General features: G+C 44.3%; 69 protein-coding genes, 1 tRNA gene and 13 pseudogenes (2 of these 83 cut by a window edge). 43 read left to right on the forward strand and 40 right to left on the reverse strand.

The window, feature by feature from the left end; genetic code table 11:
* Positions 1–410, reverse strand: partial view of a peroxiredoxin gene (locus JCM11216_RS03465; RefSeq protein ID WP_243675059.1) — the 5' portion only. It extends 217 nt beyond the left edge of the window; the window shows 410 of its 627 coding nt (coding positions 1–410); the start codon lies at positions 408–410; its stop codon lies off the left edge, out of view.
* Positions 411–600: 190 nt separating this feature from the next.
* Between JCM11216_RS03465 and JCM11216_RS03470 the strand changes: the two genes are divergently transcribed.
* A complete protein-coding gene (locus JCM11216_RS03470; RefSeq protein ID WP_243675060.1) occupies positions 601–1,287 on the forward strand; it encodes a hypothetical protein in 687 nt (228 codons plus the stop codon).
* Between the two features lie 555 nt (positions 1,288–1,842).
* Here the strand turns inward: JCM11216_RS03470 and JCM11216_RS03475 are convergent.
* Positions 1,843–2,088: a LysR family transcriptional regulator gene (locus JCM11216_RS03475; RefSeq protein WP_243675061.1), complete on the reverse strand. Its 246-nt coding sequence runs from the start codon at positions 2,086–2,088 to the stop codon at positions 1,843–1,845.
* Between the two features lie 370 nt (positions 2,089–2,458).
* Here JCM11216_RS03475 and JCM11216_RS03480 point away from each other — a divergent pair, with 370 nt between their 5' ends.
* The 4 genes and pseudogenes from JCM11216_RS03480 to JCM11216_RS03495 all read left to right on the forward strand — a co-directional run bounded on the left by JCM11216_RS03480 (position 2,459) and on the right by JCM11216_RS03495 (position 4,461).
* Positions 2,459–3,064, forward strand: a complete 606-nt coding sequence (locus tag JCM11216_RS03480; protein ID WP_243675062.1) for a twin-arginine translocase subunit TatC — start codon at positions 2,459–2,461, stop codon at positions 3,062–3,064.
* A 141-nt stretch (positions 3,065–3,205) separates the two neighbouring features.
* Positions 3,206–3,592 carry a HEPN domain-containing protein gene (locus JCM11216_RS03485; RefSeq protein ID WP_054853312.1) on the forward strand — a complete coding sequence of 129 codons (387 nt, stop codon included), beginning with the start codon at positions 3,206–3,208 and terminating at the stop codon, positions 3,590–3,592.
* The gene (locus JCM11216_RS03490) at positions 3,568–3,933 is read left to right on the forward strand and encodes a nucleotidyltransferase domain-containing protein (protein WP_243675063.1); all 366 of its coding nucleotides are present in this window, start codon (positions 3,568–3,570) and stop codon (positions 3,931–3,933) included. The genes JCM11216_RS03485 and JCM11216_RS03490 overlap by 25 nt, the downstream gene beginning before the upstream one ends.
* Before the next feature lie 47 nt (positions 3,934–3,980).
* A pseudogene (locus JCM11216_RS03495) lies at positions 3,981–4,461 on the forward strand (PaREP1 family protein).
* Positions 4,462–4,522: 61 nt separating this feature from the next.
* On the opposite strand, the pseudogene JCM11216_RS03500 reads toward JCM11216_RS03495, so the two are convergent.
* A pseudogene (locus tag JCM11216_RS03500) lies at positions 4,523–4,857 on the reverse strand (hypothetical protein).
* Positions 4,858–4,960: 103 nt separating this feature from the next.
* Between JCM11216_RS03500 and JCM11216_RS15950 the strand changes: the two are divergent.
* Positions 4,961–5,026: pseudogene (locus JCM11216_RS15950) on the forward strand (4Fe-4S binding protein); the annotation flags it as partial.
* Positions 5,027–5,032: 6 nt separating this feature from the next.
* Positions 5,033–5,254 carry a hypothetical protein gene (locus JCM11216_RS03505; protein WP_054853314.1) on the forward strand — a complete coding sequence of 74 codons (222 nt, stop codon included), beginning with the start codon at positions 5,033–5,035 and terminating at the stop codon, positions 5,252–5,254.
* A gap of 350 nt (positions 5,255–5,604) precedes the next feature.
* On the opposite strand, the pseudogene JCM11216_RS03510 reads toward JCM11216_RS03505, so the two are convergent.
* Together JCM11216_RS03510 and JCM11216_RS03515 are read right to left on the reverse strand one after the other, a co-directional pair.
* A pseudogene (locus tag JCM11216_RS03510) lies at positions 5,605–6,379 on the reverse strand (BtpA/SgcQ family protein).
* 69 nt (positions 6,380–6,448) lie between these two features.
* Positions 6,449–6,964 (reverse strand): cob(I)yrinic acid a,c-diamide adenosyltransferase, encoded by a 516-nt coding sequence (locus JCM11216_RS03515; protein ID WP_243675064.1) that lies wholly within the window; start codon positions 6,962–6,964, stop codon positions 6,449–6,451.
* A gap of 104 nt (positions 6,965–7,068) precedes the next feature.
* On the opposite strand from JCM11216_RS03515, the gene JCM11216_RS03520 reads away from it, so the two are divergent.
* The 5 genes and pseudogenes from JCM11216_RS03520 (at position 7,069) to JCM11216_RS03535 (ending at position 9,657) form a co-directional block, all read left to right on the forward strand.
* On the forward strand, positions 7,069–7,560 hold the full coding sequence (locus JCM11216_RS03520; RefSeq protein WP_054853315.1) for a hypothetical protein: 492 nt from the start codon (positions 7,069–7,071) through the stop codon (positions 7,558–7,560).
* An 85-nt stretch (positions 7,561–7,645) separates the two neighbouring features.
* A complete protein-coding gene (locus tag JCM11216_RS03525) occupies positions 7,646–7,879 on the forward strand; it encodes a F420H(2):quinone oxidoreductase (RefSeq protein WP_243675065.1) in 234 nt (77 codons plus the stop codon).
* Positions 7,880–8,228: 349 nt separating this feature from the next.
* Positions 8,229–9,028 (forward strand): annotated as a pseudogene (locus JCM11216_RS15955) (hypothetical protein).
* Positions 9,025–9,195 (forward strand): hypothetical protein, encoded by a 171-nt coding sequence (locus JCM11216_RS15960; RefSeq protein ID WP_243675066.1) that lies wholly within the window; start codon positions 9,025–9,027, stop codon positions 9,193–9,195. Before JCM11216_RS15955 ends, JCM11216_RS15960 begins: the two are co-directional and overlap by 4 nt.
* A 36-nt stretch (positions 9,196–9,231) precedes the next feature.
* A complete protein-coding gene (locus JCM11216_RS03535; RefSeq protein WP_243675067.1) occupies positions 9,232–9,657 on the forward strand; it encodes a hypothetical protein in 426 nt (141 codons plus the stop codon).
* Positions 9,658–9,904: 247 nt separating this feature from the next.
* Here JCM11216_RS03535 and JCM11216_RS03540 read toward each other — a convergent pair whose 3' ends face one another.
* Positions 9,905–10,360, reverse strand: coding sequence for a thioredoxin domain-containing protein (locus JCM11216_RS03540; RefSeq protein WP_243675068.1), 456 nt, complete (start codon positions 10,358–10,360; stop codon positions 9,905–9,907).
* Between the two features lie 201 nt (positions 10,361–10,561).
* Here JCM11216_RS03540 and JCM11216_RS03545 point away from each other — a divergent pair, with 201 nt between their 5' ends.
* From JCM11216_RS03545 to JCM11216_RS03560, 4 genes are all read left to right on the forward strand, one after another.
* A complete protein-coding gene (locus tag JCM11216_RS03545; RefSeq protein WP_054853316.1) occupies positions 10,562–10,951 on the forward strand; it encodes a hypothetical protein in 390 nt (129 codons plus the stop codon).
* A 172-nt stretch (positions 10,952–11,123) separates the two neighbouring features.
* Positions 11,124–11,657, forward strand: a complete 534-nt coding sequence (locus JCM11216_RS03550) for a hypothetical protein (protein WP_243675069.1) — start codon at positions 11,124–11,126, stop codon at positions 11,655–11,657.
* Between the two features lie 250 nt (positions 11,658–11,907).
* Complete coding sequence (locus tag JCM11216_RS03555) at positions 11,908–12,384, forward strand: hypothetical protein (protein ID WP_243675070.1); 477 nt, start codon at positions 11,908–11,910, stop codon at positions 12,382–12,384.
* Positions 12,385–12,577: 193 nt separating this feature from the next.
* Entirely contained in the window at positions 12,578–12,955 is a 378-nt protein-coding gene (locus tag JCM11216_RS03560; protein ID WP_243675071.1) for a hypothetical protein, read from the forward strand.
* A gap of 5 nt (positions 12,956–12,960) precedes the next feature.
* Here the strand turns inward: JCM11216_RS03560 and JCM11216_RS15965 are convergent.
* The 9 genes from JCM11216_RS15965 to JCM11216_RS15990 all read right to left on the reverse strand — a co-directional run bounded on the left by JCM11216_RS15965 (position 12,961) and on the right by JCM11216_RS15990 (position 16,682).
* Positions 12,961–13,107: transfer RNA gene (locus JCM11216_RS15965), tRNA-Thr, on the reverse strand.
* A 137-nt stretch (positions 13,108–13,244) separates the two neighbouring features.
* Positions 13,245–13,751: a hypothetical protein gene (locus JCM11216_RS03565; RefSeq protein WP_243675072.1), complete on the reverse strand. Its 507-nt coding sequence runs from the start codon at positions 13,749–13,751 to the stop codon at positions 13,245–13,247.
* The gene (locus tag JCM11216_RS15970; RefSeq protein ID WP_243675073.1) at positions 13,751–13,912 is read right to left on the reverse strand and encodes a hypothetical protein; all 162 of its coding nucleotides are present in this window, start codon (positions 13,910–13,912) and stop codon (positions 13,751–13,753) included. The genes JCM11216_RS03565 and JCM11216_RS15970 overlap by 1 nt, the downstream gene beginning before the upstream one ends.
* Before the next feature lie 58 nt (positions 13,913–13,970).
* Entirely contained in the window at positions 13,971–15,131 is a 1,161-nt protein-coding gene (gene truD, locus JCM11216_RS03570) for a tRNA pseudouridine(13) synthase TruD (RefSeq protein ID WP_243675074.1), read from the reverse strand.
* Entirely contained in the window at positions 15,112–15,345 is a 234-nt protein-coding gene (locus JCM11216_RS15975; protein ID WP_243675075.1) for a tRNA pseudouridine(13) synthase TruD, read from the reverse strand. The genes truD and JCM11216_RS15975 overlap by 20 nt, the downstream gene beginning before the upstream one ends.
* A gap of 44 nt (positions 15,346–15,389) precedes the next feature.
* A complete protein-coding gene (locus JCM11216_RS03575; protein WP_054853319.1) occupies positions 15,390–15,686 on the reverse strand; it encodes a hypothetical protein in 297 nt (98 codons plus the stop codon).
* 189 nt (positions 15,687–15,875) lie between these two features.
* Complete coding sequence (locus JCM11216_RS15980) at positions 15,876–16,088, reverse strand: hypothetical protein (protein WP_243675076.1); 213 nt, start codon at positions 16,086–16,088, stop codon at positions 15,876–15,878.
* Between the two features lie 20 nt (positions 16,089–16,108).
* On the reverse strand, positions 16,109–16,450 hold the full coding sequence (locus JCM11216_RS15985) for a hypothetical protein (protein WP_243675077.1): 342 nt from the start codon (positions 16,448–16,450) through the stop codon (positions 16,109–16,111).
* A gap of 22 nt (positions 16,451–16,472) precedes the next feature.
* Positions 16,473–16,682 carry a hypothetical protein gene (locus JCM11216_RS15990; RefSeq protein WP_243675078.1) on the reverse strand — a complete coding sequence of 70 codons (210 nt, stop codon included), beginning with the start codon at positions 16,680–16,682 and terminating at the stop codon, positions 16,473–16,475.
* Between the two features lie 40 nt (positions 16,683–16,722).
* On the opposite strand from JCM11216_RS15990, the gene JCM11216_RS03585 reads away from it, so the two are divergent.
* The 7 genes and pseudogenes from JCM11216_RS03585 (at position 16,723) to JCM11216_RS03610 (ending at position 20,743) form a co-directional block, all read left to right on the forward strand.
* On the forward strand, positions 16,723–16,920 hold the full coding sequence (locus JCM11216_RS03585) for a hypothetical protein (RefSeq protein WP_054853320.1): 198 nt from the start codon (positions 16,723–16,725) through the stop codon (positions 16,918–16,920).
* The gene (locus tag JCM11216_RS03590; RefSeq protein ID WP_054853321.1) at positions 16,911–17,246 is read left to right on the forward strand and encodes a DUF359 domain-containing protein; all 336 of its coding nucleotides are present in this window, start codon (positions 16,911–16,913) and stop codon (positions 17,244–17,246) included. Before JCM11216_RS03585 ends, JCM11216_RS03590 begins: the two co-directional genes overlap by 10 nt.
* Before the next feature lie 159 nt (positions 17,247–17,405).
* A complete protein-coding gene (locus tag JCM11216_RS15995) occupies positions 17,406–18,080 on the forward strand; it encodes a DNA methyltransferase (protein WP_243675079.1) in 675 nt (224 codons plus the stop codon).
* The gene (locus tag JCM11216_RS16000) at positions 18,005–18,637 is read left to right on the forward strand and encodes a hypothetical protein (protein WP_243675080.1); all 633 of its coding nucleotides are present in this window, start codon (positions 18,005–18,007) and stop codon (positions 18,635–18,637) included. Before JCM11216_RS15995 ends, JCM11216_RS16000 begins: the two co-directional genes overlap by 76 nt.
* Before the next feature lie 546 nt (positions 18,638–19,183).
* Positions 19,184–19,865 (forward strand): annotated as a pseudogene (locus tag JCM11216_RS03600) (2,5-diamino-6-(ribosylamino)-4(3H)-pyrimidinone 5'-phosphate reductase).
* 214 nt (positions 19,866–20,079) lie between these two features.
* Positions 20,080–20,355, forward strand: coding sequence for a hypothetical protein (locus tag JCM11216_RS03605; RefSeq protein WP_054853322.1), 276 nt, complete (start codon positions 20,080–20,082; stop codon positions 20,353–20,355).
* Positions 20,342–20,743 (forward strand): PIN domain-containing protein, encoded by a 402-nt coding sequence (locus tag JCM11216_RS03610; RefSeq protein ID WP_054853323.1) that lies wholly within the window; start codon positions 20,342–20,344, stop codon positions 20,741–20,743. The genes JCM11216_RS03605 and JCM11216_RS03610 overlap by 14 nt, the downstream gene beginning before the upstream one ends.
* Before the next feature lie 185 nt (positions 20,744–20,928).
* On the opposite strand, the gene JCM11216_RS03615 is transcribed toward JCM11216_RS03610, so the two are convergent.
* Entirely contained in the window at positions 20,929–21,213 is a 285-nt protein-coding gene (locus JCM11216_RS03615) for a retropepsin-like aspartic protease (RefSeq protein WP_054853324.1), read from the reverse strand.
* 155 nt (positions 21,214–21,368) lie between these two features.
* On the opposite strand from JCM11216_RS03615, the gene JCM11216_RS03620 reads away from it, so the two are divergent.
* The 4 genes from JCM11216_RS03620 (at position 21,369) to JCM11216_RS03635 (ending at position 25,063) form a co-directional block, all read left to right on the forward strand.
* Positions 21,369–22,115, forward strand: coding sequence for a DUF72 domain-containing protein (locus tag JCM11216_RS03620; RefSeq protein ID WP_054853325.1), 747 nt, complete (start codon positions 21,369–21,371; stop codon positions 22,113–22,115).
* 1 nt (position 22,116) lies between these two features.
* Positions 22,117–22,899 carry a DUF364 domain-containing protein gene (locus JCM11216_RS03625; RefSeq protein WP_054853326.1) on the forward strand — a complete coding sequence of 261 codons (783 nt, stop codon included), beginning with the start codon at positions 22,117–22,119 and terminating at the stop codon, positions 22,897–22,899.
* Entirely contained in the window at positions 22,899–23,492 is a 594-nt protein-coding gene (locus JCM11216_RS03630; protein ID WP_054853327.1) for a hypothetical protein, read from the forward strand. Before JCM11216_RS03625 ends, JCM11216_RS03630 begins: the two co-directional genes overlap by 1 nt.
* A 161-nt stretch (positions 23,493–23,653) precedes the next feature.
* Positions 23,654–25,063 (forward strand): APC family permease, encoded by a 1,410-nt coding sequence (locus JCM11216_RS03635; RefSeq protein ID WP_243675081.1) that lies wholly within the window; start codon positions 23,654–23,656, stop codon positions 25,061–25,063.
* Here the strand turns inward: JCM11216_RS03635 and JCM11216_RS16005 are convergent.
* Both JCM11216_RS16005 and JCM11216_RS03640 read right to left on the reverse strand, forming a co-directional pair.
* Complete coding sequence (locus JCM11216_RS16005) at positions 25,056–25,286, reverse strand: hypothetical protein (protein ID WP_243675082.1); 231 nt, start codon at positions 25,284–25,286, stop codon at positions 25,056–25,058. The two genes, JCM11216_RS03635 and JCM11216_RS16005, sit on opposite strands and share 8 nt — an antisense overlap.
* Positions 25,286–26,156 (reverse strand): annotated as a pseudogene (locus JCM11216_RS03640) (MFS transporter). Before JCM11216_RS03640 ends, JCM11216_RS16005 begins: the two are co-directional and overlap by 1 nt.
* Before the next feature lie 158 nt (positions 26,157–26,314).
* Between JCM11216_RS03640 and JCM11216_RS03645 the strand changes: the two are divergent.
* Entirely contained in the window at positions 26,315–26,890 is a 576-nt protein-coding gene (locus tag JCM11216_RS03645) for a hypothetical protein (RefSeq protein WP_054853329.1), read from the forward strand.
* Positions 26,891–26,934: 44 nt separating this feature from the next.
* Here the strand turns inward: JCM11216_RS03645 and JCM11216_RS03650 are convergent, their stop codons facing one another.
* Genes JCM11216_RS03650 through JCM11216_RS16010 form a run of 3 tightly spaced genes read right to left on the reverse strand, consistent with a single transcriptional unit; the run spans position 26,935 to position 29,659 of the window.
* Positions 26,935–27,852, reverse strand: a complete 918-nt coding sequence (locus JCM11216_RS03650) for an amidohydrolase family protein (protein ID WP_054853330.1) — start codon at positions 27,850–27,852, stop codon at positions 26,935–26,937.
* 59 nt (positions 27,853–27,911) lie between these two features.
* Positions 27,912–29,369 carry a long-chain-fatty-acid--CoA ligase gene (locus JCM11216_RS03655; protein ID WP_243675083.1) on the reverse strand — a complete coding sequence of 486 codons (1,458 nt, stop codon included), beginning with the start codon at positions 29,367–29,369 and terminating at the stop codon, positions 27,912–27,914.
* A complete protein-coding gene (locus JCM11216_RS16010) occupies positions 29,291–29,659 on the reverse strand; it encodes a hypothetical protein (protein ID WP_243675084.1) in 369 nt (122 codons plus the stop codon). Before JCM11216_RS16010 ends, JCM11216_RS03655 begins: the two co-directional genes overlap by 79 nt.
* Positions 29,660–29,892: 233 nt before the next feature.
* On the opposite strand from JCM11216_RS16010, the gene JCM11216_RS16015 reads away from it, so the two are divergent.
* From JCM11216_RS16015 to JCM11216_RS03670, 5 genes and pseudogenes are all read left to right on the forward strand, one after another.
* Positions 29,893–30,300, forward strand: a complete 408-nt coding sequence (locus JCM11216_RS16015; protein WP_243675085.1) for an acyl-CoA dehydrogenase family protein — start codon at positions 29,893–29,895, stop codon at positions 30,298–30,300.
* 31 nt (positions 30,301–30,331) lie between these two features.
* The gene (locus JCM11216_RS16020) at positions 30,332–31,108 is read left to right on the forward strand and encodes an acyl-CoA dehydrogenase (protein WP_243675086.1); all 777 of its coding nucleotides are present in this window, start codon (positions 30,332–30,334) and stop codon (positions 31,106–31,108) included.
* Positions 31,109–31,213: 105 nt separating this feature from the next.
* Positions 31,214–32,182 (forward strand): 4-hydroxyphenylacetate 3-hydroxylase N-terminal domain-containing protein, encoded by a 969-nt coding sequence (locus JCM11216_RS03665; RefSeq protein ID WP_243675087.1) that lies wholly within the window; start codon positions 31,214–31,216, stop codon positions 32,180–32,182.
* Between the two features lie 2 nt (positions 32,183–32,184).
* A pseudogene (locus JCM11216_RS16025) lies at positions 32,185–32,631 on the forward strand (hypothetical protein).
* Positions 32,632–32,759: 128 nt separating this feature from the next.
* Positions 32,760–34,034, forward strand: coding sequence for an ATP-binding protein (locus JCM11216_RS03670; RefSeq protein ID WP_054853387.1), 1,275 nt, complete (start codon positions 32,760–32,762; stop codon positions 34,032–34,034).
* A 5-nt stretch (positions 34,035–34,039) separates the two neighbouring features.
* On the opposite strand, the pseudogene JCM11216_RS03675 reads toward JCM11216_RS03670, so the two are convergent.
* Together JCM11216_RS03675 and infB are read right to left on the reverse strand one after the other, a co-directional pair.
* Positions 34,040–35,350, reverse strand: a pseudogene (locus JCM11216_RS03675) (TrpB-like pyridoxal phosphate-dependent enzyme).
* A 141-nt stretch (positions 35,351–35,491) separates the two neighbouring features.
* Positions 35,492–37,292 (reverse strand): annotated as a pseudogene (gene infB, locus JCM11216_RS03680) (translation initiation factor IF-2).
* Between the two features lie 269 nt (positions 37,293–37,561).
* Between infB and JCM11216_RS03685 the strand changes: the two are divergent.
* From JCM11216_RS03685 to JCM11216_RS03695, 3 genes are read left to right on the forward strand one after another with little or no spacing between them, the layout of a single operon-like run.
* Entirely contained in the window at positions 37,562–37,783 is a 222-nt protein-coding gene (locus JCM11216_RS03685) for a 50S ribosomal protein L24e (protein ID WP_054853331.1), read from the forward strand.
* Between the two features lie 18 nt (positions 37,784–37,801).
* Positions 37,802–38,317 carry an NUDIX hydrolase gene (locus tag JCM11216_RS03690; RefSeq protein ID WP_054853332.1) on the forward strand — a complete coding sequence of 172 codons (516 nt, stop codon included), beginning with the start codon at positions 37,802–37,804 and terminating at the stop codon, positions 38,315–38,317.
* Between the two features lie 6 nt (positions 38,318–38,323).
* Positions 38,324–39,019: an endonuclease III gene (locus JCM11216_RS03695; protein WP_054853333.1), complete on the forward strand. Its 696-nt coding sequence runs from the start codon at positions 38,324–38,326 to the stop codon at positions 39,017–39,019.
* Positions 39,020–39,021: 2 nt separating this feature from the next.
* Here the strand turns inward: JCM11216_RS03695 and JCM11216_RS03700 are convergent.
* Both JCM11216_RS03700 and JCM11216_RS03705 read right to left on the reverse strand, forming a co-directional pair.
* A pseudogene (locus JCM11216_RS03700) lies at positions 39,022–39,671 on the reverse strand (proteasome subunit beta).
* Between the two features lie 51 nt (positions 39,672–39,722).
* Positions 39,723–40,508 (reverse strand): peptidylprolyl isomerase, encoded by a 786-nt coding sequence (locus JCM11216_RS03705; RefSeq protein ID WP_054853334.1) that lies wholly within the window; start codon positions 40,506–40,508, stop codon positions 39,723–39,725.
* 86 nt (positions 40,509–40,594) lie between these two features.
* Between JCM11216_RS03705 and JCM11216_RS03710 the strand changes: the two genes are divergently transcribed.
* The 6 genes from JCM11216_RS03710 to JCM11216_RS16045 are packed head-to-tail and all read left to right on the forward strand — an operon-like array spanning position 40,595 to position 42,367.
* Positions 40,595–40,873 carry a DUF131 domain-containing protein gene (locus JCM11216_RS03710; RefSeq protein ID WP_054853335.1) on the forward strand — a complete coding sequence of 93 codons (279 nt, stop codon included), beginning with the start codon at positions 40,595–40,597 and terminating at the stop codon, positions 40,871–40,873.
* A 10-nt stretch (positions 40,874–40,883) separates the two neighbouring features.
* The gene (locus tag JCM11216_RS03715) at positions 40,884–41,198 is read left to right on the forward strand and encodes a hypothetical protein (protein ID WP_054853336.1); all 315 of its coding nucleotides are present in this window, start codon (positions 40,884–40,886) and stop codon (positions 41,196–41,198) included.
* Between the two features lie 22 nt (positions 41,199–41,220).
* Positions 41,221–41,748, forward strand: a complete 528-nt coding sequence (locus tag JCM11216_RS16030) for an aminotransferase class I/II-fold pyridoxal phosphate-dependent enzyme (RefSeq protein WP_243675088.1) — start codon at positions 41,221–41,223, stop codon at positions 41,746–41,748.
* A gap of 16 nt (positions 41,749–41,764) precedes the next feature.
* Positions 41,765–41,944, forward strand: a complete 180-nt coding sequence (locus tag JCM11216_RS16035) for a hypothetical protein (RefSeq protein WP_243675089.1) — start codon at positions 41,765–41,767, stop codon at positions 41,942–41,944.
* Positions 41,913–42,167 carry a hypothetical protein gene (locus tag JCM11216_RS16040; RefSeq protein WP_243675090.1) on the forward strand — a complete coding sequence of 85 codons (255 nt, stop codon included), beginning with the start codon at positions 41,913–41,915 and terminating at the stop codon, positions 42,165–42,167. The genes JCM11216_RS16035 and JCM11216_RS16040 overlap by 32 nt, the downstream gene beginning before the upstream one ends.
* Before the next feature lie 53 nt (positions 42,168–42,220).
* Entirely contained in the window at positions 42,221–42,367 is a 147-nt protein-coding gene (locus JCM11216_RS16045) for a hypothetical protein (RefSeq protein WP_243675091.1), read from the forward strand.
* Here the strand turns inward: JCM11216_RS16045 and JCM11216_RS03725 are convergent.
* The 15 genes and pseudogenes from JCM11216_RS03725 to JCM11216_RS03795 form a co-directional block, all read right to left on the reverse strand.
* Positions 42,349–42,909, reverse strand: a complete 561-nt coding sequence (locus JCM11216_RS03725; protein WP_054853337.1) for a hypothetical protein — start codon at positions 42,907–42,909, stop codon at positions 42,349–42,351. The two genes, JCM11216_RS16045 and JCM11216_RS03725, sit on opposite strands and share 19 nt — an antisense overlap.
* A gap of 58 nt (positions 42,910–42,967) precedes the next feature.
* A complete protein-coding gene (locus JCM11216_RS03730) occupies positions 42,968–43,921 on the reverse strand; it encodes a hypothetical protein (RefSeq protein WP_054853338.1) in 954 nt (317 codons plus the stop codon).
* 77 nt (positions 43,922–43,998) lie between these two features.
* On the reverse strand, positions 43,999–44,244 hold the full coding sequence (locus JCM11216_RS03735) for a hypothetical protein (protein ID WP_054853339.1): 246 nt from the start codon (positions 44,242–44,244) through the stop codon (positions 43,999–44,001).
* 105 nt (positions 44,245–44,349) lie between these two features.
* A pseudogene (locus JCM11216_RS03740) lies at positions 44,350–46,009 on the reverse strand (CTP synthase).
* A gap of 54 nt (positions 46,010–46,063) precedes the next feature.
* The gene (locus tag JCM11216_RS03745) at positions 46,064–46,357 is read right to left on the reverse strand and encodes a hypothetical protein (RefSeq protein WP_054853340.1); all 294 of its coding nucleotides are present in this window, start codon (positions 46,355–46,357) and stop codon (positions 46,064–46,066) included.
* Entirely contained in the window at positions 46,335–46,571 is a 237-nt protein-coding gene (locus JCM11216_RS03750) for a hypothetical protein (RefSeq protein ID WP_054853341.1), read from the reverse strand. The genes JCM11216_RS03745 and JCM11216_RS03750 overlap by 23 nt, the downstream gene beginning before the upstream one ends.
* A 40-nt stretch (positions 46,572–46,611) precedes the next feature.
* Positions 46,612–47,616 carry a deoxyhypusine synthase gene (locus tag JCM11216_RS03755; RefSeq protein WP_243675092.1) on the reverse strand — a complete coding sequence of 335 codons (1,005 nt, stop codon included), beginning with the start codon at positions 47,614–47,616 and terminating at the stop codon, positions 46,612–46,614.
* Positions 47,617–47,661: 45 nt separating this feature from the next.
* Positions 47,662–48,425, reverse strand: a pseudogene (locus JCM11216_RS03760) (class I SAM-dependent methyltransferase).
* Complete coding sequence (locus tag JCM11216_RS03765; protein ID WP_243675093.1) at positions 48,422–48,883, reverse strand: hypothetical protein; 462 nt, start codon at positions 48,881–48,883, stop codon at positions 48,422–48,424. The pseudogene JCM11216_RS03760 and the gene JCM11216_RS03765 overlap by 4 nt, the downstream one beginning before the upstream one ends.
* 32 nt (positions 48,884–48,915) lie before the next feature.
* Complete coding sequence (locus JCM11216_RS03770) at positions 48,916–50,163, reverse strand: M48 family metalloprotease (RefSeq protein WP_054853343.1); 1,248 nt, start codon at positions 50,161–50,163, stop codon at positions 48,916–48,918.
* Entirely contained in the window at positions 50,129–50,587 is a 459-nt protein-coding gene (locus JCM11216_RS03775; protein ID WP_054853344.1) for a hypothetical protein, read from the reverse strand. The genes JCM11216_RS03770 and JCM11216_RS03775 overlap by 35 nt, the downstream gene beginning before the upstream one ends.
* Before the next feature lie 108 nt (positions 50,588–50,695).
* Positions 50,696–51,964 (reverse strand): DUF87 domain-containing protein, encoded by a 1,269-nt coding sequence (locus tag JCM11216_RS03780; RefSeq protein WP_243675094.1) that lies wholly within the window; start codon positions 51,962–51,964, stop codon positions 50,696–50,698.
* A 187-nt stretch (positions 51,965–52,151) separates the two neighbouring features.
* A complete protein-coding gene (locus JCM11216_RS03785; protein ID WP_054853345.1) occupies positions 52,152–53,288 on the reverse strand; it encodes a helicase C-terminal domain-containing protein in 1,137 nt (378 codons plus the stop codon).
* A gap of 115 nt (positions 53,289–53,403) precedes the next feature.
* Entirely contained in the window at positions 53,404–53,757 is a 354-nt protein-coding gene (locus JCM11216_RS03790) for a hypothetical protein (protein WP_054853346.1), read from the reverse strand.
* Between the two features lie 35 nt (positions 53,758–53,792).
* Positions 53,793–54,203 carry a hypothetical protein gene (locus JCM11216_RS03795; RefSeq protein ID WP_054853347.1) on the reverse strand — a complete coding sequence of 137 codons (411 nt, stop codon included), beginning with the start codon at positions 54,201–54,203 and terminating at the stop codon, positions 53,793–53,795.
* A gap of 148 nt (positions 54,204–54,351) precedes the next feature.
* Here JCM11216_RS03795 and JCM11216_RS03800 point away from each other — a divergent pair, with 148 nt between their 5' ends.
* Positions 54,352–54,662, forward strand: the 5' portion of a protein-coding gene (locus JCM11216_RS03800; protein WP_243675095.1) for a TatD family hydrolase. The gene runs 412 nt beyond the window's last position; 311 of the gene's 723 nt are visible here — the first part of the coding sequence; the start codon lies at positions 54,352–54,354; its stop codon lies off the right edge, out of view.

Raw genomic sequence — 54,662 nt, forward strand, 5'->3', positions numbered from 1 at the left:
CTTATTGTTGCCTTGTCATCAACTATGAAGACTATTCTAACAGTAGTTGTACCCGACTCTGCATGTAGTCCTCCCAAGACCTTTGATACATTGCCCAGCGGATCGGCGATTATTGGAAATGGTATCTTAACGCCAAGGGCCTTCTCAATCCACTGAACCCACTCAATGTGGCTAATGTCAGTATCAACGCTTAAGCCTATTAATTCCGTATTTAGCTTCTTAAAGTCGTCATAGTGCTTAGCAAAGCTCACGAACTCCGTGGTACATACTGGCGTGAAGTCGCCTGGGTGGCTAAAGAGTACGAACCACTTACCCTTGAAGGCATCCGGTAGCTTCATTGGTCCGTGGGTCGTCATTACATTTAGCTCAGGGAATTTCTCCCCCCCTATTGATGGGATTGTTATTGGCATACTACGGGTCAATAAATGACCATGTATTTAAATGAGGTTTCTTTGTTATTTTGAATTTACTAGACAAATAGTTAAATGATACATCGATTTACATATAATGAAGTTATGAATTACAGGTTCATTCGCATCATTTAAAATATACGTGTTGAATTACTTTAAATTAAAAAACCATTCGTTCAAATGGCGAATTATGAGTAATGAAGGCATCGCATTACTCATTATGTATGTTTTTATTGTATTCACGGTGATCCTACCATTAATGGCAATCCCAGTTGGTGCTCGATTAGGTTACTTCGGCATTTTCAACATACGTGCTATAATCAATGAGTACATCGACACCATGGTTTACCTGGTACCCCCCCTGTTAATATTAGGTGCCCTACTAATTTATAGATATGCGACGCCACTCGCCAGGGTCATCCTGAGTGATGTGGTTAGGGTTTATGAATCTCACGGCATTTTAGATATCTTTATCCGTAAAAGGCTACTTCAATTATACCTATTATTGTTAATACCAGCCTTAATTTCATACCTAATCAATGCGGGGGGGGTTATCAGGATCGTTGGTCCTAATTACATAATGCTTTACACAACGCCATTCACAAACTCATTTAATTTAATGCTCATGATAGTAGGCATTATCAACTTAGTATTGAGCACGTGGTTAATAACTAGTGTTTCTTATCTGCAATTGAGAATCGTCGCAAAACGCATAGTTAATAGATTAGGTAGTGCAATAGGCAGTACAGTGGGTATTGCGGCGTCTACGGGTACGGCAGCGTTTGTGGGTTCAGCGTGTGGGTTGGGTGTTTGTACGATGCCCATCTCCAGCGTTTCCCCCCATGGCTATGATCGTGATGAGCCTCTTCGATGTTAACGTCTTTGAATTAATTCATTATTCATTAATCATTCTATTATCACTAACATTAATTACCATAGCCTTACTATTGATTGTCCATAGAGGCATAGTTAAGGGTTCATAATGTTCATGGAGTTCTGCTGCTGAGAAGCCCAGTGTTGATCCTAAGGTTCTCGAGATTGCGGAGAGGCTTGGCATTGGCACGAGAGGTAAGAACGAGGAGAATTTGATTAAGGAGATTAATTGAAAACTGAGCAATAAGTTAATCGGTAACTCTTAAAATAAGCGTTTACTTAATCCTCGATAAGCAGACAGGACTATTCATCTTCTTATTCCTTCTAGTCTTACTCGCCTGGAAGCCCGAGACACTGCCCAAGATAGCCAGGGCACTGGACGTAGAAACCCAAGGAAAGACAAAGCAACAAATAAGGAAATTATCTAGTAATGGAAATTAATCATCATAAGCCAAATCCTTAAACCTCCGAGTTAGTTCCTGTGACCATTTGTTTGCTATTTGGTTCATTTCCTCGATTATCTCCTCGTAGTACTTTAGTAGTGCTTGGGCTTCCGGTGTTAGTTTTGCCCTCCCCCCCTACCCCCCCTGCCTCCCTTCCTTGCATCGACTAGTTTAATGCCCAGGGTCTTCTCCATCCTATCAATGTAATTCCAGACAAAGCGGTATGACATGCCAAGTTTACGGGCAGCACCACTAATCGAACCAACCTCATCGATAGCCTTGAGAATATCATAACCACCAGGGCCAATTACATGCCTACCACCAACCTCAACCCAAACCCTAAACCTAACACTCACAGACATACTAAACAAACACGTACATTAAATACAAAACTTTATCCTTTTTGAAAAAGGAATTACTGAGAGTCAATGATTTGGTTACATCATTTATCACTTATGTGAAATTACCCACAACACAACATTTCATTAATTAATAATGAGCAGCGAGGATAGGCCTCCTTATGATAGGGAATTGCCTCTTTGGGAGCATATTCGTGAGCTTGGGGGGGTTAACTTAGGAAGCCCTGATAGTCTTCGCCATCGTCTTCGCGGTGCTTTAGCTACTAACGCCTGACGTTAGCGGTCATAACATTGCAAAGGTCTTCATTGGATTCTTCACCATGGAGTACAACCTAATAATAGAGCATATATTTATCAACATTACATACGTAATGTGGTCCTGGCACTGGCGAGGTCTGTTTCCTGCACCAGTGGATATGTGGTTATTGGTAATTCCACCCAGCCCATAGGCATAATTTCGACGACGGTTCTAGGACCATTCGTATTCAGTGTTGAGCTTAGCATAGTTATCGCCCTCCTTGTCACAATACCCGTGTTTATATATGAGATTTACCAATACGTTAAGCCAGCCCTATACCCTCATGAGCTTAGGGCCGTTAGGAAATACGTGTGGATTGCCTCAATACTATTTTATTTGGGTATGTTCATTGGTTATTACTTCGTATTTCCAGCCTTCCTAAGGATAAGCCTATTCTGGAGTTGCCTGTTCGGCTTCGTGCATTTACTAACCACGAGTGGTTTCCTAGACACGTTCATAGCGACACTATTCTTTGCGGGTTTCCTCTTCGAAACACCCGTGATAATCGCCCTATTAACCCAGGCCGGCTTAATAACGCCGGACATGCTGTCGAGGAATAGGCCGTACATTTACTTCGGGGTTCTCGTGGCCATAGCCATAATAAACCCAGACCCAACATTAATAAGCACGCTGCTCTGGTTCATAATGTTCATAGCACTATTCGAGGCAGGATACATATAGAGCAAAACCATCTATAGGAACATGCCCAAGATGTGAAGCCGGTGCTTGCCATTATTGTAGCTAGTTATGGAATATCCGCGAGCCATTATAAATACTGCATGGAATGGTATTTTAAGCCCTGCATCCACTATTTAATGATTAATGGAACACCAAAAATGGCTTGCCCAGGCACTTAGGGACTTACGCACGGCGGAGAACTCCCTCAACTCCGGAGACTATTACGCCTGCGCATTCTGGTCTCAACAGGCTGTTGAGAAGGCGCTCAAGGCTTTGCTTATTTCGAGGGGCAAGGTGGTTAAGGGTCATGACCTAGTGGAGCTTGGCTATATAATCAGGGATGAGCTTCGCATTGATGTATCGCGAATAATGGACCACCTTAGGGAGTTAACCACGCATTACACGACCTCCAGATACCCCCCCGACGCAGCCAATGGGTTACCATACGAGGTATATACGAAGGGTAAGGCCAGGAGTGTTCTTGAGATGGCTAGGGAGGTGGTTGAATGGGTAAGGCAAAATCTGCAATAGAGAGTCAAGTCATACTGCTCAGGAGGGCCTGGGAGTTCGTGATTAGGGCGAGGTCTAGGATTAGTATTTCCGAGGTTTACGTGGTTGGTTCCAGGGCTAGGGGGGGTGATTACACGGACATGAGCGACATTGACCTAGTGATTATTAGTGACGATGTGAGGAGCATGGATCAGCTGGAGAGGAGGTTATTGCTTAAGGACTTCATCGAACCTAGGATTGAGTTCTTCATATACACCACTGAGGAGTGGAATGGTGAGGTTACGGCTTGGATAAGGCAGCTTAAGCGTGAGGCTGTTAAGCTCATTGACCTAATGAGGGCCTACGGCTTAAGCCCTGGGTAGGTATTGAGAAGATTTATAATAATATTTTATGAATTACGCCATGTAGTATGAGCATACCTCAATCATTAATTGAGGCACTTAGGAGGAGGGGGGGCCTTGACATAGACTACGTAATCGATATCCTAGCGTCAAAACTCGAGTTAGACCCATTAGACACTGCTAGGCTCATGCTGAGTTGGCTTTGGTGGCGTTTAATGAGGGCCTTAACTTTATTGATAGGGGGGGTGATGTTGTTCAAAGTAGCGAGAAGCTGTATAAGGCGGTTGAGGAGGCGATAAAGGCATTGGCAATTGCCAAAAACCTTGACGAAGCCAGGGAGGCATTAAGCAAGGCAGATGGAGTGTAAGTTTACTTGATGATGCTGCCTCAAAATTAGGCGATATAGCAGAGAGGGCCTGGGCCGAGGCTTACTTTTTACACGTAAATGGATTTCACGAAGTAAGGATTAGAATTGATGAGGTTAAGAGGAGGGTTAAGTACATAAGGCCGTTAATTGATGAACTTAAGAATGTAATGGGAGTTGGGTAGGAGAGTCAGAATAGAAGGTAAAAGCAATAGATTTTAATGAGATTGGTAAAAGTAAATAGATTTATCCATTGACTATTACGTATACTTGGAACTTAATGCCGTAAGTCTCATATTGCCCATCGACATCGTAGACCCTGACTATGTAGGTGCCTGGGCTAAAGGTTATTGGTGCGTATAACTTAACAATGGCTGACTGGCCCAGTGGTACCACGAGGGCGAAGCGTCGGAGTGCACTAAATGCCCTGGCAGGTCATACTTATTCACTATGTCGTACTGGGGGGGTATGCGGCCTAGGTACGTTGAGTTCCATTCATAGGCTATAGTGCCGTTTGGGTAAAGTACCTGTACAAGCACTATGAATCCACCGTAGGTGTCTGGACCCGCCACCCTAGTGATGTGCAGTACTAATGTACCGTTCTCAAGTAATTGAGTACCTGCCAGCGAGTAAGCGAGGTAGGGATGGTAATAAGATAGTGCTTAGGTTTGATAACCTAAGTGCATTGGCTGTGGTTACTGCGTAAGGTCATGTCCTGAGAAAGCCATAACAATTAGTAAAGCTAGGGAGTTTCCAGTGAGTGATAGTGTTGATCTTGTTTACGATGAGGTCATTACATGTAAGATGTGCGGCAAGCCCTTTGATACCAGGAGGCATATAATGACTACGAAGGTTAGGCTGGGCATTAAGGGCGACCCAGAGTGGCTGTACCTATGCCCAGACTGTAAGAGGTATTATACGGCTAAGAAGATGCTTGAAAATGCAGTGGGTGCGAAGGGAGCTAAGAGCTATGTTTAGTTCAGATCTTATTTAAAATAGAGAGTACCACGTCTGAGGACCCGTTCATTAATGTAGAACGCCGCAGCTTCATCCAAATATCAAGGCTTTAAGGACAAATCAGATGAAAATTAATACGCCACCTACCTGATTAAGTTAGCAGGAAGTGCCATAGATACCCATAATTAGCATTAGCAGGTTAAGATTAAGTGCGTGGTCATGAATCGTCTGTAAGATCGGTCTAGGGCCTGGATGATTATTGGGAAATTGATGGTTGGGCAGGCAGAGTGGAGGTAAGATTATTCTCACCTCCACTCTGCATATCCAAGCCTCGACAGGTAATACCTACTCCCTGGGCTGTGGCATTTTATTCATGGTTTTGCCAACGCCTTTACTGCGTTTACCATGTTTCTGGCCTTCGTGGGGGGGTCTATTTGTCCCTCCTCGTCCTTTAGGTATGTGCCTACTATGAAACCGTGGGCCTCCCTGTAATCGCCTATGTTGTTTGGGTTTATGCCGCTCCCCCCCACGAGTACCTTCGTGTTTACGGCCTTGATGACCCGCCTAAGTAGTAGTGGGTCTGGTGGTTCCCCCCCTGTCCTTGGGCCTGTGACCACCAGTGCGTCTGCCAGGGCTCTCTCAACGCAGTCCTTGGCCACGTCCTCGATAGTCATCCTGTGCAGTGGGCTTGCGTGCTTGACGAATATGTCTGCGAGCACGGTGATCTTAGTGTTGAGTCTCGTCATTACCTCGAGGACCTCCCTGGCCACGGGCTCTATCAACCCCTCGGCACTCACTATGGCTTCGCAGTAAGCGTTTGACCTGATGAAGGATGCGCCGGTAACAGCCGCTATTGCCGCGGCTCGGGGGGGCCTGAATTCCTTAGTAGGTTGATGCCGACGGGTATGTTCACCGACCTAATGACCTCCCTGCTATTATCGCCATGGATGCTATGGTCTCCGCCTCCCTAACCCTGGCTCTGAATGGGTAGTCATTGTAATTTTCTAGAATTACTGCGTCAAACCCCCCCGCCTCATCGAGTGTCCTGGAATTCCTAACGGCAAAGTCGATTATTGTACTTAGGTCGAGCCCACCATACCTAATTGAGCCAGGTAATGGCGGTAAATGCACAACACCTACGAGCATTGGCCTATCGTCTCTAAACCTCAATGTTGCATCGCCTAATAACTAAACAAGGGGGGGCATTAAATAGTATTACCATTCAAGGCCTTTTATACCGACTATGCCCCTATCGAAGTAATGCTTCCTGGACTCCATGGTTGTTATTAAGTCAGCGATTTCAAGAAACTCACTGGGTGCGTTTCTACCCGTCAGCACGACATTAACCTCAGGCGGTAATGACTTAATACCATCAATCACCTCCTTAGTCGTTAAGTACCCACTCGATACGGCGTTATTGATCTCGTCAAGGATAAGAAGGAACGGCCTAATCTCCATAGCCCTACTCAATGCCATCCTAAACACATCCCTAGGCGTTAGGTGTTGGTCAGGGTCTAGAGAGTAAACATCAACGTAATCACTCAGAAATCTTTTAATGGCTAAGTACTCACCCACGTACTCACCCCCCCTATAAATCAAGGTTTTCATTAAGTGGGCAATCACTACCTTATAGCCGTGACCAACGGCCCTAAGCACGAGACCTAGGGCTGCCGTGGTCTTTCCCTTCCCATTACCTGTGTAGAGTAGGATCAAACCCACGATGGCATTCACCGAAAATCACTTAATTTGCATTACCGTATTGGTGTCGCTCAATAAACACTTGTAGAATATCGATTGGTTATGCTTAAAAATAGCGAGGTAGTGGGTTCCTTGATATGATTAGTACGTATTTAGAGGGTGCATTAATAACGCTTGGCGTTTTCGCCGTATTATCGGCAATAGGAATTATCATAACTAAGGACAACCTGTACGCGGCAATATACCTAGCCATAACGACTGGGTTGGTTGGTGCGGTGTATGGCCTTTTCGGTATAGCCTATGGCTTCGTATTAATATACCTAATATTCGTTGGCGCCACAATAACAATTACAATAGTCCTGGCTGCTACGTACAGGAAAATCGAGATTAAGGGTGGCGTGGGTAAGTCATGGATAGTGCCAATGATACTGTTCATAATCGCTATAGTGGTTGCCTCGGTATCCACGAAATACAATGTGGCGCCAGTCACGGGCCAGTCATTAACGGGTTTCACGTCAGCATCGGACGGCCTATTACTAATTGCATTATTGGCGTCACTCCTAATGACGATAATGATTGGATTAATAATGTATTACCTGGAGGTGAGTGGGGGGGTATGGAGGTCGTGAATGCGGCCATACTGTACGGGTTCGCATCCATAATACTGATGATAGGCTACTACAGCGCATTGAGGCTAATGACCTGATTAGGGTTTTGATATCCCTTGAGCTCATGTTCAATGCAATATTCCTAACCTTAATACCATTATTCGCTGTAAGCCCTGTCATTGCCTTTGGAATACTTATTGTCGTTATTCTCTCATCATCCACGGAATTCATGACGTTAATAATAGCGATAATGGCAATGGATAGAATCAGGAGGTCGGTAAGGGTTGAGGAGATTAAGGCTGGTGGTGAGCAGTATGTCGAGACAAAGAGTAATACCTAAATTTAGTACCTGGGGTGGTGCATGATGACTATTCCCTACATATACATCCTCCTCGCCTCAACAGTAATAAACACGGTTGGCACAGCGCCTCTGCTCCTAAGTGAGGGTGCCAGGAGGTATTCCTGGATAGTGCCATTAATATCAATGCTAATTCTCCTCATGACCCCCAGATATTCATCTCCTGGTCTACGTGGCTTTCCTCGTGGTTATTGGCATACTTGGATTAATCACGTTAATGAGAGTAAAATCATCCATAAGAGGCGTTGACTACATGCTCATTTCAATAATGATAATAGCCACGGTATTGGCCCTATACACAAGCAACCTAGCCCTAACACTACTGTCGTTGATGCTAGTCTCAGCGCCAACATACCTACTGATCCTAATGGGTGACCCAAGCATTAGCATTGAGGTTGGTGTTAAGTACGTGGTCAACATGATAATAGCCACGGTACTCTTCTTCGTGGGCGCAATAATAATTAGTTCAGGCCCGTCATTAATAACGTACATAATAGGCTTCTCCCTATTACTCCTCGGCCTATCCCTAGAGGTTGGCGCGGCTCCAATGCATGAGTGGGTGCCCGACGTGTTCACGGCAGGCAACCCAATACCCGTCGCAATAATAGCCTCAATAGCCAAGATAGCCCCCCCATTCATTGTTGCCGTGAAGATAACGCTGACCACGATGAGCCTCTATGGGGTATCACCGTACTACCTAGCCTACATAGCCGGCGCCTTCGCAACAATATCGATGTTCCTAGGCAACATAGGCGCATTAACAAGTAGGGAGAGTCCGAGAGTCCTCGCCTACTCCTCAATAGCAACATGGGCTATGTAATGGCTGCCTTCGCGGCAGCAATAATGGGCGCCCAGGAGATGGGGGGGGCAACCCTTGATTTTGCATTTATTGGCTTGTTACTGCAATTGTTCATGAATGCTGTTGGTAAAATGGGCTTCTTTAACACCGTATTCTCAAAGGGCAACAATGCAGTGAGTACCTGGTTGATATCCCTGGCCTTCATAGGAACGCCACCACTCCTGGGCTTCTGGTCGAAGCTATACATAATATTGGCGCTGGTTTATGGTAACCTTACCTGGCTAGCGGTTCTCCTTGTCATTAACTCCGTAATCTCAGTGCCTATTACGTGAGGCTCGCCAGGGAGTTGGGGGGGACTGGTTGGAAGGGTGGGTTGGCCGAGGGCTTGATCATCGTGTTTACAATACTTACGTTATCAACAATAATACCACCCTACTGGTTAGTGGTTCCGCTAATTAAAATGAAACTGATCAATTACCTAATACTTAGCCTGAAATGATATTGCTTAAAATTATCGATTATTTTTAAAACGTTGATGAGCATCATAAGGGGTGTTTATGAGGGTTTAACGGCCGTCATATACGGCTTAGTACTTGACGTAATACTAAAGGCATTACTTCTTATGGGGGGGTTCACGGACTTGGTTAATGATGCGCTTCAGTTGATTGTGGCAACCCTTTGGATTGGTATTGAGATGTTTGGTTGGAATGGAGTCTGCATAGTTAATAGAGGCGTATGTAGGTTATCAACGATTTACAGGTACCTAATGTTCATCGCAGTGCCATTACTGGCATTTTCCTACCTACTCTATATGTATGGTAGCGATACCGCGGCTGCCGTGTTATTCCTAGTAACCGTGAGTACAGTGTTGGGTCTATCGGTGGCCAGCTACATTGGTGCTACATGGTTGTTAATCAATTTAGGAGTAACGTCGGTAAGGCTGGTGTACTGGTATCAATAATTGCAGTTATAATGTGGTTAACGCTGATACCTGGCGCCATGGAGACCGGCACGGCAATAAACGCCCTGGGCAACACATTAATACTAATAGCCCTACTGCAGGTTAGGAGGAAGTACACGCCAATGGCTAAATTCCGCCGTAAGTGAGTTTTAATAGATATAGAAGTCCTCAATTATCTTCGCCAATTTCATAATACCTGGGTAACCAAATATCCCCTGCCCAATATTCCTACTCAAATTGCCAACTATCATCGTTGGTGTACCCGGGGGGGCACCCAACTCCTTCGCCACGGACTTAGCTCCATAACCCTCTGAAGCTCCTCATTTACGCAATCGCCACCAGCCTCCGCAACGGCCTCCTCACCCTTCAACTTACCGCTCAGGTAAGCCTCGTAATGCCTCTTTAGGACCTCCAGGAAGACCATTGGGTCCCTCCTATAGATACACCTGAAGGTCGCGTGGAGCTTCTCAACACCCCTGTGCACCGGGTAATCAACGAAGTAGAGCGATGCCTTACCACTCCTGTACAACTCAACTAGGTAATCACCGGCCTCATCCTCGAGCAGGGCACAGCCTGGGCAGTACAGGTCATAAAAAATAACAACGAGCAACCTGGGATTTTGAGCCCTAAACCCAAGCCCAACCCTGTCAACCCTCTCCAAAACACCCCCCCTAACATCCCTAATCAACCACTCATCAGTCATCAACACGATTTAACACGGCAACCCTTAAAAACATTAATTGCTAATTCAGTGATCAATGGCCGTGGCATTACTATTTGAGGGACTGAACATGTTGGGCAGGCAGAGTGGAGGTAAGAATAATCTCACCTCCACTCTGCATATCCAAGTCTCGGCCTCTGCATGATGGTCAGGGATTTAAGGCGGCTTTCCTGGCTATACTGTATGACTGTGCTTGATATTGGTTTTGGTAATGCTGTTTGGGTTAGGGCTAGGGTTAGGATTTATGAGAGTAGTAGGAGGGTTGGTGATAGGGAGTATAAGGTGATTAATGCGTACATACCGTTGCCGACCACCGTTAAGTACTTTGGCTTCAGGAATGGGGCGCCAGTGAGGATTTGGTTGTTTAAGGACAATAGGTACATGGCCTATGAGGGAAACATAAGGAGGATACACAAGTCGCAGTACGGTGCGAGCCTACCAACCACCGTAATAGAGAACCTAGGCTTGAATAATAAGGACGAGGTTGAGGCATTGATATACCTGGAGCTGAGTGAGAGGGAGGGTGGTGAGGAGATTAAGGAATTGAGTGAGGGCGAGCAGGATGTTGAGTAATTGAACATTTTTGGACCTGAAGAGTGGAGGTGAGATTATTCTTACCTCCACTCTGCCTGCCCAAACTTTAACACACCAATAATAAATAGATGCTTCACCAATACTTTCACTGATGTTTCTATTCTTTATTAGAGTAAAATTTATAAACCCCCCCTGGGTTATTTTAACCCTGATGTACATAGTCACTGGCTATACACGCGGTAAGTCCTCGAGGAGCTTTGAGGGTAGATATAAGGGTGTTGATGATGTTAAGGATGTCCATGAGACCCTAGTCATTAAGTTGAGGAGGGATTTGCAGTACTTCGTGGTTACGAATGATGATAGTGACCTTGTTCTTTGGACCTTTGATATACCTGGTTATGAGACCCACATATACTCAATGATTAAGGAAACAGCAACACTAATGCTATGCCCAAGGATTGACAACTCCACATACCTACTACCCGACGCGTCAATGCTGGGCGACCTAGCAAGTGCCCTATCACGCCATGAGTATAGGGACATGGTGTACTTCGTGAAGCCACTAAATAGGGAATTCGTGATCAAGGCTTTGAGGGCTACCTACGACTCGGCAATGGCCATAATCATGAAAATACTGATGAGCACGAGCAGGGCAAGGGGGGGCATCACACTGAGGGTTCTCATGGATAAGGTCGACTACGTCGAAAAATCAATAAGTAGGGCATTGGGGCATGTGGAGGGATAAGGGTTATGACATAGACTCCTCGGGTATTGAAAGTGCAATAGGCAGTGTTAGGGAGGTGCTTAGGAGGAGGGTTGGTAAAAACTAACCGATAAGGTCATTAGTTAATTACTCAGAATAAGGCAGTGGGTATGGAATAGATAGGCAGGTTATCAGGGCAGTAATCGAGGAGTTAAGGATTAGGTACCCGGGCAAGTCAAGGTCCTGGGTAAGGAGGTCACTCAGAAGATTCCTGAGCAATAGCGTTAGGGCCTTGGGTGGTGATACGTGGGTTGTCAGGGGGGGTGAGCCATCAATGGGTGACAAGCTGCCTCAGTACATGGTTAGGTTCGTGAACGGCAGATACACCTGCGATTGTCAGGTAAGTGCCTGGGGCGAGAGCAGGGGGTTGTGCACCCACATTGGTGCGGTTATCATAAGTCAATTGTATAGTGAGTTCATGAAAACCGTGTACGCGGCGATAGTGAGTGCTGAGTGTCTCGATAATGAGTTATTAATACCTGGTAATAGTGAGGCCGTGGTGAATAAGGTCGTCCAGGGCGGCACAACCATATACGTAATAAGGACTAGGCGGGAAACCACCGTAAAGGCCCTACTCGCCTGTAATGATGAGGTTAGGGAATTATTAATAGAGACAAAGCCCACGAAAAACTGGGAGGTCATGAGAATACTGAGGGGGGTAAAACCACGTGATTCACAACGGAACTCTTATTGGGTAAGACCACAATGAGTTAATGATGCAATCACGGGCATCATAAATAAACTTCATGATTACATAAGAGACCTAGGGTTGGTTACGTAGTGACCTCAGGTAATCATCAGGAGCGATTGATTCAATGATGATTTCACGGCATTCCTATTGTTTACGGTTTAGGTGATGGTTAGGCTCTACATGGGTGTGTTGAAGCGTGGGTTGTGGGGGGGTGGAACTATTAAGAGACTCGAGGGCTTGGGATTCAGGGGGGGAGAGTTATGGAAAGTATGAAACCGCGTACGTGATTAAGTCCTCGAAGGCCGTTGACTCCATCAAGCAAATGCTTAGTGACTCCTCGATCAAGGCTTTAATTGAGGACTTGAGCACCTTGCCCGACGCCGAGAAGCTCAAGAACTTAGTGACACTGGCTAATGTGAACGTTAGGTCCCTGGGTAGGTCATCGATTGAGGTTGTTGGTATTAAAATGAGCGTCCACGTGAATAATAATGGCCGTATTAAGCTTAGGACTAAATGCAGGAGACTCGAGGATGCAACCCCAACTAAAGCCCACGGATCCAATAAAACAAAAACTAAACCTCTCCAATAAGTATGGAGCCCCCCCGGCCGGGATTTGAACCTTGTCCCAACCCAGCCCCCCCAGCCAAACCGGGGCTGGGCTGACGGGACCTCCCGCTTACGAGGCTTGCACGGGGGCTTTCGCCCCCCCAGGGCGCTCCGACCGGGCTGAGCTACCGGGCTGAGCAATTGCTGCGCCGCATGAGTTTTAAGCTTTTCGTGACTTATCCCTTATCGATTAATTGCAGTGGTTAAATCGTTCGTTCATGAAATTGTTGATCTTAGTAATTAATGCAGGTACCTTATTTAGTCCAAAGGGTTTAAAGGCCTTGGCTCGCCATTATATCCTCAACGGCTTGGTTGAATAAGTAGCCTATTTCGTGAATCTTTACGGTATCCTCATGCCTAGGCCTTGTTACTGTGGCTATGTAAACACCGTAATCCGAGTGATTGCCCTCCTCAGGTCCCTGTGGATTGCCGTATGGCGAGAACAGTATCATGTGTGTTATGTCGTTTCTCAGGATTAAATTCCTCAATGCCCTATCGAGCTGGTTATAGATTTCGCACTTCATTTGTGGCTTTAGATGTAGGAATCTATCGAGTGCGTTGATTGATGCTATTACGGGTTTTGTTTGGGCCTCGGCTATTACTGAGCTTATCACATTGTTTATCTCCGTTGTTGGATCCACCTCCTGGTTCATCTTAATGCTGTATTTGCCATATGTTGGGTCGGTGATTGGTATGTTTATTAGTGATGCCCTGGTTAACTTAACAAGTGGTGCCTGCGTTGGGTCTATACTCGGCACTTCCTTCACTGGCTCCATCATTAGTACGGACCACCATGACTTGTCAGGATATTGCGGCTTTCTATTCTCCGTGACGCCCCCCTCTCTATTGAGTTCATTAATGACAGTAGGAGGTTGGTCTCGCACTCCATGAACCCCCCCTGATACTCAAGCCCAGGTATTCCCAGTAGTATTGGTTGCATCTAGTTACGTCATTACTTTGCCTTTAATATCATTTCTTAGTCATAAATATGACTAAGATTACGTGAAATCAATCTCGGGGGGGTGTCTACTCTTCATTAATTCCCTGAGGAATACCGTGGCGTAGTTACCGCGGGGGGGTAGTCTGAAGACTATGTTCAATTCGTAATTAACCAGGTTAATACCAATGATAATGAGCTTAGTAAATAACGGTCTATAACCACCCCCCCTGACTGATAATCTTGGTATTGACTTAACCATAAACATCGATAAATCCACACCCTCCCTCCTAAGCACACTAAGCTCTATATCACTCTGAATACCGGGTGGGAACTTGGTATTATAACCTACTAAGTGCCCCCCCACGGGGATTGCGCGTCCCTTTATCACTAATTCATTGACCTTATCAACCATAGTCTCATTTACGTGAATTACGTGCTTAGTCGGTAATCCATGCTCATCAAGCAGGGCAACAATATCACCAGGCAGCGCCCTATTTATTGGTAAACCTCTGCCTATCCGCTCACTCAGGGCTAGGTTGAATAGGTATGATTGGTAGGACTCAACGTAGAGGTTTAATAATTCACGGGGGGGCAACTTCCTTAGGGCGTTCACGAAATCCCTGGGGGGGTTACTGGCCAATTGCCTAAGTACAGCTCTTTCAGGGTAATACCTATAGCTCTTGGGCATTAATTCAAGGGCCTTTGAGTAATCACCAGTCCTCGCGATGAATTCCCTGACTTCCCTAATCCTTGGGGGGGGTTCCATTGGGTATGCATGAGCTAGCAATTCATTGACGGCATCCTCAAACTCACCAAAAATAATGTGCTTACCTATAACGTGGGAGTTCGGCCTCTTTAAGCCGAATCTTTGATAACCATAGTATGTGGGTAAACCTCTCTCCATCAGTTGATTAATCATGCAGTTAATGTTGTCCTTCCTGGATGGGTCGATATTCCTAACCCTTATGGTGAATTCGTTGCCCCCCCAAATATCACCGGTTGTGAAGGCCCTATCCATACTTACCACGCTAAGTACCTTGATGCCTCTGCCGAAGTCGCTGGGTACTTCATTAATTGAGATCCCACGTACAGAGACCACCTGTGATGTGATGGCCACCGCATCCTTAAGTCCACCAAAGCTTATGTCGCGAGAGCCAACACCAAGCTTCCTACTTATTATCAACGATAGCGTTATTGCGTCAATACCCCCTCTTCTCAATAATCATCCAGACCCAGGGTCCCGGCTTACCAACGATCCTAGGTAATGGCTTGCCAGTGACGCTGGTGGGCACGACCTGCCCATCAATCAGCACCTCCTCAACTATGAAGTCCTCAAGTCTCTCCTTAATCCTACCACCAATGCCCTCACAATCCGTTACATAGTAATTCATCCCAACATACCTATCAAGCCAGGTCTCCGATAATAACGGCATCTTACTGACCCTGGTAAATAATAAGGACTTTTAAGGAATTTTATTTACTTGGTAAGGCACTCATTCATTAGCTCGGCAATGTCTGAGTAAGTCCTTCCCAAGCAGTCCTGACACACGATCCTAGTTACCTTATTACCCACGATCTCCACGTAACCAAGATCCTCAGGCCTTACCCAATGGCCACATACTGAGCACCTTCTAAGTCCGAGCAACCTATTCACTTCCCTAACCACTTTAGACGCCTCATTGTTCATTAGAATATGCCTTTCGTTGTTTATTACGGCTACGGCAATGACTAAACCCTTAACCCTCATCAATGAAAGTTTTCTGAAGCTACTCATCACTTAATTACTCTCTCTGCGATTAATAAATTACTTCCAGAGTCATGTGTATAGCGAGTAACAGAGTTAAGCAAAACTTTCACTTCACTTCCTGCCCACGACTCGATAGGCAATACTCAATAAGTTCATCAACGCGGGTAAATGGTGATTTACGCACGTTATACCCCCCCATACCCATTAACTTACCAACTAGGGACAAGTAATCGCTAAGCCCCCCCATGGTCTGCGGTAAGGAGACAAGGACATTACCAACGCAGTAATCAATGTCCGTCTTAACATCCATGGGCTTTGGTAAGGTGAGTATGAGGTCCTTACCAACAGCCTACTCACAGCCCTAACACCAAACCTAACAATGGCCGAGAAGACCGGGTCCGAAACCTCAACACCCTCAACCCTGGACATCGCGAACTTACTATACGGTATTAAGCCGGGGGGGTTGGACCAATCAACACGTAAATGCCAGACTCATACTGCCTGGATAGGTGGACAGAGAACGACCTCCTAACAACCATGCACCTAGCCTCCAGGTCAATCGTGAGCTCCCTACTAACTAGCTTATTCGGAACCAGGTCAGCGGGTTCCCTAACGCCGGCCAGTATTGATTCGGGATTCTCATAAAAAATGGCGAGCCCGAGGTCCAGGATGTTGATATCATTAACAAGCTTGAGGTAGTTGTTCATCATTATGAGGTCGACTAGGGAGAAACTCCTCCTACTAAGCAAATCAATTAACGCCCCCCCCGCCAAATCCACCTCCTTAATCAACCCCCCCTCCTATACTGAACGGCTAGTGCATGAACATCCTCGATAAAGCCTCATTACCCGTTAAACCATTCCAAGCCCTTAAAAACGTACTGTTAATTGACTCATCATAACCACCACCGACCATCACGATGAGCGAAAGGGCTTGTTTCATGTTTTTCATCAGTAAATCATCCAGTGCTGTGTAATCCTCGATTAAGCGTCGCCACTCGGGGTAATCAATGTATGCAAGCACGCGATATTCCTTATTAATGACTTGTTAATAAGCCATTGCTGTGTATATACTCGCCAGTAAGTGGGCTAGGTCCATGATGGCTTGGCCACTTGGTATAGCAATTGGTAGGGAGGCACCTGAGTCGATTATTAGGGTAAGGAGCGAGTATGAAAATTCCTTCCTTATAACAGTTGGTGATGTGGTCACGATGAACACAATAAGTATTGGAGGACTCCCAACCTGGCCTTTATGGATTTGAAGACCAGGAGGACAATTGGCATGGGCGATGTTGAGGTTACTGGTTTTGACAGGGTCATTAATATGGTTAATAGGCCGGCAACGCTGGGTTTTGATGTAATTAATACCGTGAAAGATGCAATGAGGTATGCTGCTAGTGGTGTTCACGTGCTCATACAGGTTGATGGTGAGGAGGACTTGCTCGCGATACCCGCTGTACTCCTGGCGCCAAGGGGGGGTTCCCTGGTGCTGTATGGTCTCTATACCGGCTACCTAGTTGCCATACCGGTTAATGACGAGTATAGGCTCGCCTTCCTAAAGCTTTTTTCAATGATGAAGCCAGGTTAGTTCACCTAAAATGAATTGATGCAATGCAGTAGGTAATGCCTAAATCATCCTGAGTATGGAATAATGAGCTACTTAATGCCCTGTGGCTACGCAAGAAATATTATGCGCATACGTTTGGGTTAGTTAATTATAAAGTCTGAGTCGGTAGTATCCATAGAAATGCAAGGTAGGGTTGAGGTTTTGTTTAGGGAGTTGGTTAGGGATGTTCCGTCGACCACCTACGCCACCCACGCACTCTATATGTACCCAGCGAAGTTCATACCGCATGTCGTTAGGTACGTCATTAATAAGTACACCAGCGAGGGTGATTGGTTGTTCGACCCATTCGCTGGTTATGGCACGGTAGCCATCGAGGCCTCACTGACTGGTAGGAATGCGGTTCTTTGGGACCTAAACCCAATCATGGAGGTCCTGGTTAGGGCATCGACGTACACTGGGGGGGAGTTAAGGCTTAGTGACTTCGACATTGATTGGGGGGGGTTCAGCAGGCCCTACAGGCCCCCCCTGTGGAGTAACATCAATTACTGGCACCCGAGGGAGTTCTACGAGGTGCTGAGCCGTGCCTGGGGGGGTTACTGGCATTACGCCGTGCCCAGCGAGTTGAAGCCCGTGGTGGCAATACCACTGCTCAAGGTCACGAGGTACTTCAGCTACGCAGACCTGGAGATAGCCAAGCTGTACAGGTCCAGGGAGGCCGAGGCTAGGGTTAGGGAGTTACTAAGGGGGGGTGATTGGTGGAGTAGGCTTAGGGAGCTTTATTGGCAGTATGCAGGGAGACCTACGATAAGATTAGGGATTACCAGTCCAGGGGGGGTCCCAGGGAGGTTGAGTTGATCGTTAGGGCTGGGGGGGTTGATTCACTGAACATGAGGCTTGATAGGGATGTTGATGTATTAATAACTTCGCCACCGTACCTACAGGCCCAGGAGTACATTAGGTCGTTCAAGCTTGAACTGGCTTGGCTTGGTTATGGCGATAGATTGACGGAGCTCGCCAGGCGCGAGATACCGTATAATAACCCACCAAGCGTTAAGGTCAATAGTGAGGCGTACGCGAGGGTGAGGGAGGAGGTTAGGAGGCTTGATCATGAGAGGCTCCTTGAAATCTACGACGCGTACTTCAGGTCATTGGTTCACTTCCTGGACAACAACCACGGGAGGGTTGGGAGGGTCATTGCAATATTCGTAGGGCCAACAAAGATTAGGAACATCAGGGTGCCAATAGATGAGGTACTCAGGGAGCACCTGGAGAGCCTTGGCTGGAGGCACGAGGTAACCCTAGTGGATAGGATAGTCTCAAGGAGGCTCTTCAAGGTAGATAAAAACCCAGCAACAGGACTTAAAGACGAAAGAACACCAACAGAACACCTACTAATAATGAGTAAGAATTAATTCATAGTTAAGGAACAAGACCTAGCTTATATTTAAGAAGGAAATAGACCTTGTTGCAATATGCCGTGATAATAAGTCTGTATCATTTATCAGGTTAAGAATGAGTGAGTACATGGGTGGTCGTACAGGCCAGGAATCATTAATGAATAAGTCGAATAAAGTGCTTGGCCTAATAGTAATATGGATGATTGATTAGAGACGCCTTAAATAAACTCTTATGTCATCAAGCGCATAAACGTTAATCCATGAACATAGCCATCGGTCAATTTTTAACGCCTTACGTTGGTTCATGAAGGCTAGCTTAAGCCTGCGGTGCCTTACGAAATTATTTAGGTTCTCAAATGTATTACATGGTTAAGGCCTGATGAGGGGGGGTGGTTACTGGGTTTAATATCGTGAGTAATGAGGGAAGTCTTAACAAGGACTAACCTGGCGGTACACATGGTGTAGCTTGGGAGGTGATTAGGGATCATTAATGCACTCTTATCTTAATAGTAATCCCACCATGTTTTTAAGCCTTGACTTGGTGAGGTCAAAGGGTGGTTGATGCAGAGACCTTATGTGATTATTGTCTCGGCGGCCTCGGTGGACGGTAGGATAGCCAGTAAGACCGGTTACTCAAGGCTTTCATGCCCCCCCTTCGACTTAAAGAGACTTCATGAGGTTAGGGCGAGTGTCGATGCGATAATGGTTGGGGGCTAATACGGTAATTAATGATGATCCAACACTAACGCCTAGGTATGTTAAGGCTGTTAGAAACCCCCCCATAAGGGTCGTTATTGATGGGAAAATGAGAACACCACTAACGGCTAAGGTAGTCACGAATAAGGAGGCACCAACGATAATAGTCACCACGGAACAGGCTGACCGTAGTAAGATCACTCAATTAATGAACATGGGCGTTGAGGTATGGGTAATGGGTAAGGAACGTGTTAACCTTAAAGACGTCCTTGAGAGGTTGTTCACGGAGAAGGGCGTTAAGAGGGTCCTTGTGGAGGGTGGTGGACACCTTAATTGGGAATTGATTAAGGAGGGGGGGCTTGTGGACGAGATTAGGCTCACGGTATCACCATACGTGTTCGGAGCAGGTACATCATTCATAGAGGGCGAGGGATACCCAACAACGATGGAGGGACCTAGGTTAAGGCTTAAGTCCATCAACGTATGCGAATGCGGTCAGGAGGTTATAATTAACTATATCGTTGAGAGGTGTTGTTCGTCAATATGAACTTCGCCAGGAATAGTGATGATCAGAATTGCCAAAGAAGCCATGTGATACTTATTTACCTTAATTCACTACTTAAGGTTGTTGATCAACTTCTTATTGATGTTTCCTAAATCTTTAATATTATTAATTATGGTTAATATCATTAAACGCTTGGCGTTGCTTAATAAAAAGTTCTTAAGTACTTTTGTACTTACATTTCCTTAGTGTTTGTTCGATGAGTAAGGGTAAGAGAGATATTGAGGTTATTAAGGTTGAATTGCCTAGGGATTTGGCTGAGAGATTTCGTAGGTACGTGGCTCAGAGGTATGGGCTTAGGAGAGGTTCGTTATCAAGAGCCGTCGCTGATTTAATAGCCAGGGAACTCGCGCTTTATGGTGAGACTAATGGTAGTATTGATGCTATTGTGGGCCTTGGCCTTCAGTCTGATTATCAATGGAGTGGTGAGGACCTCGTCGAGGCCTTAAGGAGGAGGGCCCATGTACCTAATTGATGCCAACATATTCCTGGAGGTAATATACAGAAGGGATAAGTGGACTGAATGCTATGAGTTCCTTAACAGGGTTAAGAAAGGAGACATTAGGGCTTACGCTCTTCATTTCACTATATATGCCATATCAGCCATACTGGGTAAGCCTGACTTAATAAGTAAGTTCCTGCCTGAGATGAGTACTTGGCGTGGGCTCGTAATAATCGATTCACCGGTTGATGAGGAGGCTATGGCCGCGGAGCTTGCGTTTAAGGTAGGCTTGGACTTTGACGATGGTCTTCATTATTACTACGCTAAGAAGATGGGCCTTAAATTGATATCATTCGATAAGGACTTCGATAGAACTGACATAGAGAGGTTAGAACCGCATGGTGTATTACGGACGTCATAGTGATATGACGCACCTCTATTAATGGCACTCTATTCTAAGTAATAATTTAGTTTCCAAGTAATTAAATACGTAACCTCATGGCCATTATTGCGTAAAGATGACCTAAAGTACCGCCAATCCGTATGGTCTCGAATACTCTAATCGGCCAGTGGTTGGGTCAACACGAAGACCAAGACCTTCGAAGGTTACGACCCCCCCAAGTAATGGCTCGGGGGGGACTCTAAAATAATCACTGGGAATATACCATCCCTATCAAGGAATCGCATGTAAGCCAGCGATAGGCTAGCGGCGATCTCACGACCATCAGCCAGCTTAAGCCTTATACTCGCCATGGGCTTTATACCCAGGTCCTCGGCGAGGTTTGGATTTATCACGGTATAAAACGCGCCGGTATCAACTAGGAAATCAACCTCCCTAACCCTTGACTTATCCGTATTACCTATAACACCCTTAACCCTGACATAACCCATAACATGTAAGTGATAATTCAAGGGTAATTAAACCCTACAAAATACGAAAACCTAACTAATTAGGAAATAGCTAATAAAAGTCGTTAGAGGGAGCCATATTACTGAGGGATAGCAGGATAAAGCATAATATAGCCCATAATTAGGGTTATTAATTAATGAGAAATATCCTGATAGGCACCTGTGGATTTCTCACGGCGCGATCAAGGTATTACTCATTATTTAAGGTTGTGGAGTTACAGGAGACCTTTTATGACTTGCCAACACCGGAGAGAATGAGTAGCCTGAGGAGGGAGGCCCCCCCTGCTGATTTTCAGTTTGCCGTTAAGGTGTTTCAGGGTTTGACGCATACCAGTGATTCACCGACTTGGCGCAGGATAAGGAGGGCTAGGTTAACGGGTGACTTGGGTAATTATGGCTTGCTTAGGCCCACGAGGGAGAATCTCGAGCTTTGGGATGAATTTGTTAACGTGACCAAGCCGCTCAACCCGGTGTTTTATGTCTTTCAGACGCCGCCTTCCATGGAGGTGACTGAGGATAGTGTTAGGGATGTTGTTGAGTTCTTCCGCACGATAAGTAGTAATGGTAGGATTGGTTGGGAACCTAGGGGGGGCGTTAGTTATAATAACGTTAATTTACTGAAGAGGATATTTGAGGAGGTGGGTATTGTGCACGTTGTTGATCCCTTTAAGCATGAGGTGCTCGTTACCCGCGACACGGCCTACTTTAGGCTTCATGGGATTGGTAAGGGTGAGGTTAATTACTCATATAAGTACACCGATGACGACCTTGGGAGACTTAAGGCCATCGTTGATGGTATTGAGTCATCCACCGTATATGTGATGTTTAATAACGTGCACATGCTTGATGATGCCCTCAGATTCACGAAGTTGATTGGGAGGTAGTATGCGGAGATTCTTCAGTAGGCAGGTTGCTGAGGAGGTCCTGAAGCTCCTCGGTAATGACCGTGTTGAGGTCCTTGACCAATGCAGCTGCCTTAACTATACCTACGTGCTTATAAACACAGGGCTTGGGGGGGAGTTCCTTGGCATTGCCTACACTCCGGTTGAGGATTTGAGGGCCGGCGAGGTCGGCGTCGTCCCTAGGGTTGAGGAGCTCCCTGAACTCGTTATTAACCTAGACTCACTGGTTAGGGCCCTGGGGATTGCACTGATTAACGCCATATCTCATTACTTGGTTGTGCGTGATGGGCTCAGGCTTTCTCAGGGTGATTTAAAGAGCGAGATTCTGAGGTTCGTTAAGCCCTCGTGCACGGCTTGTTTTGTCGGTAGTATTACGCCGGTTGCAGAGGCACTCAGGGGGGGTAAGTGCGGTGTTTATCAACTGGAGAGGAGGAGTGACTTGAGGCATGATGGTTATCCTGATATCAATGCACCACTCATAATACCGAATTGCGACATACTCGTTATAACGGGCTCCGCGATGGTAAATAATACAATTGATCAATTACTGGCCATGAGGATGGATGGGGCAATCACCGTATTGAGCGGGCCCACGGCTGCCGCCTATCCCCCCCCAGTGCTGCATGGGTTGGGCATCAACGTCATCGGTAGTTCACTGGTTAAGAGGCCTCGCTCCGTCATTGAGTTACTTAAACTCGGAGCCGGTTATAGATTACTTGATAGGATGGGGTTATTGTTTAAGTACGTGTCAACAGGTGCCGTTTAATGAGCAGGAGGGTTCTTGTAATTATTAATTGCAGTAGGAGGAAGTCGGTTAGGATTGAGTTGGTTAAGGAGAGACTTGGCTTGGTACCTGGTTTTGACCTTGAGAGAGAGGACGAGTATGAGAGTGCGTTGAGTGATTTGATGAGGCCGGCCCTTGATATGTATGATGGACCTGAGTTCAGAATTCTCAGACGCTTCAGAAGTTGTGTTGATGTCTTTATATTGTCCGCTAGATATGGTATTATAAGTGGTGAGAGGCGGATAATACCCTACGATGCTTATTTAGGGAGTACTAACGAGACTGTGCTAAGTAAGTGGATGGCTTACGGCAATCCGGACATGAATGAATTAGTAAGCGGTAGGTGGGATTACGTGATTATTAGGCTGACGAAGACCTACATGAGGTACTTCAGGAGGCTAGTGCATGATCCCTGTGGGTTAGGAAGTGAGATCCACATAATCGCTGGTAAAGGTAGGGACCTTAATTGCGGTAATGTTATTTATCACTATGTTAGAGGACCTGGTGATTCCCAATCAGTGCTTAGGAGATTATTGGCTGAAACCTGTCCTTCAATTTCTAATTACTCTAAATAGAAAATTTTTAAAAGTACTCATAAACAATACAGGTTCCCCCCCACGGTCATGTACGGTGAATACTTCAGTAAAAAACAGTTAGATTTTTAAAGACTACGTTTCTATGATATCATAAAGCCATAAATATGAACAATCATGTAAACAATAACCTGCGTAGTAGCGTGAGCGAGGTCGGCCTGCGTAGGGTGCTGGGATTCTGGGACGTATTCTTCGCAAGCCTAGGTGGGCAATCACCATTTCTTAGCGACCTAACCTATGCCTCTGCAACCCTGGCCATAGCCGGATTGGCGGGCCCCGTAGCTATAATAATTGGGACACTAATAGCGTTTATCAACGGCTTCGTGGTTGCACGACTTAGTAAGAGGGTCACGGAAGCCGGCGGTTATTATAAGTACGCCACTAAGTACCTCGGTGGTAAGTCCACGGGTTTTTTCATTGGCTGGAATTACCTATTTTATGCGATTCTCTACGGCGCCGCCTACGTGATCGGTGCCTCATACCTCGCCCAATGGATACTGGGGATCCCCCCCTGGCAAATCAGTTTACCAATATCCCTGGCAACAATGACCATACTGGCATACCTGGGTATTAGAATCTCGGCTAGGTACGCTATCTTCGCGGGCTCGTTAGAGATGGCAGCCCTCATATTAATATCCATGGCATTACTTCTGATCCCACATGGCATTCTCTTCAATCCCTTTGCTTATGCAAGCTCAGTACCGTTGTCAACATTGATGGTTGCCGTAGTTTACGCAATAGCGATTCCCACGGGCTACGGCACGATAGCGCCATTGAGCGGCGAGGTTAAGAGAGCTAGGGAGACGATAAGCCGGGCGGTGGAGGCCGTCATAATCACTGGCGGTGCCCTGGCCGCATTGGCCATTTACTCAACGGCAGTCGCTGGCTTATCATACATGAACATTCATGAGTTTATTAGGTTCTTAAATGAGGCCACCGGTAAGGGTTTATCACCTGTTGTAATAGTACTACATCACTTCCTTGGCGTGTTACTCGACCCGATAGTAATCTTTGCAATGTTTAATGATGGCGTGCTTGGCGCCTTGGCTTACGTACTTGCATCATCAAGGACTTTATATGCCATGGCCGATGACGGACAACTACCAGGTTTATTATCGTTAGTTAATAGTAAGGGTAACCCAGTAATCTCAGTGCTGATTAGTGCGTTGGCCCTTGATGCAATTGCATTAGTGATTACTTACTTACTCGGGCCCTTCAATGCTTTCCTACTCCTTGGTTTCCTATCAATGCTCGCCAATTTGATAGTCCACCTATCAGCTAACTTTGCCCTGCTTAGGGCCGCTACGATGAGGATAAAGGCCGTGCTTTACGGCGTTGACACAATTAGGTGGTTGGATAAGGTGGTGTCTGTGGCGGCGGCCTTAATAACAATATTTACGGCTACGGAGTCCGTGCTTGGCATAAACATAATCGAGCTAACGCCATACTTCGTAGTCCTCGCGATAGCCGTGGTTTACCTAGTGATAAGAGCGTTGGTAATTCGAGGGACATTCTCTGGGTCGAGGATTCATAATTATAAAATGGCTAGGTAACCCTCGCAAGCCTAAGCAGTGGTAGGAGCGATAGGGACACTACTATCATTAATATCCAGGGCAATGAGTATGATACTACCATGGTTTCCGTAAACACAACGCTAAGCCACATGCCAATGACCATATTCAGGGCATTCAATGTCGCCAGGGATAGGGCTGGGTTCTCATGCTTGGCAACTAACGCGTATGCTGCGGTTAATGCCAGCTCATTCGTGAAGCCCATTAAACCCCCCCGGCAATTATTATGGCTGCGATATTTAACGTGGGTATGAAGATTAGCGGTACGGTACCCACTATAGTCAACACCACTATTAATAAGACCCTATTTCTAATGGCATCGATGACTCGACCAGAAAGCCCTCCAAATATGCTTGAGAAAAGCATTATTGACGTTAATAATGAGGATACATAGAGAGGCAAACCCCCCCTACTAACGGCGTAAGTGGGCAGTAAGTTGCCGGTTGCGTAATACGCACCCCCCCAAAAGCCGCTCGTTGCTATACCAATCACTACTGCATCACGACTAAACCTAATGCGCAGCCTATGCATGTAACCACCCTGAATAAAGAATACTATCAATGCCACAGGAATGCCAACAACACTGAGAAGCAGCGTTGATAATTTCCACCCAAGGAATGCGTATGTAATGCTCCACGCTAAGCCTATCCCTGAACCAAGGCCGAAGGCTGCGTTATAAATGCCAAGTAGTGTACCGACGCGTTCAGGGTATGCGGTTGATAGTATTGCAGCACCCGTCGAGAAGAATAGTGCAGCACCGACACCGGCAATTAACCTGAGGATTAATACCTCATAGAAGTTAATGCTGAGGGGGCACTAACAAGCCTGTAATCGCCATGGTAAGTAGGCCAAGACCTGCGGTCCTGGCATTGCCCAGGTGGCTTGCGATGATGCCCGCCGGTACTTGAAATGCTGCAGCACCGACGATGAATATGAATGGGACCAAGCCAAGTAATGCCTTACCAACCCTAAACTCAACGCCAATTATTGGCAGAGCGGGTGCTAGGTAAAACCAGTAGGCACTATATATTACCCTAGCCAATATTACAACAATTGCAATAGCTACCTTCCTCACCACGTTTCTGTAATATAGCGCAATTAAATTTTTATTGTAAGTATAAGTAACTAATTATGACCTGATATAGTATATATAATTTTTGATAATATAGATAATATAAATATAAAAAGTAAAAGAAGTACTTTAAACTTAGTATTAATTACCGATTAACCCGTATGAGCGTTGCCTCTAGTATGGCTCTGGCGGCAACAGATCTTGTGTATATAGTTGGTGGCGCCATGCTAATAACAGTAGGTGGTGTCAATATGAATATTGGAAAGAAAAATGAACCCAGGGACTTGGGTATTGTCTTCCTTAGTGGCGCCATCATGCTACTAATAGGCGTATTGTTTGATGTAATGTCATGTACCTCGCCTACGAATCTTCCTGCAATATTATCCTCAGCCGCAACCGCCGTCTTTGATGCGATCCTTTGGGCTATCGGCATAGCCTTAACCGTAGGTAAGAGTAATCTATTTGCCATGAACCACCTATTACTTTACTCCGGTATATACTTCCTATACGTCACCGTCATGGCTGGGTTAGGTAACCAAATATTACTATCATTGGCGCTTCTCTTCTTAGCTTTACAGGTATTGACAGCGGCAATAGCTGGTTATAAATTGAACGCCAGATTGCAGTGGGTCTCAGGGCTTTTGGCAATGATTGATGGCGTACTATTTCTAATACTCGGTATTGTGGTCTCACTAGGAATACCGCAACCACTTGGTATAGTACCACCACCGTCATGAGTACGAAGTAACTTCTATGCTGTTTCTCATAATAAAAATTAACTTTATTTTATTATTTCATCATTTTCTTCGATATCAACACCCATATCCCTCAGCAGATAAGCTGCGTTATCATATAGTATTGATTCTAAATCACGCCTAGGCAATTTAGATAACTCAAGGCAGTTTAAGTTCCTAATTACTTGCCTAAGCCTTAGGTATGGATAACCACCGCCATATAGAATTCTCTCCGCACCCACTGACTTTACGAAGTCACGTCCCATTAACGTGTTGAATAGTATGCATGATATGCCCGTAGTCTCTAGGTAAACCCTGTCATATCTCTTCATTAATCGGGCAATTCTCTCAAGCCATGGATAAGCCATTCCATCAGATATGCCCAAGGCTGATAAAACCATCTTGATACTATATCTCTCAAGTAATTCATTAAGGATATCAGGCATGAGGCTCTCGAAACAAACGTTTACGTTATATGGGCAGGGATCCAGGTGCATTATAAGGAGTATATCATTTCTCTCGACATACTCAAGTATTGCCTTGAAGGCCCTCGTGTTTATTGGATCAAATAATTGAAGTGTTGGTGAAACCACGATACCCCCCCTAACATTAAGGCCCTCCAACTCATTGAGTTTTTCATAAACGTACTTAGAACCAAGGGATGGATTGATGCTTGCCAGCGGTACAAAGAAGCCGTTATGATAAGCCGCCTCATACCACAGCTTCACATTATCATACATCCTGGGCGACCATAAACTGGTTAGTCTGATTATGAACTTACTCCAGAGGAGTGCTGAATAAGGATCTTCCTTTGATAACTTTTTGAAAAAATCATTGGGTACTACGTGAAATAATGGTAATGCATCTATTGGCTGTAAGACAGCCCTTGATATATTCATTAATGATAATCTATCCTTGATTGTAGATAAGTCTATAGATGGGCACGCGTGGAAGTCAATTATCATATAGAGTGTATAATAGTGCCTAGATTTTTAAACACTATTTAATATATATCCTATATATTTCATGAAGAAAGCACGTTCTTGTAAAGCTCCCTGAGCACCTTCTTATCGGCCTTAGCAGTACTTGTCTTTGGTAGTTCTTTTTCGCTAATTATTATTTTGTCTGGTAGCCACCATTTTGGTATTTCTCCTTTTTCGACGTATTTCATTAGGTGGTTTTTGATTTCGTCTTCCGTGATTCTTTGGCCTGGCTTTGGAACCACAATGGCCACCGGCCTCTCACCCCCCCACTTCGGGTGCGGAACACCAACAACAGCAACCTCACCAACAGCAGGATAAGTACTAATGATGTCCTCCAGCTTAGTGCTTACAATCCACTCACCACCACTCTTAATAACATCCTTAAGCCTATCCATGATCCAAATATGGCCCTCGCTATCCCAGACAGCCACATCACCGGTATGCAACCAACCGCCGCGCCATAGGTCCCTGGTCTTCTCAGGATCTTTGAAGTAAGCTGGTGTTAGCCAGGGCGATCTAACCACAATCTCACCGATGGTTTTTCCATCCTTCGGAACATCCTTACCTTGGTCATTAACGACCCTTATGAATGCCAGTGGTATCTGCCTAAGGCCCTTCATTAGGTAATTCTCCTTCTTTTCGTCGGGCCAGCCTAGCATTGATGCATTAAACAATGCCTGAGCTATCACTGGCGCAGTCTCTGATAAGCCGTAACCATTAATCACAATGATACCCCCCCTGGACCTTGCCAGTTTGTAGAGACCCTCGGGCATTGCCGAACCACCATTACCATACTTTAGACCCCCCCTTAGGTCATACTTCGGCGAGTCAGGGTGAGTGAGTAGTAGGTATAATATTACGGGGACTCCGTATATATACGTGACCTTCTCCTCACTTATTGTCTTCAATATATAGCCCCCCCAATCCATACGCCCAGTAAATACGTACTTCTGGCCGGCGAGGAACATGGCATGTGGGCCTCCCCCCCATGCATGTACATGGTACATGGGTACCAACGGCATCACTATATCCCTGACGCTAAGTTCGTAAGGCGGCGCTGACGTTGATATTGCAACGGCCATTGCATGAAGAACCAACTGTCTATGGGTAAAGAATACACCCTTTGGCGGCCCCGTCGTTCCTGATGTGTAGAATAGCGTAGCCACAGTCCTTTCGTCAAGGTCTCCAAACTCATATGGGCTTGAACTCTTTATTAAGTCCTCATAGTTATATACCTCGATTCCGGGAAGCTTTACCTGCGGCGGCTCTGGCCTGTCTGTCATTATTACGGCCTTCCTAACCGTCTTGAGTTTCGGCATTATTGCACTAACTAGCGGTACGAACTCGTCTTTAACAAATAATATTTCGTCACCAGCATGATTAATCGTATACACAAGGTCCTCTGGCGAGTACCTGATATTTACGGTATGTAGTACAGCACCAAGCCCCGGAACCGCGTAGTAAAGCTCCAAGTACCTGTGCGAATTCCACTCCAGCACACCAACCTTGTACCTAATTTCTTGGGATCGCCGGGCTTAACGCCAAGTTGCTCAAGCGCCGTGGCAAGTCTCTTAACCCTATCCCAGATCTGCGCAAAGGTGAACCTAAGCTTAGGCGCGTCTGGCGGCGCGTAGACTACCTCCTGCTCAGGAAAAGTATCAGCGCCCCATTTTATGAGGTTCGTCAACGTTAAAGGATAGTCATAAAACTCCGTAGCCTTTTCTACGAACTCCTCAATAGACATCAATGAATTAAGTCTAGTGCATCCCTTAGGCTTAATCCTTATCATAAATATATAGCCATATTTAGGTATTTAATAAAAATAAAACATAAAATCGATAAAAATAAAAATAATAAAGAACTAAAGAATTAGGATATAGTTAACAAAAAATACACTCTCAATTTAATATGATGAATTCAATGTTATTAAGCAACATATCGTTGAAGTAACCATTAATGACTAGGCATATATAGGATATTTACTGATTAGGCTTAAGTACGTGAGGACTTAGTCAACCCTTAATGACTGATATCCTGGATTTGTTCCCGCAATACGCGGAGGAATTGAAACTACTAAGAAAAACTGCCAGGGAATTCGCCCAGAGAAACTTCTCACCTGAACTCGCTAGGGAGTATGAAAAGAAGGAAGAATTTCCCTGGGACCTGTATAAAAAGGCCGGCGAACTTGGCTTACTGGCTCCATCAATACCCACCGAGTACGGTGGTGGTGGATTCACTACATACCTAGCTGACATAGTCGTTACTGAGGAGTTGGTAAGGGCAGAACCCACACTGGGGGGGCTCGCTATAATGGCAGGCCCATTCACATCACACATGCTCTACTTCTTCGGCACTGAGGAACAGAGAAAGAAATACCTACACCTGTTTATAGGGCGAGAATACGTTCTTCGGTGCATACACGGAGCCTGAGCATGGTACTGATATCACGCAATTGAATACTGTGGCTGTGAAGAAGGGCGATAAGTACATAATTAAGGGTATGAAAACCTTCATAACAAACGCACCAACAGCCAAGTACGGCCTACTCCTAGCACAGACAGACCCCGAGAAGAGACATAGGGGCCAAACACTATTCATAATACATACTGACTGGCCGGGTGTTACTATTAGGAGGTTAACCGGTAAGATGGGGGGGCAGAGAACGATCCCCCCCGTCGGCGAGATCTACCTCGACAATGTCGAGGTCCCTGCAGAGAACGTGCTTGGTGGTGAAGAAAAGGGCTTGAATCAAGGTTTCTATTGGACACTGGCCTACTTCAACGTATCAAGGATTGGAGTGGCAACCCTAGGCCTTGGAATAGCATTAGCCGCCTTTGATAAGGCCCTCGAATACGCACAAAAAAGAACACAGTTTGGGCAACCGCTGATAAGCTTTGAAATGATTCAGGAAAAACTAGCCAGGATGGCAATGTTTATAGAGGCAGCTAGGTCATTAATCTATAGAGCCGCGTATTATATTGATGATTACTTAAAATTCAAGATTGACCCAAGGGCCATGGGAGCATTAGCAGGCGCTGCCAAGGTTTATGGAACCGAGGTTGCCAATTACGTGGTTGATGAAGCAATACAGATACATGGTGGTTATGGATACTTCGAGGAGTTCGATGTAGAGAGGTATTGGAGGGACCATAGGGTTACGAGGATTTATGAAGGAACTAATGAAATAAACCTGTTGACAATAACCGATGCCTTGAGAAGGGGCGTGTGGAAGCCATAATTACTTAAAATTAAGTTAAGGTAAGAGCAATTCTCAAATCGAGATAATATACATTTGTACCTATATATAAGCTATACTTAATTACTGGATAATTAGGATTTACCTATGCCTAGGTCGGCAGCCGAGTATATAAACTCTGTTAGGGATGGCAGGGTTGTTTATTACAGAGGTAAGAGGGTTGATGATATAACGACGCATCCAATCATTGGTATAGCCGTCAGGCATGCGGCAGACTTATTTGATGTTAAGAATAGGCTTTATGATGACCCAAACTATGGTCGTATAAGCAGGTACTTCAAAGTTCCTAGGAATACGAATGACTTGCTCGAGAGATATAAGTTGATTTATGAGGACACCCTTAGGTTTGACGGATTATTTAATATAGTTCAGGCAATAGGTAGTGACGCGCTCTTCTCATTGATGATAGTGGCTAGGAAAGTTGATAGGAAGTACGGCACTAATTATTATGATAGGGTAATGAAGTATTATGAGTATGTTGTTAAGAATGACCTGGCGATAGCGGTTGCTCAGACCGACGTCAAGGGTAACAGGGCGAAGAGACCCCCCCATGAGCAGGAGGATAGGGATATGTACCTTAGGGTTGTTGAGGTTCGTGATGATGGTATTGTGGTTAATGGCGCGAAAATACACACTACACAGGGGGGGCCTGTGGCTAATGAGGTAATCGTACTGCCATATAGGGCCATGGTTGAGGGTGATAGGGATTATGCCGTTGCCTTCGCCGTGCCTGCGAACACGAAGGGTCTCAAGTTCATTGTTAGGCCTGTGCTTGAGTATGATGGTAACCCAAACGCTGTTAATGCGGCAAGTAGGTTTGAGGTTGAGTCATTGACGATTTTTGATCACGTGTTCGTGCCCTGGGACAGGGTATTCATGTTCAGGGAGTGGGACTTGGCTGGGCAGTTGGCTTGGACCTTCGCGACGTATCATAGGTTCACGGCGATATCATATAGGGCGGCCACGGCAAATCTATACCTAGGCGCTGCGCTCTATGCCGCTAGGCTAATGGGATTGAGAATGCACCACACGTTAGGGATTGGCTGGTTCAGATGATTATGTATAAGGAGATAATGAGGATGGGGGCCATGGCGGCTGCCTGGAGCCCTGGATTGATGAGGGAATAGCCATACCAAACCCCCCCGTATACACAAACGTAAGTAAGCTGTACGCTAATGCCCACTTCATAGACGTGGTGCATGGGCTCATAGACGTTGCAGGTGGTTTAATAGCCACAATGCCCTCACACGACGATTACATAAACCCAGAGGAGAAACAATACATTAGTAAGTACCTCAGGGGGCGCGGTTGATGGTGATACGAGATATAAGATAATGAGCCTGGTCAGGGAGTTAGGCGCGAGCCACCTAATGGGTTACCTATTAACGGCCATGATACATGCGGAGGGCTCCGAAGCAGCGAGTAAGATAGGAATGCTGAGGGAGTACAATTATAAAGAGGCGGAAGAATTAATAAATAGAGTATTGAATAAAATAAAACTATAATCAATAAATATTTCGTAAAATAAAAATAAAATACTAATTATTGCATTTATTAATTATAAAAAAGTGATCGAATTTGATACTAAAAATAACAAATTTATTTAAATCTCTTGATACTAAAAATAACAATAATGAGCCTTGAAGAATTCAATCCCTGGTGGAGGGGGGGTAGGGAATATATTGATGAGGATCCCGATATCATTAAATGGCACAACGCCAGGGTCAAGTGGATACCCAAAGAGGTTAATGCCGTGCCGCTCAAGCCATTTTCTCTAAATTTCATTTATGGACCTAGGCAGGTGGGTAAGACCACAATGATCAAATTAATAATTAAGAACTTACTTCATGAAGTTAGGCCTGAGGCCATTTTTTATTATAGCTGTGATCTGCTCACTGATTATGAAGAATTAATTGATGTTTTAAAGAGGTATATTAAAATAAAGGAGGAACGCGGTATTAAAACAAGCTATATATTCCTTGATGAGATAACTTACGTAAATGATTGGTTTAGAGCGATTAAGTACGGCATAGATAGGGGGGGATTATTTAAAGATGATGTTGTTACCATAACGGGCTCAACAAGCATCGTTTTAAGGGGGGGTGACATAGAGACATTCCCTGGCAGAAGGGGGGGCTTTGGTGCGGATATTGTTCTATATCCTCTTAGTTTTCGATCATACATAAAGGCCCTAAGGCCGGAGATTGAGGTGGCGCCTGGCTGGTATGAGGAGATTAAGAACCTATTCGAAAAGTACTTAATGACTGGTGGTTTTCCTTTATCAATAAATTCCTACTTTAGTTTTGGCATGATAACGAGCGACGTTTATAAATCGTACATTGATTGGATAATTTATGATACTAAGAGGGCTGGTAAGGATGAGGGATTACTCAAGGAGATACTCTCAATATTGCTTGAAAAGGCTGGCTCTCGAATAAGCCATAACTCAATAGCTAAGGATCTTGGCATTTCACACAGAACCGTTTCAGAATACATAGATTTACTGAATAGGATGTTCTTAATTACTGTGCTTAACTACATTGATGTTAACACGGGGAGTAAAGACTATAGAAAATTGATTAAGGTCCACTTCATGGATCCATTCATATACCGAGTAGTTTCGTTCTGGACTGGTGTAAACGTGCCCGATGAGTCAATAATCGTTGAAGGGATTGTAGCGTCGCACCTGGCTAGGATTAGCGAGGTTGGTTATACCACGATTGGCAGTAGGGAGATTGATGTTATTTCGCTCAGTGACTTCACCGGTTATGAGGTGAAGTACGGAAGAAGAAGTGAGCGTGTGAGTGCTAGGGCAGGTAAAATGAAGAGAGTAATAACAATATCAAGAGATAGAGAGGATGTTGATGTAATCCCTGCCTACATATTTTTATCAGGGCTAAGCGCATGAATGCTTTATGCCCTCTCAAAGCCGAGAACATCCGCGTAATTACCTAGGTCGAGCAATCCATGCCCTGAAAAGCTAATCAGAATTACCTTCCTCTCGCCAGTCCTCCTGGCCTCCTCAGCAATCTCCTTAATAACAGGTAGTACATGGGCCGTCTCCGGCGCCGGCACGTACCCCCCCTCGACCTGAGCAAAAACCTGGGCCATCCTAAACACGGTTTCCTGGTCATAATCCCGCCCCCCCTCAACATACCCCCCCTTACTCATTAGGTAGGACAGTGTTGGCGCCACGGCATGGTACCTCAAACCACCCGCATAGATTGGAGGTGGCACGAAGTCAGCGCCAATGGTGTACATCTTCAATTGGGGGGGCAATACCCTACCCGTGTCAGGGTCATCGTACTTATAAACACCCTTAGTCACCTTTGGGACTTCTATGGCTCCAACCGCGATATACCTGCGCCTAACCTTACCACCCTAAGCTCCTCACCTATGAATGGGAAAAAGACTCCGCCCCCAGTTGGAGCCTCCGCCAACCACGCCAATCATCACATCAGGATCCTCACCAATCAATTCCAACTGCTTCTTAGCCTCAAGACCTGCAATGGTCTTAAACATTATGTCGGCATTTATTACGCTACCAACACGTACTTACCACCATTCTTCAGCGCGTATTCGGCGGATTCCGTTATTGCGATACCCAGCTGCCTGGGTGGTTGGGGTTTTCACGTAGTAATTTCCTGCCGAATTCGGTTAACTCGCTTGGGCTTGGGTGGACTTCGGCTCCGTACATCTGCATTAAGTACCTCCTCAGTGGCTTCGCGTAGTAACTTGCCCTAACCATGAACACGTGGGCCTTAACCTTAAACAGGGCGGCGGCCAGGGCAACGGCAGAGCCCATTGCCCAGCCCCGGTTTCTGTGGTTACGAATTTGGCTCCATCCTTCAGTGCGTAATATACCCAGGCGAGTGCGGAGTTTATCTTGTGGCTACCCGTGTATGTGTAGCCCTCCATCTTTAGGTAAATCCTAACTGGTGCGTTTAGGTATTCCTCAAACCTTCTTGCCCTTATTAATGGCGTTGGTCTACCCACCTGTAGGTAGCGTTCTAGGACTTCCTCGGGTATTTTCACAAACCTCTCCGTGGATGATTCAAGCCTTAGCGGCTCTGATGGTATTACCTGCTTTAGTAGTTCGAGTCTTTTGCCGTTGTCTGGGTCGTACGGTGGTGGTAGTGGTTCTGGTAGGTCTGCGAGTATGTTGTACCAGTACGTGGGTATCTCATCTGCTGGAAGGTCTATTCTATACCTTTCCAGTCCCAGATAGTTACCACCGTGTCTCCTAGACTATTTTTCCTTTATAAGCATTATCCAGTCATACATAAACTACTGTACTTTAGGTGCGTTATTATGGATAATATTTACATCGACAATCGCTAACACGAATACGTGGTTATTAAGGCGTTATTTCGATGAACGCTTGATTTTCAGTATCTCCTTAAGTAGGGCTATTTCGTCCTCCGTTAACTGATCCTTGAATTGCGTCATTAGGGTTATTGCGTGTTCCTCGGGAACATCAACGTACAACTCATCGCCTTCTTTTACCTGCCTACCAACCATTATGTTACCCTCTATTGATATTGCGACCTCCATACCCTTCCTAGCCTCTTGTATGTTCTTACCCTTATCCTGAATCTGCATTATGGTGCCCACCCTCTTACCATCACCCCCCCTGATCAATGGATACCCGGCTTTATCAATCCCTCAAGCACGGCAACACCAACAATGACTGGGTTACTCCTCCTGAATACGTAACCAGGGAGTATCCTTATCTTCCCAGGCCTTATGTACTTATCCAACTCCATCTCCACAAGCCTTGTCCTCTGCTCTCTGTACCACTGGGTGAATTCCTCAACAAGTCTGTAGAGGATCTCGTTCCTGAATATCTTTACTCCATACTGCATAGCCTCTACCTCAACATCATGCGGGACCTTGACGTTAAATGCAAGGACAACGCCGTAAAGCGGATCCTTCTTCCTGACTATGGAGGCCTCAACGACATCCCTCCTACTCACATTACCGACATCAGCCTTCCTAACGGGTATACCCTGACTCCTAAGGTAGACTACCATGGCCTCGAGTACCCAATGTATCGGCCTTGGCAATGACACCCTCCTTATCAGTCTCAATCCTAACCTCCGAAACCTCCTCCCTGACCATTTTTACGTACTCATCTAATGATGAGCCCTGGGGTACGACGAATACCGGTGCACCTGGGACGACTTGGTCAAGACCATCAGCAATTATCTTAACGCCAGCCGCGGCCTTAACCTCGTCCATGAACATATACCTATCCTCAGGATCCCTCATCTCGTCAAGCGGCTTTGGCATGACGAGCATCTTAACCTTAGTGCTCACTGGGCCCTCGAGCCCCGCCGTAACTATTAAGTCCCCCTTCCTAATCACTCCGTCATAAAGCACGACGTCTGCCGTGGCGCCCCCCCAACCCTTCTCCTCCCTAATCTCCATGACAACGCCCTTACCGTCCATACATCACCTTAAGCTTCTCCCTATTGAACCTCTGGCTTAGCCCGGCAAGAACGACGAGTAAATCGGCCAAGCCCTCGCCAGTGACCGCGCTCGTGGGTACAATAGGTACCTGGGTATTGAAGTCCCTCACTCTGTCATACCTGTCGGCATCCATCCCCAACTTATTGAACTCCTCTATTATCCTTGCTATGGCCTCCTCAACCCTACCTTGGACATCCTCCCTTTGTTTATCATATGATTCAAGGAACGGCGCATTCTCATGGGGTTCCCAACCATATATTCTATCGAGCTTGTTCGCAGCGACTACGAAGGGTATGTTCCTAGATCTAATTAAGGTTAGACTTTCGTAGGTTTGTTCCTCGAACCCTCTAGTGATGTCTATAACTAGGACTGCCAAGTCAGCCACAGAGCCACCCCCCCTACGCCTCAGGTTTGAGAAGGCGGCGTGGCCTGGGGTGTCCACCATGAGGAAGCCCTTAATCCATACCTTACCCTTAAGCCTAAACTTTATGAGCAATGGGTCGGCTATCCTCTCCACGGCATTCCACGGTATGAATGATAGGCCTATGTGCTGTGTTATCATGCCTGGCTCCCTATAGGCTACGAAGGTCCCCCTTATCTTGTCAAGGAGCAGTGTCTTGCCTACATCGACATGGCCAACCACTACGGTGATTGGCGGCCTGTAATCCACTAATGATGCATCAACCTTACTCATAATTATCTAGAGTGATGAGAAGACTTGATTTAAAAATCATTTTTCCTAATAGCGTAAAAATACAAATGTTATCTTCCTCATGTGTGGTAAGTATGGTCAAAGACTTATGAGTTAGGTTTAGAAGGGTTGTTCATATTGATCATTGAAAATAAACTGTAAAAGACCTATGGGTACTAACCTAAGAAGAATACCATGAGGAATTAGGCCATTACGTATTTCACAAAATATTTGCATAAACTTTAAAAATCATTACTGAATACGGACGCTGTATGAGAATTTACACATGCGCTTTCTGCGGGAGACCAATACCGCCAGGCACTGGGATAATGTATGTCAGAGCTGATGGCACGGTGCTTAGATTCTGCAGCAGGAGGTGCTTTGTTAGTATGATTAAGTATAATCGCGATCCAAGGAAGCTGACCTGGGTTCGTGAGGTAACGAAGAAGAAGGCTGGCAGTGCCAAGCACAGAAATGAGAAACTTTTAAGATAACGCATTACTTACTAAACAATGGTTATAGTTTACAGAGGCAGGCGAGTCACGCTAGATGTATCTAAGGTCGTGTTGCCAAATGAACATGAGATGAATGTAGAGAAGATAATATTTCCGCATGCCGTAGCCGCTTTACCAATTTATGACGGTAATAAGGTTGTATTACTACGTCAGTTTAGGCCTGTCATTAATGATTACATCCTTGAAATACCGGCCGGTGTCGTTGAGGAGGGTGAAAGGCCTGAGGAGGCCTTGATTAGGGAACTTAATGAGGAGGTTGGTGCTGAGGTTTATTACTTCGAGAAGTTATTTGAGGGCTTTACCACGCCTGGTTACTCCACCGAATATGTGGTAATTTACTATGCCAACGTTAAGAGGTTGGGTGAACCAAGGCCTGAGCCTTACGAGGTTATTAATAGGGTTATTGTTAATTTTAGGGATGCGGTGAATATGGTCCTCAGTGGTAGTATAAGAGATGTTAAGACAGCGTTAGCTATAACGCTGTATATGCTTAAGAAAGGCGTTAAGGCGTGATTTCATATGGCCTTGACAGAGGAGTTGGTGCTTAAGGCCCTCGCTAATGTTAAGATAGAGCCTAGGAGGTTTGCGGTCCTCTATGTGTTTAGGAGTGGTAATGACATCTTTAAGGCGCTCGTTGTGACAATACTGACGCAGAACACGAATGATAAGAATGCGCTTAGGGCCTATGAAAACCTCATTAAGGTTGTTAGTGATGTAACGCCTGAGAAACTAGTAAGTATTGGTGAGGATGCTTTGGCCAACGCCATTAGGCCTGCCGGTATGCATAGGGTTAGGGCTAGGAAAATTATTGAATTATCTAAGGTAGTCCTTGAGAAGTATGGTGGTGACCTAATGTGGATTAAGGATCTCCCACTTGATGATGCCAGGAAGGCGTTACTCGAACTTCCTGGTGTTGGCGAGAAGACCGCGGATGTGATACTCGTTAACCTGGGTAAGCCAACATTCCCTGTTGATACGCACATAACTAGGATATCCCTTAGGCTCGGTATTGCTAGATCTAGGAATTACCGTGAGATACAGAGGGCTTGGATGAGCATATTAACGCCAGATCCCAGCAGATACCTGGAGGTTCACCTTAAGCTAATCCAGTTTGGTAGAGATATATGCAGGGCCAGGAACCCAAGGTGCGACGTGTGCGGATTTAAGGAGGTTTGTAATTACTACATAAATGTTAAGGGAAGGGTTAATCAATAGCGTTATCGAATTAACTCCTTAAGGTATGGCTCAGAATTAACCTCCCTATAGCCCTCCTTGGTTATTGTTACGACGTCGATACCCTCACCACTCCCTGGATCGTGGTAAATGGCCGACCTGACGGCCCTAACCGCAAGCCTGATTGCGTCCTCGATACTCATGTCCCTCCTATAACCATCCTCAAGAACACCAAACGCTGTTGGTGAACCACTGCCAGTGGCCATGAACTCCGTTTCCCTTGTTAATGTCCCAAAGAAATCAAGCATATATATTACGGGTCCCTCATCAGGGTCCCAACCACCAAGTATCATGTGAACCAGGTAAACATATGGCCTACTTGAGAATACCACGAGAGATGCATAGTTGGCTAGGGCCTTTATCGATATTGGCTTGCCAGTCTCTATCTTGTACTGTATCGCGGTTGCCGTCAATGCATCAAGCACCTTCTGAAGGTCTGCAACACCACCGCTCATTGTCGCTGCTATATGATTATCAACTTTCCAGATCTTAACGCCCTTCTTTCTATGGGCTATGTAGTAACCAGCCGTGACCCTCCTATCCGTGGCTAGAACGACGCGTCATTAACCACAATACCTACTGTGGTGGTTCCAGTCATTAATCTGGTTAGGTTTTCATTACCTGCACTAAACATCAAGCCCAATGAGAACTACTTTATTAATAAATCTTAACCTGATTCTTTAACTCACTGAGAGGATTGCTGTGCCTGCTGGGTCTCGGGCTTCGACTCTGCCTGCTTCTCCTCAGCCTTAGTCTCCGCAGGCTTTGTCTCAGTCTCCCTCTTAATCTCTATTTCATCAACAAAGACTACCTTATTTACGTTCGTGAACTTATTTCCAACATCATCGGCTATTCTAGCCTTTATTGTGCCTATGTTCTCCACGAATAACGTCTCGATGGGTAACTTAATCGTTACAATAGAACCATCCTGACTAAGCTCCACTCCCACTTTATCAATATCGATCCTCGGTATGTACTGCTTAATTATGTACTTAACCTTGTCCTGCGCTGTCTCAAGCTTCTTAACCACCTTAGCCGTGACCACGAGGGTCTTACCGGCCAGTGGATGATTGAAGTCTAGGGTAACCCTACCACCCGTTATACTAACGACCCTACCTTGCTGGTTATTAACCTCGACAATATCACCAACCTTGGGTAGCTTGCCATACCTATAGAACTCCCTGATGGACATCACCTTAACCTTGCCTGGGTCCCTCTGGCCAAAGGCCTTGTCTGGCGGTATCTCCACGGTTATTTCCTGGCCCTCGCTTGAATTCATTATTGCTTGCTCTAGTGGTTCGAAGAGCTTTGTTTCGCCTATTATTATTAGGCGTGGTTCATAAATCTCGTCAGGCCTATAAATACCTGCCTCCTTGGCCTTGTCCTCTACCGTGGTTTCCACAACCCTGTTATCATCCTTATCAATAACCGTGTACTCAAGTAGTACGTAATCGCCCTTCTGAAATGGCATCGACTATGAACCAATTGATCACCCTTTTAAATTTTAAGCTGTAAGAGAAATAGGTTTTAATCCCCCTTTAGGATTAGTGCAATGTGATGAATATAGCCTACGTAATGAGCCTTGCAGTGGCACTATCGATAATACTGGCATTATTAGGGATTGTGCTAATAATAATTGACGTAGTGAGAAGTCACGAGGAGGAGAAGGAAGACGAGAATGAGAGGGGGAAGTCGAGTGTTGGTGGCGTAGTCTTAATAGGCCCGGTGCCGATAATCTTTGGTAATGACCCATCCATCATTAAGTGGGCTATAGTACTTACGATAATAATTGTGGCGCTATTCGTGATACTCACGTTACTACCTGGCATATTGTGAGGCGATTGCCATGAGACTTTACCAACTCGGTATTTTACTAATAATTCTTGCGGTTCTCATACCCATTATGGCGGTCATAGCGATCATTATTTCAACGGGAATTGGCGGTGCATATGCACCGTCTTCTAATATTGGTGGCATTGTCGTGATTCCATTTCCATTGCCAACAATTATAAAGTTCGGCAATGTACAGATACCACAACCACTGATTTGGTTCACATACGTTATTTTCCTAATATTCTTAGCCCTGGTAGTATTCTCGGTGGTGCAATATTACAGAGCAAGGAGGGAGTTAATGAAGCGTTGGCAGGAAGAACATAAATAGGTTAAAAGCCAGTAAGGACTTAATGCGACTGTACTGGTCCCCTGTCGAGTTAGCGAGTAGGTTGGCAAGAAGAGGCATTAAGTATAACTTCGCCAGTGGTGCACCTGACCCGGGCCTATTACCATTTGATGAGTTGAGAAAATCCTTCGAGAAGGTTTATGAGGAATATGGTAAGGCGATTATCGCATATCCAGGCGCTGGTGGTTTAAGGGAATTGAGGATTGAGTTATCGAGATACGCCAATAGGGTCCTTGGTATAAACACCAATTGGAGAGATGTAATAGTGACCGCCGGTGCTCAACACGCCATTAAGTTACTATCACAACTACTAATGAGGAGGAGGACCGTAGTCTATGTCGAGGACCCCCCCACATTTGTGGAGACTATCGCACCCATGAAATTCCAGGGAGCCCGATTAATTAGCGTCCCCCCCATCGATGATGAAGGCATGAATACGCACGAGCTAGAGAGGTTAGTTAAGACCTATGGACCTGGTATTATATATACCGTACCCAACTGCCACAATCCAACAGGGGGTCACCCTGAGTAGAAATAGGAGGAAACACTTGATCGAGATTGCAAGGGAGTATGGGTTAATAATTATCGAGGATGACCCATATACATCACTGTATCCCAACACTGAGCCCGCACTTAAGGCAATTAATAATGATGTTATTTACGTTGGTACGTTTTCGAAGATCCTCGGCCCCCGGCTTGAGGATTGGATTCGTAATAGCAAGTGGTGAGTTAAGGAATAACCTGGAGAAACTTGAACAGCATGATTTTGCAGCCTCGACACTTAATCAATACCTGGTTTTCGACTTATTAAGAAGAGGTATCGCAGATGATGTTATTAGAAAAGCACGTGAACTATACCCCAGGAAACTTCAGGAACTAGTCAAGGCGTTAAACGATTATTTGCCGAATACCCTAATGTTTAGGCCATCCTGCGGCTTCTATGCTTCATAAACACTGGTGTAAATGCATGGGAATTACTGAAGAGAAGTGTTAAGCAGAATGTAGTGTTTGTTCCTGGAGGTAAGTTCTTCATTAATGGTGGTAGACAGGATACGGCAAGGCTTAGTATTGGATCAATAAGAATTGACCTAATAAGGGAGGGTATAAAGGTGCTAAGTGACGTGATTAATGGTTATTCAATGACTATGTAGTCATCATCGTTAGATCCACCATTACTTAGTCCCTTTATCATTAAAACAATGATGAGAAGTAACGTTAATAAGCCAAATATTATTAATAATGACTTAATGCCTAGAGCTCCCAGTGTCCAGACCCTAACATTAACATTACCGCTGGTTATATTCACGACATATATATCATTACCATAGATAACCATACCAATTGAGGAATTAATTGGAACACAGTACTTACCGGGACCCACGTAGTATAAATCACCAATATTTAATATCGCATTCGGTAACTCATTGTTAAGTAGGTCAGTGGGTGCGAAATTGACAATGTGCGGGTTAATCACCAGCTCCTCCGGGTTACTATTATTTATTGTTATTATGCGACTATAAAGAAGCGACCCATTGCCCAATAATTCCACCTGTACCTGACTACTAATTATGGCGTCAGGTATGTTTACATCCTCACTGCTGCCACTTAGTGGAATTACATACTGGTTGTTACCATACTTAATTAATAATTCTAGCCTTAAATCGGGGCATTCATTGGGAATTACGACATGCAATGTGTAATTGGAGAATATTGCACCATTAATGAACTGCCCTGATAAATATCGCTTGTACCTAGTTCATTAATTCACCATTCGTAAGCGCATACACATCGTAGTTACCTGGGTAAATGCATGAACCATTGACGAGTGGTACCAGTGTTCCGTTAATATTTAAGTAAATTAACGCATTTATTGGATTTCCAGCCTTATCAATTATTGATAAACTTGAACGTGGAATTAAAGGAATACTTACTGTAATGGTGGATACTGGTATCGAATTAAGGTAAATACCTATGGTTTTCATGCCATTAATGGTTATATATAATACTCTATTTGATTCTGGATTTAACGTTAAGTTACTTGTTAAACCTAATACTGAGCCTCCCTGTGTTGCTATAAACACGTTATTACATTTTAACTCCTGCATGGATTCATCAACGAAATTCACAGTTATTGGACTAATTGATGTATTGATTGAACAGTAGGGCGTGTATAACAGATAGGTTGTCCACGGTGTTATTCCTGGAATACCTGTATTAACCACTGTGCAGTTATTGTAAGAGTAGTGAATCCATGGTGCTCCTGTAAGCATTATTAATGGTTTTGATGAAACAGCCAGTACCAGGTTTTGGATATTATTGTTTATTTGTACATAGTAGTAGGGCGTTACCGTGATATATGTTGTGCCATTTGTCGTGATATCTATATTGCTTGAGTACGTAATGTAAGTCGTTATTTTAGCGTATGTACTTAAGGAATCAATATTAATGCTTGCGTATTCTACGCCTAACTCTGCAGTTAGGTAATTGTCGATACCAGCCTCGGCAGGTGATATTGTTATCAATTTAACGATTGAAAATAAATAATTGAGACCAGGAGTTATGGGTATTGATATATTCATGGAACCCTGGGTCATTGTGAACGTCATGTTTGAACCAGGTATTACCAGGGCCTCGGGTGGGTATGGGCCATAAGGTCCTAAATTGAGATAGACACCGTATATGGGTAATGAGCAATTAACTTCCATACTAACATACTTGGGACTATAACTAATAACCGGGGCATTTAGAAGGGTTCCGTTGTACAGCACTAGAGACTCTGATATTATGCCCTCGTTTGAGAGGGGGGGTCTAGGTATGCATTAATCGTTACATTACCTCCCTGTGAACAGTATTGATATATTGGTATTATTAATTTATTATTGGTTATATTAATTACTTCAGTGAAGGATTGATTGTTATAATAAATGTTAACCCCCCCTAGGTAATTAATGATTACCTGCGCATAACTAAGCATGGGCAGCGCCATAAATACAACAATAATGGTTATCCAAAGTATGCGTCTTATCACGAGTAGTAACTCAGAAGGGTTATAAATAATACAATCACGTAAAATAACCAAGTTAATGATGATGCAGTTCGCGGTGGATTGAATGACAGAGCCTTCGAAGACTGATCATGCATATACAGTCGTATTCACGCTATATGGTGATGGCAAACCATGCCTTTTATTGTAGGCAGCCCTTAATAGCGCGATGAATAGTGGATGTGGTCTTAACGGCCTACTCCTAAACTCTGGGTGGAATTGCGTAGCTATGAAGAAGTAGTGGCTTGGTAGCTCTATTATCTCAACCTAGGTACATCAACCTCCATGCCGAGAATACCAAGCCCTTCTCCCTGAGCATTTCAAAAAACTTGGGGGGGTTAATCTCATACCTATGCCTATGTCTCTCTTTAATCTCTGTAGCTCCATAAATAGCGTGGGCTATTGTACCCTTAGTGATACTTATTCTCCTATCACCAAGTATCATAGTCCCACCTAACTCCTCAATATTTTGTTCCTCAGGGGGGGTTATATCAATGACTGGATAGGGCGTGTTTGGATCAACCTCGGTGGTATGAGCACCCTTGAGGCCAACAACATTCCTTGCAAACTCAACAATGGCGAGTTGCATGCCGTAACATATACCTAGAAACGGTATGTTATTCTCACGCACATACCTTATAGCCTCAATCTTACCCTCGACACCCCCCCTAGCGCCAAATCCAGGCAGTACAATCACGGCATCTGCTTTATTAAGCTCGGTGACTTTAATATGGTCCTTCTCAATCTCCTCAGTATCACACCAAACAATGTTTGGCTTAAGCCTTAACTTAGCAGCTGCGTGTTTGATGGCCTCGACAATGCTTATGTACGAGTCATGCAACTTAACGTACTTGCCACACATGTAGACATTAATCTCCTCCTTACCATCCTCAAGAGCATTAACAAAGGCTATCCAATCATCGAGGTTAGGCTCCACCTGGGTTAAACCTAACTTATTTACAATGTATTTTCCTAAGCCCTGTTCCTCGAGTATTAATGGCACCTTGTAAATTGTATCCACGTCATATGATGTGAATACTGCATCAAGTGGCACATTAGTGAATAGTGAGATCTTCCTCCTAGTCTGTTCGTCCAATGGCTTGGGCGATCGGGCGATTATTATGTCAGGCTGTATACCAACTCTCCTAAGCTCAGCAACGCTGTGTTGTAGTGGTTTTGTCTTAAGTTCGCCCGTAGTCGATAGTATGGGGACCAGGGCGACATGAACAAACAATACGTCATTGGGCATTTCAAGTCTCATTTGCCTTGCAGTCTCTAGGAACGGTAGTCCTTCATAATCCCCCCCCACCGTACCTCCGATCTCGATTAATACGATATCCGGCTTCTCCCTCTTTGTTACAAGTAATATTCTTCTCTTTACCTCCTCGGTGACATGCGGTATTAACTGAACCGTCTGTCCAAGGTACTTACCCTTACGTTCCCTCCTAATAACGGTATAGTAAACCTGGCCGCTGGTAATGTTATGGTACTTCGGAACCTCTATATCGAGAAATCTCTCGTAATGACCAAGGTCAAGGTCAGTTTCACCGCCGTCAAATGTCACAAAGACCTCACCATGCTGGAATGGGTTCATAGTGCCAGCATCAACGTTTAGGTATGGGTCTATCTTAATGGCAGTTACCCGATAGCCCCCCCTGGCCTGTAGGATTTTTCCAATGGATGCTGTTGTAATACCCTTACCCAATCCCGATAATACACCGCCGGTTACAAAGATGTATTTTGTCGTCATAATAAGCACGATACAGCTTAATATTTAATACTTACTCTTATACTGAATAAGCCATTACTTAGTCTTACTCCTCATTAATTCCTCATAAACGCCCATTATTAATTCATGCCTTCTCCTTACCTTCTTCTCCATGTCATAAAGCTCATTCCTAATTCTATATAGCTCTACCCTTAACCCATTAACCCTATTAATTAGGTCTAGCTCGCTAGGTGACAACAAGTACTCAAGCTTAGCGTCTGGTTTTAACGTCCTCAGTATTAAGTATATATCTAGTTTACTGAGACCCCCCCTACTTCTTAGCTCATTCACGATGCTTCTTATGTCCTTAGCCTGTGAAATTGAAAGCATTGGAAACCACCTTCTGAAGATCATTCACAAAACCATTTAATGCATTATTAACAGAGCCCTGTAAATGCATTATCCCAGTTACGGTATTTCCAAATAAACCACTTATCAATGACACTAAGGCCACAAGCACCGCCATCGATATTGCTATGAGCAAAACCTCCTCAATAAATATATCCCCTCTCTTCCTTATTTTCCCCCCCACTTTCATACCCATCAATTAATAACGCTCAACTTATTATATAAGGCACTACGTTCTAAACTATGGCCCTAACACCCTTCCTAAAGCCTATCTTCTTAACTACATAAGGTATCAATATGGGTAACACGACAGTGGCATCCTCAAGAACAAAGACTTGTCTCGCAGTTGGCTTCACCTTACCCCCCCACGTAATGGCCTCCTTCGGGCGAGCACCACTTAGTGACCCATCCCATTCAACGGCCATCGTTATGTAAACCACATAATCAAGCCCACCGGCAAACTGACTCCACCAAATAACATGGTGCTTGGAAATACCGCCGCCAATTATTAATGCACCCAGGGACTTACTTGAGTAAACAATGTCCATTAGCTCATGCTCATCCCTAAGAACATCCACCTTAACCTGCTTGCCCCCAGTCCTCGTCCTCTGCATTTCATTATATGTAAGTATTGCTGTGCCGAAGGCACCATCCACGAAACCAGGTACATAAATTGGCACTTTAGCCTTTGACGCTGCCCTAAGTATTGAGTAGTCATCATCAATCCTCTTCCCCCCCATCTCCCAAAGCAACTCCCTAACACCCCCCCACTCCTCCTTAATCCTCGATAAGTCCTCAAGCGATGAGTGCACAAACTTCTCAATTAATGGCCCATAATGCTCCTTCCTAACTGCAACATTACCAATCCTATGAATACCCGCCTTACTCATCTCGACATCATCGACATCGAAATAACTCTGGTAATACTTACCACCCATTGACTTAGCTATATCGTGGTCCAGGGTACCCGCTGTCGTAATTACGACATCCGCAAAACCCCCCCTTTCAATGAACTTTGCTATTAGGCCTCGTAGTCCTGTCGAAATCAGGTTTGCTGTGAAGGATAAGAAGACGGTAGTATCTGGGTCTTTGTACATGTTTAATAGTACATCCACCGCCTCAGCTATGTATCTACCCTGAAACCCACCGATTCGGCTATAGGCTTCTATTAAATCATCTATCGTGCTTATTCCAACGTCCAAGTCATAAACCTCACTTGTTATGAAGGGTGAACCACTCATTGGATAGGATAAGTTAATTTATTTTTAATGTTTTACGAATTTAAATTACTTAATAATCCTTACCTCCTTAATGACCCCCCCTGCTTCATTAACTCACTCACTATACCTCTAACACTTCTTATGGTTAATTGCGTCTTGTTTGATATCTCCTCAATGGACCTATTACCATCAATCAGCTCGAGAACCTCCAGGTACTTCTCATTAAGCTGCATGTTCTTTAGCTTTTCCTCTAGCTCATTAACGGGTATTGGTACTTCAAGACCCGATATCTTGTATAGGTATATCTTGTGGCTTCTCCATTCCTCATATAGATCCTCAACAATTAAGGGTCTCCAGCCGGGAACCTCAAAGTCGTGGGACACAATCCTGGTGCTAGGTCTGAGCTCACGCTCAAGCTTAGGCTTTATCCTCTCATTAACACTTGTGAGTAGGTACATCGTAACCACGTCAGCCTCAGACAAGTCTTCCTCGAAGAAATTGCCGTAAATTACGTGAATCCTATCTTCAAGCCCTAAATCCCTAACCCTCTTAAGTGTTTGTTCGTACAAATCCTTCCTAATTTCTATACAAGTAGCCTGAGCACCAAATTCCCTGGCAGCCATTATTACTATTCTACCATCACCACAACCAAGGTCATAAACAACCTCATCCCTCTTAACATTTGCTAACTGAAGCATTCTCCTGACCACGACCTCTGGCGTAGGTACGAAAGGGACATCGTAAGGCATATTAAAATACGGAAAGAAATTGGGGGGGTTATATATATCCTTCTCTAGCGCGTTTTCATAGTAATCATCGAAATTGCTCACGGACCCTCATTACTAACCCTATTTATTATTTTTATTTTGAGCCCCTCATTATCATAATTAATATCAAGATCAACAATACCCTTTTTCTTAAGGATTCTGATCGCATCGATTAATAATGATCGTTCCTGAGGTGTTACCTTGGCTAACGCATCATTTAAGTCCTCAGAATTACTGACTATGTCTAGGTACTTCCTAATTAATGTTGAATTTAAATTAATTAATGCTGGGTTTCCCTCAAGCATTAACTCATGAATTGCTGAGTCCGTGATCGAGTATATATCCATTAATACGTCTGATAATGATACGCATTTAGTTATTATGTCATTTATTAATGATGATAGTTCCGATAGTTCGGGATACTTAGTCTCTAGTCTATTGATTAACATCCTCAATTCACTCATTTTCTCAATTAAGTCCATGTATACGCCATAACTAGGGACAAAAATTAAACTAACCATTAAATAACTAATGAAATATTGTAAGTTACCGATTATCGTATGATCCTGGCTAACCTACTCGATATTGGCGGATGCGATGCAAAAATAATAAATCTCCTTCTTACCAATTCATTATGTAGTTCCTTCCAAGTAACTCTAATTAATGCCATGGCTAAGTCCCTCTTCGGCACAAACTTGAGGGCGTACTTATCCGCTGAGTACTCGCTCAATTTCATTATATATGCCATGCCAAATATTTCGAAAAATATTGCGGCGATGATTATGGGTATCGCTGGTAGGCTCATTAATGGAATTATATAGGTAATTAGTGCAATATTCACTAATTGAACCAGCGATATTAAGAACAATGCCTTTGCGGAGTCTCCATGAACAATATGCCCAACCTCATGCATTATTACGGCAATTAACTCATTGGTACTCAGACATGATAAAAGTCTTGATGTTAATATTATGTAATTAATGCCAGGTAAACCAATGGATGCCGCGTTACATTGATTTACGTTAACTAGGTAAATGCCATAATTCTTCCTAATACCTAACCTACTAATTAAGTCATTAACGTTTATCTCCTCCTCATAGAAATTTTGTGGTCTTGTCCTTGAGTTGCTCACCAATAGCATTAGAAATCTCCTTATTTCATTTAGTGATTTTATATTTTCAATTCTAGATAAAAGCCGCAAAGCCTCGTTAAACCTCTTCTCATCAAAATCCCCGTACTCCAGTACAAACTTTATTATTTGCGCATTTCTCAAATCACCACGTCTAATCTTTAATTGTAATATGTATGAATAAATAATTGGTATTAAAAGTGGTGATAGGAGCAATACTATTATTAGGTGCAGTGATGGTATTGCATTAACAATTCTCAATACAGCAATAATTATTGATAGCACCATTATTGATATTAACATAAGCCATATCAAACCAACAGGCGGTGAGTAGGCCCTTGGCAAATCATTAACCCTATAAATCCTATTTTTCCTCTTTATGAGAAGTATCGTTATTCTACGTACGCCATCGGTGCCTAGATACCTTAGAACCAATGCATTTACAAGATCCTTTACCTTACCACGACCCCTTATCCTCACCTCGTGGTTAATGCTTAACTCGGCATTTCCATCATCACCATACACCATTAACCTAGCAATATCACTGTCGATCTCCCTAGTCACGTATAACAAACCAGTGATCTTCAATAAATAATCCTCTACATAATTAATTAGGGATTGAGGATCTTTAATTAAATCACGGATTATTTGATATATTCTTATTGCCGCCATTCGTGGCTGTCTGTGCCAGGTTTATTTTTTGGGCATTAGTTAATTCCCTCAGCATATTTATACTTGTATTACCTCTTCTCGTGGATTTATAACCATCAATGAATGATAGTATCTCATGAACATTGTTATGCTCAAGAATGAGCCAGAACTCGGTGTTTCTCATTATACCGTAGACCTTACCCCTGGCACTCCTCTTAATAACCCTAATGAGACCAAGCTCAACAAGCTCCTCAAGGAAATTCCTGACTATGACTGATTCAGAACGTGGACTCTTCCTTGTCCAAATGGATATGTCCTGGGCGACCTTCGCGGGCCTGAAGGTTATTAATTGACCCTTTGCGTTGAGGACCATGTCCTTTAACATCTGAAGTATTAGAATCTTCACCTTCTTTGTATCCACCATTAAGTTTTCCGAGGCTGTCATTAGGGCACCAGGGTTTCCGTATATATCCGCTTAAATAAATAAATTCAGAAATTGTGACACTCCCGCAGTAGTAAACGTCAGAGTTCCAAGAAATCTCTTTATAATTAATTATATGTCATTTTTCAATTTGCCATCAAGCTCCAGTATCTTCTCGATGAGCTTTTCATCCGCATCTAGTATTCTTTCTATTTCATTAACCTTATCACGTAAATTAACAACCTCTTTCTCCAACTCCATTATTTGTTTCCTAAATAGCGAATCCCCATTATTTATTACTGCGCTATTAGGTAGCGTTGACCCGCCATTATCAGGGCTTACCTGCCTTACCATTGCCCTTTTATCATGACCCGGGGCTTCATCTACCCTATTCACGATCTCGTTATTGGTACTTACTCGATTATCCGTTTCAGCCATGGGTTTATTATTTAGTAATAAATTACTGTTTACCATGTTAGTATTAATATCCTGAAAAGACCCATTTCCTAGCTCACCAAGTCTTCTAATAACTACATGGGTTGGCTCAATTGTTGCCCTTAATGGCCTCACCCTTGTAATGCCCTTACTACTTATTACTATTGCCTCCTCAGTGGATATTTCATTCAACTTATTAATTAGGTTCCTGGAAAACATTACCTCACCATCCAGTAATTCAGGATTTATCTTAAACAGCACTATATTACAATGCTTTAATATCGATGATTTAGGCACAGCATTACTAACTAGGACAACCCTCAACCCGTACTTGGCCAATTCCATTATTATGTGATCAATTATTGAATAACTGGAGCCACCTATGTCGAGTAGGTTCTGGGCCTCCTCAATAATCAACACATGCCTAACACCTCTCTCAATTAAGCCCCTCCTCATGTAATGCATGTATAGCGCTGCCAGTATTAATGAAGAGACGAGTCTCTTCTCCTCAATAATCGTTAAGTCACTAAGATCTATAACAGCGTCACCCTCTACTAACGAATCGATATCCACAATACCCTTACCAATGTTCATAGCTGAATACTCAAGTCTCCTCAGTATAGCTGCCTTCATCTCAGCCTCTGTCCTGGTGTTAACGAGGTAATTATCTATTTTATTTATTAAATCGTTAAAGTTCGTGTAATTGCCATCACGGATCATCCTATACAGCATGTACATACTCGGCTCATTAAGCCCCAGGCCAAAGCCCAGGATCTCAGTCAATAACTTAGGTGGAAGCTTCTCAAGATCTATATTAATTGCCGAGGTTGGTAATGTTGGTAATAACCCCCCCGTGTACTCACCATGCCAGTCAAGCACTGTGACCACGTATTTTCTACGAAGCTTCTTAATCATGGCCTTAACAAGTGATGACTTACCACCCCCTGGTGGGGGCCAAGAATACATAAATGCCTATCAAGTGATACTTTATAGGGTATCATGAATCGTGTGCCCACCGTAACATTGTCCGCCGAGAATTCCTTCATTAATGATGCGATGATCAATGAGGTGGGTATTACAATTGCACTAATGCCCAGTATGTCCATATACCTCATTATGAAACTCCCAACAGGACTTATAAGGCACTCAATGCTCATCGCCATAGTGACTCATTTAGTAATTGGAAGAGCCTTATTGGTTTTATCCTAGACATAAGCCATTTAGGCATGTATTTTCTATAGCGATAAAATCTACCATCAAGTAGAACAGCGACCTTCTTGTGCCTATCCAAATCCCTAAGTAACCTACCAATTATTTGTATCGTGGTTGATATTGCCGGGAATAAGAACGTGGTTGTAAACCCACTTATCCCTAGTTTTCCGTAATAACGCGACTTTAAGAAACCCCATTGGCTGTATTGAGGTAGTGGAAATCCAATAATCATAACGCCGATCAACTCCTGCTCGAGAAAGTTTATGCCTTCACTAATTGGGTTCTGGGCATACGTTATTATTAATGATTTGGTGACCCTGGCATTCTCCTTAAATACCCCCCCTATGGTATTTATGGCCTCAGAACCATCTCTGAGTATGAAAGTTGGAATTCCCCCCCAAACTGGTGGGGGGGCGTATTGATTAATGTATGAATTCATATACTCAATGCTTGGAAAGAATACGGCTAAACCACCGACTGGCGGTGATGCTTCAATAAAAGCCTTAATGCTTCTATTAACGATGTCCAGGTACTCCTTCAATAACCTATTTCTATGCGTAAATTCAACATCCCTTACGGAAAAAACAACAAGGTTTTCCAGGTACTCCTTAGGTAGGGAATCCACAGTTATGTAATACGAAGGCCTAGAGAAAATGTTCATTATGTATGAAAATCTTTTACTAATAGATGCCGTTAGGAGAAGAACCTTTTGTGATTTCATTATTAAATCACGGATAGGCCTTAATGAGAGACACCTTAGCTTAACTAGCTCACCATCGTATGTAAATGCGCATAAGTCGTTCCCAAAGTGGGTAAGTATTTCAATAACCTTATCGTCGATTGATTCTGACCCCTTTAATAAATCATCAATATCAAACCTCCTCAGTATCACGACTTCCCTCTCTGGTGTATAACCATTTATCCTATCGAGTAATTTGCTGGCTAGGTCATTGCCACTTGATGCCCATCGCCTCAATTCATCAATCTTAATGACCGTAGACCCCTCAAGACCCACCGCTACATTATGGAACTCGTCAATGATCACAAGGGGCTTGTTCCAGGTATTGATGATACTCATTATCTTACCATAGAGTTCAGGGCTTGATAAGTACGCGTGGGTTGATATTACTATGGGTAATTGATAGGCTAGGGCTTCATTAACCTCGTATGGGCATAAGCCATCACTAAACAGGTCAAGGGGGGTTGCAGGTCATTATAGGTAATGCAACTTCGGTCCTCTTGACTTTACATACACCATTTAACCTATATAGGAAGCACTGCTTAGAATTATGTGCATTAAATGGACATAGTGACTCCCTGCCAAGGAATAAGGAGGTTCTATCCCTGATACCAGCCCTTCTAGTAAACTCGCAAAGCTGCAGTGCCTCGGCCCTGGACTTAGTTATTATTAATACCTGCCCACCATCATTAACCCACTTCATCGCCACCGCTATCGCTATCCTGGACTTACCAAAGCCTGGATAAGCATTTAATAAGATAACATCCTTCTTCCTTAATACTGAGTATATGTAATCGGTAATATCCATTCCAATAGTTATGGCTCAAATCAATTAATTAGGCACTATGCAGAGGGTTCGTAAATCCGCGTCTTAGAACCCTCAAGAAACTTCTTCTTAATTCCCTTCATACTCTCAAGGGCATTATCAATGGCATTAAGCACCCTTGGGTCTGTCTTAACCTCATCAAGCTCCTTACAATTATTTAACACCTTCTCAAATAACTCATCAACTATCTTATCCGGAAGTCTCTCAAGGGCCTCTCCATATATCTTCAGTAATTCGTTGCTTATGAAGTCAACAATACTGTTAATATCTTTCCAGTTATCCTCAGCTTGCCTAATAATTGATAATATTGTTTCTAGGCTATACCTCTCATCAGCTGATAATTTAGAATCATCGAGCTCCAAGTAGGCCCTATTTAGGCAGTACCTAACGAACCTGTACATTAATGGATTTATGTTAAGTGCCGACATCGAGTTATATAAGAATGGCTCTTTAAAAATCTATACCTAAATGTTGGATTAATCACGACTACCGGCAAATCAATTTATAGGGGGGGTTATTAATCACGGCATTTTGAGGCGCTTGATCGATGCCCATGCACATCTAAGCAGGTGGGATGTGTATAATCGTGCGGATGAATTGATAAGTGAGGCTCGTAGGGAGGGATTACTCGGCATAATCAATGTAACAATGAGACTAAGTGAGGTAATGAATGCGATAAGTCTCGTGAATAGGTATGGTGAGTTTGTACATACGGCATTAGGGTATGACTATGGTGGTTTCGACATTAAGGAGGTCCAGGAGATCATGAAGGTAATTAACGAGAGAAGAGACTTAATTGTTGGGATTGGTGAGGTTGGGCTTGACTACAGTGTTGTTAGGGATAGAATGCTTAGGGAGATCTCACGGCACATATTCATTAAATGGAT

It is taken from the genome of Vulcanisaeta distributa JCM 11216, assembly GCF_001315985.1.
GTDB classification, from domain to species: Archaea; Thermoproteota; Thermoprotei; order Thermoproteales; family Thermocladiaceae; genus Vulcanisaeta; species Vulcanisaeta distributa_E.

What these genes read in the sequence shown, in the direction of transcription:
- JCM11216_RS03775 (WP_054853344.1), bottom strand. Translation starts at nt 50,587, where the DNA reads ATGACAGCCTCGGAAAACTTAATGGTGGATACAAAGAAGGTGAAGATT.
- JCM11216_RS03470 (WP_243675060.1), top strand. Translation starts at nt 601, where the DNA reads ATGAGTAATGAAGGCATCGCATTACTCATTATGTATGTTTTTATTGTA.
- JCM11216_RS16005 (WP_243675082.1), bottom strand. Translation starts at nt 25,286, where the DNA reads ATGGGCTTCACGAATGAGCTGGCATTAACCGCAGCATACGCGTTAGTT.
- JCM11216_RS03490 (WP_243675063.1), top strand. Translation starts at nt 3,568, where the DNA reads ATGGGTAAGGCAAAATCTGCAATAGAGAGTCAAGTCATACTGCTCAGG.
- JCM11216_RS03750 (WP_054853341.1), bottom strand. Translation starts at nt 46,571, where the DNA reads ATGGGTATGAAAGTGGGGGGGAAAATAAGGAAGAGAGGGGATATATTT.
- JCM11216_RS03565 (WP_243675072.1), bottom strand. Translation starts at nt 13,751, where the DNA reads ATGATGGAGCCAGTGAAGGAAGTGCCGAGTATAGACCCAACGCAGGCA.
- JCM11216_RS03690 (WP_054853332.1), top strand. Translation starts at nt 37,802, where the DNA reads ATGGTTATAGTTTACAGAGGCAGGCGAGTCACGCTAGATGTATCTAAG.
- JCM11216_RS03535 (WP_243675067.1), top strand. Translation starts at nt 9,232, where the DNA reads ATGAGCATCATAAGGGGTGTTTATGAGGGTTTAACGGCCGTCATATAC.
- JCM11216_RS16030 (WP_243675088.1), top strand. Translation starts at nt 41,221, where the DNA reads ATGCGACTGTACTGGTCCCCTGTCGAGTTAGCGAGTAGGTTGGCAAGA.
- JCM11216_RS03730 (WP_054853338.1), bottom strand. Translation starts at nt 43,921, where the DNA reads ATGGAAGTTAATTGCTCATTACCCATATACGGTGTCTATCTCAATTTA.
- JCM11216_RS03710 (WP_054853335.1), top strand. Translation starts at nt 40,595, where the DNA reads ATGAATATAGCCTACGTAATGAGCCTTGCAGTGGCACTATCGATAATA.
- JCM11216_RS03620 (WP_054853325.1), top strand. Translation starts at nt 21,369, where the DNA reads ATGAGAAATATCCTGATAGGCACCTGTGGATTTCTCACGGCGCGATCA.
- JCM11216_RS15975 (WP_243675075.1), bottom strand. Translation starts at nt 15,345, where the DNA reads ATGCCGTTATTATCGGAGACCTGGCTTGATAGGTATGTTGGGATGAAT.
- JCM11216_RS03785 (WP_054853345.1), bottom strand. Translation starts at nt 53,288, where the DNA reads ATGAGTATCATCAATACCTGGAACAAGCCCCTTGTGATCATTGACGAG.
- JCM11216_RS03590 (WP_054853321.1), top strand. Translation starts at nt 16,911, where the DNA reads ATGGATTTGAAGACCAGGAGGACAATTGGCATGGGCGATGTTGAGGTT.
- JCM11216_RS03765 (WP_243675093.1), bottom strand. Translation starts at nt 48,883, where the DNA reads ATGGTTAGTTTAATTTTTGTCCCTAGTTATGGCGTATACATGGACTTA.
- JCM11216_RS03745 (WP_054853340.1), bottom strand. Translation starts at nt 46,357, where the DNA reads ATGCTTTCAATTTCACAGGCTAAGGACATAAGAAGCATCGTGAATGAG.
- JCM11216_RS03780 (WP_243675094.1), bottom strand. Translation starts at nt 51,964, where the DNA reads ATGTATTCTTGGCCCCCACCAGGGGGTGGTAAGTCATCACTTGTTAAG.
- JCM11216_RS15995 (WP_243675079.1), top strand. Translation starts at nt 17,406, where the DNA reads ATGCAAGGTAGGGTTGAGGTTTTGTTTAGGGAGTTGGTTAGGGATGTT.
- JCM11216_RS03475 (WP_243675061.1), bottom strand. Translation starts at nt 2,088, where the DNA reads ATGTCTGTGAGTGTTAGGTTTAGGGTTTGGGTTGAGGTTGGTGGTAGG.
- JCM11216_RS03610 (WP_054853323.1), top strand. Translation starts at nt 20,342, where the DNA reads ATGTACCTAATTGATGCCAACATATTCCTGGAGGTAATATACAGAAGG.
- JCM11216_RS03545 (WP_054853316.1), top strand. Translation starts at nt 10,562, where the DNA reads ATGACTGTGCTTGATATTGGTTTTGGTAATGCTGTTTGGGTTAGGGCT.
- JCM11216_RS03550 (WP_243675069.1), top strand. Translation starts at nt 11,124, where the DNA reads ATGTACATAGTCACTGGCTATACACGCGGTAAGTCCTCGAGGAGCTTT.
- JCM11216_RS03665 (WP_243675087.1), top strand. Translation starts at nt 31,214, where the DNA reads ATGCCTAGGTCGGCAGCCGAGTATATAAACTCTGTTAGGGATGGCAGG.
- JCM11216_RS03630 (WP_054853327.1), top strand. Translation starts at nt 22,899, where the DNA reads ATGAGCAGGAGGGTTCTTGTAATTATTAATTGCAGTAGGAGGAAGTCG.
- JCM11216_RS03685 (WP_054853331.1), top strand. Translation starts at nt 37,562, where the DNA reads ATGAGAATTTACACATGCGCTTTCTGCGGGAGACCAATACCGCCAGGC.
- JCM11216_RS03715 (WP_054853336.1), top strand. Translation starts at nt 40,884, where the DNA reads ATGAGACTTTACCAACTCGGTATTTTACTAATAATTCTTGCGGTTCTC.
- JCM11216_RS16015 (WP_243675085.1), top strand. Translation starts at nt 29,893, where the DNA reads ATGACTGATATCCTGGATTTGTTCCCGCAATACGCGGAGGAATTGAAA.
- JCM11216_RS03795 (WP_054853347.1), bottom strand. Translation starts at nt 54,203, where the DNA reads ATGTCGGCACTTAACATAAATCCATTAATGTACAGGTTCGTTAGGTAC.
- JCM11216_RS03645 (WP_054853329.1), top strand. Translation starts at nt 26,315, where the DNA reads ATGAGCGTTGCCTCTAGTATGGCTCTGGCGGCAACAGATCTTGTGTAT.
- JCM11216_RS03520 (WP_054853315.1), top strand. Translation starts at nt 7,069, where the DNA reads ATGATTAGTACGTATTTAGAGGGTGCATTAATAACGCTTGGCGTTTTC.
- JCM11216_RS03625 (WP_054853326.1), top strand. Translation starts at nt 22,117, where the DNA reads ATGCGGAGATTCTTCAGTAGGCAGGTTGCTGAGGAGGTCCTGAAGCTC.
- JCM11216_RS03790 (WP_054853346.1), bottom strand. Translation starts at nt 53,757, where the DNA reads ATGGATATTACCGATTACATATACTCAGTATTAAGGAAGAAGGATGTT.
- JCM11216_RS03575 (WP_054853319.1), bottom strand. Translation starts at nt 15,686, where the DNA reads ATGAGTAGCTTCAGAAAACTTTCATTGATGAGGGTTAAGGGTTTAGTC.
- JCM11216_RS03540 (WP_243675068.1), bottom strand. Translation starts at nt 10,360, where the DNA reads ATGACTGATGAGTGGTTGATTAGGGATGTTAGGGGGGGTGTTTTGGAG.
- JCM11216_RS03770 (WP_054853343.1), bottom strand. Translation starts at nt 50,163, where the DNA reads ATGGCGGCAATAAGAATATATCAAATAATCCGTGATTTAATTAAAGAT.
- JCM11216_RS03670 (WP_054853387.1), top strand. Translation starts at nt 32,760, where the DNA reads ATGAGCCTTGAAGAATTCAATCCCTGGTGGAGGGGGGGTAGGGAATAT.
- JCM11216_RS03755 (WP_243675092.1), bottom strand. Translation starts at nt 47,616, where the DNA reads ATGAGTGGTTCACCCTTCATAACAAGTGAGGTTTATGACTTGGACGTT.
- JCM11216_RS16010 (WP_243675084.1), bottom strand. Translation starts at nt 29,659, where the DNA reads ATGATAAGGATTAAGCCTAAGGGATGCACTAGACTTAATTCATTGATG.
- JCM11216_RS03705 (WP_054853334.1), bottom strand. Translation starts at nt 40,508, where the DNA reads ATGCCATTTCAGAAGGGCGATTACGTACTACTTGAGTACACGGTTATT.
- JCM11216_RS03605 (WP_054853322.1), top strand. Translation starts at nt 20,080, where the DNA reads ATGAGTAAGGGTAAGAGAGATATTGAGGTTATTAAGGTTGAATTGCCT.
- JCM11216_RS15980 (WP_243675076.1), bottom strand. Translation starts at nt 16,088, where the DNA reads ATGTCCAGGGTTGAGGGTGTTGAGGTTTCGGACCCGGTCTTCTCGGCC.
- JCM11216_RS03695 (WP_054853333.1), top strand. Translation starts at nt 38,324, where the DNA reads ATGGCCTTGACAGAGGAGTTGGTGCTTAAGGCCCTCGCTAATGTTAAG.
- JCM11216_RS03650 (WP_054853330.1), bottom strand. Translation starts at nt 27,852, where the DNA reads ATGATAATTGACTTCCACGCGTGCCCATCTATAGACTTATCTACAATC.
- JCM11216_RS03615 (WP_054853324.1), bottom strand. Translation starts at nt 21,213, where the DNA reads ATGGGTTATGTCAGGGTTAAGGGTGTTATAGGTAATACGGATAAGTCA.
- JCM11216_RS15970 (WP_243675073.1), bottom strand. Translation starts at nt 13,912, where the DNA reads ATGCAACCAATACTACTGGGAATACCTGGGCTTGAGTATCAGGGGGGG.
- JCM11216_RS03485 (WP_054853312.1), top strand. Translation starts at nt 3,206, where the DNA reads ATGGAACACCAAAAATGGCTTGCCCAGGCACTTAGGGACTTACGCACG.